Origin of the sequence: Aurantimonas endophytica, assembly GCF_014196845.1 — a bacterium.
Taxonomy (GTDB): domain Bacteria; phylum Pseudomonadota; class Alphaproteobacteria; order Rhizobiales; family Rhizobiaceae; genus Aurantimonas; species Aurantimonas endophytica.
The window spans coordinates 626216-683886 of the sequence record NZ_JACIEM010000002.1; the positions used below are offsets into that span (position 1 = coordinate 626216).

Consider the following 57671-nt stretch of genomic DNA (forward strand, 5'->3'; position numbering starts at 1 on the left):
AGGTTTTCGGCGTAGCCCAGCCGCGCCGACGGCGTACCGAGATAGAAGGCCGGATTGCGGCGCGGGATGAAGTCGTAGACCACGGTGACGCGCACCAGGTCAGGCGCCTGCATCAGCCGCATGACGAAGCGCGGATCGTGGGTCATCGGCGAGAGTTCGACGAAGCCGTCGGCGCCGGCGGCCGCATAGGCATTGTTCGTCGTCCCGGCGAGACACGCCCGCGCCTCGGGGATCAGCGGCGGCAGGTCGGGATCGCACAGGCCGATCAGCCGGAAGCGCTGGGGCGCGTTGCGCAGCAGTGCCAAAGCATGGCGGCCGACACCGCGTCGGGCGAAATTCGGATCCTGCAGGCAGCGGACGTCGACGACGAGCGTCAGGTCCGGCGGCCGGATCATGTCCATCCTCATTCGGCGTGCTCCGCCGAGGGCCCGCTCACGCGAAGCCGCATACCAGATCCTCCCAGCCCTTGCCGCTGTCCAGACGCGCCTTGAGAGACTCCCAGTCCTCGATGGCCGTCACCGTCCCGTCCCGCTCGATGGCGCCGAGATCATCGAAGCATTCGGCGAGCGCGCGGTAGAGCGTATCCGGCTCCTCCTTGAAGTGAACGCTGGCGCAATCGGGGTTGTACTCGACGAGCACGAGCGGCCGAAAGCGCTTCAGTACGTCCCTGGCCCCGGAGAGAATCCGCGACTCGGCGCCTTCGGCGTCGATCTTGATGAGGTCGACGCGCTGCAGCGCCTTCTCCTTCACCCAGCCATCGAGCGTGGCAGCCTCGACTTCGGAGGTCCGCGGGCTCAGGGCGCGCCCCTTCGTGGCAGCCGGATCGACGACATCGCGAAGATGTTTCTCGACGTCCGCTTCATCGAGCGCTCCGGCACTCACGAAGGAGCAACCGGTGAATTCGTCGACACGGCCCAGGCGAAGCCGGCCGGGCGAGTCCCACAGCGCCAGGTTCAGTACTTCGGTGTCGGCGACCGCGCCGCCGAGGGCAGCGACGTTGTGCGCCAGCAGAGCGTGGTTGGCGGGATCAGCCTCGAAACCGATCACCTGGCCCATGTAGGCAAGGCTGGCGAGCGACATCGTGTGGGCGCCGATATTGGCGCCGACGTCGAGACAGGTCCAGTCCGGCTGGACGGTGCGCTCGAGCAGGCGCCGCATGTGCGGCTCCCACTCGCCGGAGGCCGCGATGGGGCCGCCGACGCTCATGTCGCTGCGGAAATAGAGCAGCTCGGCTGCTCTTCCTTGCGGCAGATTCAGTCGCGCGATCGCCTGCGTCGGCCCCCCGGCGGCGAGTGGAGCGGATTTCGGACGACGCGAAGCCGATTCGAGCGTCAGCGTCAGGAGAGCGTTCTCGATTGCACCGGTGATCCTGCCAAATTCAGCCGAGTGCTCCTCCCTCTGCCGCAGCTGTTCTGCGTTCTGGGCGGCCGATTGTCGGGTGAGTTCCGCAGCTTGCTCCACCGACTGCCTGACAAGATTCGCGGTCTGCTCCGCCGACTGCCGGACGAGTTCCAGGGTCTGCTCTGCCGTTGTGACGAGGATCTCCGCATTCCGCGTCGCAGATTGCATGGCCTGTTGTTTGGCCTGCATGTCGGCATCCAGAGCCCGACGGAGGGCCTCCGAAAGGTCCGGTTGGCTGACATCCCGAACTTGCTCGATGGCCTGGGAAATCGGCACCATGAGAAAGTTGCGGGTCCGCCATGCGATCGGGCGCACGATCGGCCTGATCAGCCGGTAGCCGCTCCATGCGATGACCTTCACCGGCTGCAGGAGCCTTGCGCCGAAGCTCATGCGGGCCGGAGCGGTTTCCAACGACGGTTCGCTCGGGCTGTCCGCCAGCGCCGTACTGGCAGAAAGCTGCAACTGCCGTGGCTCTTGCAGTGAATCGCGCGCCGCCAGCTCGCTTGCGAGCTTGTGGCGCTCCTGCTCCGCCAGATTGCGGAGTATGGCCATTTCGGTCTCCGTCTGCTCGCGAATGAGGGCGATTTCGCTTTCGGCCTGCTGCAGGCGCTGGCGCGAGATTTCGTGGGCCGCGCGTTCCTGCTCGAGCCAGCGGTCGTCCCGCTCGGCCTTCTGGCGCATCAGCGCCATTTCCGCTTCCGTCTGCTGCAGGCGCTGCCGCAAGGTGTCGCGCACGGCCAGATCCTCGTCCAGCCGGCGATGGTAGACCTCCGCCTCCCGGCGCATCAGCGCAAGCGCGGATTCCGTCTGGTCCAGGCGCTGCCGCAGCGAGGCGCCGTCGGCGCGCTCGACTTCCAGCTGCCTTTCGAGCTCGCTTGTCCGCCCGGCAGCGGCCTTGGCCTGATCGTCGAACTCCGCCAAGGCCTGCTCGGCGGACGTCAGCCTTTGGCGAAGCTCTTCCCGCTCGACGATCAGAGCCTGTTCGCGCATCACCTGATCGGCCCTGACCGCGCGGTCGAGAACATTGATGGGGGCGGCGAAGTGAGGAGCCAGCGAAGCCGCGAGCTCTTCCGGAACATAGAAGCAATTGATTCCGTCGAAGAAGACGCGGCTGTAGCCCTGTTCCTGAAGAACCGGCTCCCAGTCCTGATTTGCCAGCGTCGTGCTCCAGGGCCGCGTCGCCTCGAATACCAGGACCGGCGGCCTCACGATGCGCCAGTCCGTGCTGCGCACGATCGCCCCTTCGGAACCCTCGGCGTCGACCTTCAGGAAATCGATGACCCTGCCGTTGGCGTGGGCTTCGATGATCCGCTCAAGTGTGTCGCAGGGCACGGTGACGGTGGCGGTGCCGGTTTCCTCGGTGACATGCGACGTGCCCCGGTCCCGGGTGTCTTCGAAGAAAGCCACCTCGCCAGTCCGGTCCAGAACCGCCATGCGCAGGTTGACGTCACGGGGACGGGCCGCCTGCAACTCCTCGAAGGCGCTGCCAGGCTCTACATTGATGCCACTCCAGCCCCGGTCGTAGAACAGCTTGGTGACGGACCCCTCGACCGGCTTGTAGGCGCCGATATCGACGTAGAATCCGGTTCGCTTGCCGCCGAATACCCTGTTCAGCAGGATATCTTCGAAATTCTGGGCGTAGGAAACCAGTTGGTCTGTCATCGAAGCGGGCTCTTTAGCCGTCGGCGGAGCCGCTGCCGTTGTGACAGGCTGCATGACCGCAGCCTTGCTGGTGCGCTGTTTCGCATTCCTGGCTTTCAATGCGGGCGTGCCCTCTGATGGCGACCGGCGAGCAAGGATGCTTCAGGTGCCGTCGGGACTGGCTCGCTGCAAACGTTGGGGAAGGGGCGGGATAAGCGCCGAACACCGTCAAGACTCTTTCGCCAGCTGCGTCCAAAGCCGCGCTGCCGCGCGGTCGTCACCGCCTTCGAAATCGTTTTCAGGAGAGAGGCGACTTGCCCGCCGCCGTTGATCTTGCCGACCTGCGGAATGCCGAACCGGATTTCTGCCAGGACATGACGGGTATACCGGGTCTCAGCCCCATTCCACATTCGGCGGTCACCTTCTGCAGCGTGATCGTCAACAGCCCGAGGTTTGGCAGATGCCATCCGAAGATGCAACGCTGCAGGCCTACTTGGCTCGGGGAAACCGGTAGCCGGAGAACAGGCGGATGGCTTGACCGAACCTTTGAGCTCAGGCAACACAACAGAACTCACCGGCTCGATCTGAGTGCACCGATCGGACGCTGAAGGCTTTGGACGCATCTTTTAGTGAGGTTAAGTCTGCGTGTCTTATACCGAAATTGAAAAGTGCCGCGTATCCGGAACCTCCCACCTCGTCAGCGTACTGGATCTCGGTCGCCAGGCTTTAACGGGCGTCTTCCCGAAGTCTCCCGCTGAGCAGGTGACGGAAGGACCGCTGGAACTGGTCTGGAGCCCCGACAGTGGTCTGCTGCAGCTGCGGCACAGCTATGACGCCGACGAGATGTACGGGGAGAACTATGGCTACCGGTCAGGGCTCAACCAGTCGATGGTCGACCACCTCACGCACAAGGTGAAGTATCTCGAGCGCCTTGCGGGACCGGTCAGCGGCGACGTCATCGTGGACATCGGCAGCAACGACGCGACCACCCTAAAGGCGTACTCGGAGCCAGGTCTCAGGCGCATCGGGATCGACCCGACGGGCCGGAAATTCGCCTCCTACTATCCGGAAGAGATCACGCTGGTCCCGGAATTCTTCAGTGCCGATGCCTTCCGCTCGGTTTCCGACAAGTCGGCGAAGATCGTCACCTCGATCGCGATGTTCTACGATCTGGACGATCCCATCGCGTTCGCGCGGCAGGTCGCCGAAATTCTTGCGCCTGACGGCATCTGGCATTTCGAGCAGAGCTACATGCCGGCGATGCTGCGCACCAACTCCTACGATACGATCTGCCACGAGCATCTGGAATACTATTCCCTTTCGGTCGTCGAGAAGATCGTGGAGGCGGCCGGATTGCGGATCGTCGACGTGGTCATGAACAACATCAATGGTGGCAGCTTCGCGGTCACCGCGACCCATGCCGGTCGCAGCCTTGTCCAATCCAACCGCACCGTGGTGGATTGGCTGCTGGCGCAGGAAGACCGCATGGGGCTTGGTACGCCCCGCCCGTTCCGGGAGTTCGAGGAGCGGGTCTTCCGGCACCGGGATGATCTGACCCGGCTGATTAAGACGCTGGTTGCCGACGGCAAGAAGATCATCGGGTACGGTGCCTCCACCAAGGGCAACGTCACGCTGCAGTTCTGCAACCTGACGGCCGCCGAGATTCCAGCTATCGCCGAGGTCAATGCCGACAAGTTCGGCTGCGTCACCCCAGGTACCCATATCCCGATCATTTCGGAGGCCGAAGCACGGGCGATGAACCCGGACTATTTCCTGGTGCTGCCCTGGCATTTCAAGGAGGGCATCTTGCGCCGGGAAGGGGAGTTCCGGTCAGCCGGCGGAAAATTCCTGTTTCCGTTCCCGGAGATCGAGATCGTCTGACGCGCTGTGGTCGGCGCATGCGGCGTTGCGTTCCCGCCTTGCGTGGTTCCTGCAGAAGCATGCCGGTGGATCGGCGTTGCCGCATCGAGCGTGGAGAGGCCGGGAGCGGCCTTGGGGATCAGAGAAAACGGTGATGGATCAGGTAGTCGACGACCTGTTCGGCCAGTGTCTCCGCGGTAGCGCCGGCGGCGACTAGCCGGATTTCAGGGCTCGGCGGCGGCTCGTAGGGACTGTCGATTCCCGTGAAGTTCTTGATCTCGCCGGCCCGCGCCCGCTTGTAGAGGCCCTTGGGATCACGCCGCTCGGCGACGGCGAGCGGCGTGTCGAGAAATATCTCGATGAACTCGCCAGGGTCGAGGAGACGCCGCGCCATGTCCCGTTCGGCGCGGAACGGCGAGATGAACGAGCAGAGCACGATGAGGCCCGCGTCGGCGAAGAGCTTGGCGGTTTCGGCGACGCGGCGGATGTTCTCGACCCGGTCCGCCTCGGTGAACCCCAGGTCGCGGTTGAGCCCGTGCCGGACATTGTCGCCGTCCAGCAGGTAGGTGTGCCGGCCCATGGCGTAGAGCCGCTTCTCGACCAGGTTGGCCACGGTCGATTTGCCGGATCCGGAAAGGCCGGTGAACCAGAGCACCGCGGGGCGTTGGTCCTTGGCCGCGGCCCGCCGCTTCTTGTCGAGATCGAGCGCCTGCCAGTGGATGTTGTGCGCCCGCCGGAGCGCATAGTCGATCATGCCGGCGCCGACCGTCAGATTGCTCAGCCGGTCTATGACGATGAAGCCGCCGGTGGTGTGGTTCTCCTCATAGGGGTCGAAGGCGATCGGCTCCTGGGTCGAGATGTTGACGACCGCGACTTCGTTGAGCGTGAGCGTCTTGGCCGCAAGGTGCTGGAACGTGTTGACGTCGATCTGGTGCTTGATCTCGGTGAAGCTCGCCGGGACCGTCCTGGTGCCGATCTTCAGGAGGTATGGACGGCCGGACAGCATCGGCTCGTCGTCCATCCAGACGAGATGGGCCGCGAACTGGTCGGCGACCTCCGGTCTCGCTTCGGCGTCCGCCAGTATGTCGCCGCGCGAGACGTCGATCTCGTCGGCTAGGACCAGCGTCACCGCCTCGCCGGCCAGGGCCTGCCGCTTCTCGCCGTCATGGGTCACGATCGATCTGACCACACTCGTGCGACCGGATGTCGCCACCGCGACGACGTCGCCGACCGCGACCCGTCCGCTGGCCACGGTGCCCGAATAGCCGCGGAAGTCGAGGTTCGGGCGGTTCACCCATTGCACCGGCATCCGGAACGGCCGGTCGCGCAGTGCCTGCCCGACCTCGATCGTCTCCAGATGTTCGAGCAACGTCGGCCCGGCGTACCAGGCAAGATGGGGCCCACGCACGATGACGTTGTCGCCGAAGCGCGCCGACAGGGGAATGGGCTGGATCGTCTCGAACTTCAGCTCGACGGCGAAGGCACGAAAGTCGGCGACGATCTGGTCGAAGACCGCTTCGGAATGGCCGACGAGGTCGATCTTGTTGACCGCGAGGATCACGTGCCGGATGCCGAGCAGCGAGGCGAGGAAGGCGTGGCGGCGGGTCTGCGTCAGCACGCCCTTGCGCGCATCGATCAGGATCACCGCGAGGTCAGCCGTGGAGGCCCCGGTCGCCATGTTGCGGGTATATTGCTCGTGGCCGGGCGTGTCGGCGACGATGAACTTCCGCTTCTCCGTCGCAAAGAAGCGGTAGGCGACATCGATGGTGATGCCTTGCTCGCGCTCGGCCTCGAGCCCATCCATCAGCAGGGCGAAATCGATGTCCTCGCCGACGGTGCCGTGCTTGCGCGAATCCTTCGTCAGGGTCGCCAGCTGGTCCGCGAACAGCAGCTTCGTGTCGTAGAGCAGGCGCCCGATGAGCGTCGACTTGCCGTCGTCGACCGAGCCGCAGGTAAGAAAGCGCAAGAGGTCCTTGCGGTCGTGATGATCCATAAATTCGGCGAGGTCTGGGGTCTCGCGATCCACCTTGTCCATCAGAAGTAGCCCTCGCGCTTCTTCTTCTCCATCGATCCGGCCTCGTCATGGTCGATCAGTCGCCCGGAGCGCTCGGAGCTTCGGGCGGCCAGCATCTCGCAAACGATGTCGGCAAGCGTCGCCGCTGTGGACTCCATCGCCGCCGTCAGCGGGTAACAGCCGAGCGTACGGAAGCGGATCGACTTCATCGAGGGCGTCTCGCCCGGCTCCAGCGGCAGCCGCTCGTCGTCCACCATGATCAACTGGCCGTCGCGGGCCACCACCGGACGCTCCGCCGCGAAATACAGGGGCACGATCGGGATCGCCTCCTGCAGAATGTACTGCCAGATATCCAGCTCGGTCCAGTTCGAGAGCGGGAACACGCGGATCGATTCACCCTTGCGGATCCTGCCATTGTAGAGGTTCCACAGTTCCGGGCGCTGGCTCTTCGGCTCCCAGCCGTGACCGGCGGTGCGGAACGAGAAGATGCGCTCCTTGGCTCGGCTCTTCTCCTCGTCGCGCCGTGCCCCGCCGAAGGCTGCGTCGAAGCCGTGCTCCGTGAGCGCCGCCTTCAGTGCTTCGGTCTTCATGATGTGCGTGTAGGCGGAGGAGCCATGACTGAAGGGCGTCACGCCGGCGGCACGGCCGGCTTCGTTGGTGTGGACGAGCAGCTCCAGCCCTAGTTGCCGTACGGTCGCCTCGCGGAATTCGATCATCTCCCGGAATTTCCAGCCGGTATCGACATGGAGAAGCGGGAAGGGGGGTTTGGAAGGGAAGAATGCCTTGATCGCCAGATGCAGCATCACCGCCGAATCCTTGCCGATGGAATACAGCATCACGGGGTTGCGGAATTCGGCCGCCACTTCGCGCATGATATGGATCGACTCGGCTTCCAGCCGCTGCAGATGGGTCAGGCAAGCCGTTTCGGCCCGGTCTGCGGTCTCGGACAAGCGCCGTCCTCCGTTCCTTCACACGCTCCTTCGATATGAGGCGAAGTCGGGAGCGCCTGCATAGCGATCTGCTGTCTCTGGCTGATATCACACGCAACACGGGTGGACAGCCCTGTTGCTGACGGAGGACCGACTGGCGGGATGCCGATCGTCGCGCCTGGGCGCCACGGTTGGCAAAGCGATAACGGCGCGCGCGTCTGAAGACCGGCGCGGCAACGCTAACGGTTACAGCATTGGAACGATCGCCGCTCGGCAGGGTCGAGGAGACGTTTTGCGGTGGTCGCGAGGGCGGCGGCCATCGCCGAACCCCTCTCGTCTTGCCTCGAACCGGCGAGATGGTTAAAGCCAGCACTCGCTAGGCGCCAGGATCGGCATGGCAACGTACGACGAACGGGATAGTAGATCGCTATGACGAAACGCGCGCTCATTACCGGCATCACCGGCCAGGACGGGGCATACCTATCGCAGCTGCTGCTCGAGAAGGGCTACGAGGTCCACGGCCTGGTTCGCCGCTCGAGCACGGCCGACGTCAACGACGTGCGCCTGAAGTGGCTCGGCGTCGACAAGGACGTGCGTATCCACGACGGCAATCTGCTGGATCTGTCCGGGATCATCCGGGTGATGCGCGACGTCGTGCCGGACGAGGTCTACAATCTGGGCGCGCAGTCCTTCGTCAAATCCTCCTGGCAGCAGCCGATCCTCACCGGCCAGGTGACCGGCCTCGGCGTCACCAACATGCTGGAGGCGGTGCGGCTCGAGCGGCCTGAAGCGCGCTTCTACCAGGCGTCTTCGTCGGAAATGTACGGCCTGATCCAGGAGCCGATGCAGTCCGAGACGACGCCGTTCTATCCGCGTTCGCCCTATGCCGTGGCGAAGCTCTACGGCCACTGGCTGACCGTCAACTACCGCGAGAGCTACGGCATGCACGCTTCGAGCGGCATCCTGTTCAACCACGAATCGCCGCTGCGCGGCATCGAGTTCGTCACCCGCAAGGTCACCGACGCCGTCGCCCGTATCAAGCTCGGCATGGCCAAGGAACTGCGCCTCGGCAATATCGACGCCAAGCGCGACTGGGGCCATTCGAAGGACTATGTCCGGGCCATGTGGCTGATGCTGCAACAGGACGTGGCGGACGACTATGTCATCGCGACCGGCCGCACGACCACCGTTCGCGACATGTGCCGCATCGCCTTCGAGCATGCAGGCTTGTCGATCGACGACCATCTCGTCATCGATCCGGCATTGTTCCGCCCCGCCGAGGTCGACGTCCTGCTCGGCAACCCAGCCAAGGCAAAGGTGGCCTTCGGCTGGGAGGCGGAGATCTCGCTGGAAGAGATGATCGTCGAGATGGTCGATGCCGATCTGAAGCGCCTGAGCCGCTGAGTGGAGCAGCCGGCGCGCCGGGTGCGACCGCTACCGGCGATCTCTACCGAAAAAGAGCGATAGCGTGATGGATCCTCAGCATCGAGTCCTGATCACCGGCGCCGGCGGGTTCGTCGGTACGCTGCTCGTGCGCCATCTCGAGGCGATCCGCGGCGACGGCGCATCATCGGTGGCGATCTACGGCGCTGCCGAGGGCGAAGCCTTCGACATCAGCGATAGCGAGGCTGCCGATCGCGCGGTTCAGGCGGCCCGGCCTACCGCGGTGGTGCATCTGGCGGCGATCGCCGCGCCGGCGGAAGCGCATCGTTCGCCGCGCCGGGCCTGGGAGGTCAATCTCTACGGCGCCATGAACCTCGCCGAGGCGGTGCTGCGGCACGCGCCGGAGGCTCGTTTCATCAATGTCGGCAGTTCGGAGGCCTACGGCGACTCGTTCCTGGCGGTCGAGGGACCGATCAGCGAGGCGGCGCCGCTGCAGCCGACCAGCGTCTATGGCGCGACCAAGGCCGCGGCCGACCTGATGATCGGGCAGATGGCCCATGAGCGCCTCAAGGCCGTCCGTTTTAGGCCCTTCAACCACACCGCGCCGGGGCAGGCCGATACCTATGTCGTGTCGGCTTTCGCGCGCCAGATCGCCGCGATCATGGCCGGCGACCAGGAACCGGTGATCTCGGTGGGCAATCTCGACGTCGACCGGGACTTTCTCGACGCCCGGGACGTGGTGCGGGCCTATGCCGCCGCCGCCCTGGACCCGTTTGCCCCGACGGGCCCGGCCAGCGTCTACAATCTCGCCTCTGGCAAGGCGTGGCGGATCGGCGACATCCTCGCGAAGCTGATCGAGCTGTCGGGGATGGGGGTGGAGGTCCGAGTCGACCCGGATCGGCTTCGCCCCAATCTGGTCCCCCGGGCCGAGGGCGACGCCCGGAAAGTCGCTTCCGATCTGGGATGGCGGCCAGAGATCGCTTTCGAGGACACACTCCGCGACGTCCTCGACTTCTGGCGCGGGCATGGCTGATCCTGCCATGCGCAGACCATGTTCCCATTGCAAGAGACCGGCGCCGGGGCACCGGAACGGCAATGCCGATCGCGTTCGGCTCCCCGCGCGATTCATCTAAGGACGCCGCATGCTCACCAGTCTCTGGCGTTACCGCTACTTCATAGCGTCGTCGATCCGCAGCGACCTGAAGGGGCGGTTCGCGCGCTCCAAGCTCGGCGCGCTGTGGTTCGTGCTGCATCCCCTGGCGCAGGCCCTGATCTTCGCCATCGTTCTCTCGGAAGTCCTTGGCGCGCGTCTGCCGAACACCGACAACGACTCCGCCTATGCGATCTATCTGCTCTCGGGCATGGCCGCCTGGAGCCTGTTCGCCGAGATACTCAACCGCTCGATCACGATCTTTCTGGAGCAGGCGGGAGCGATGAAGAAGATCGCCTTCCCGCGCCTCTGCCTGCCGGTCGTCGTGTGGGGCAGCGCGCTGGTCAACCACGTGCTGCTGATCGCGGCCATCCTGGTGGTCTTCGCCTTTCTCGGGCATTTCCCGGGCCCGGCCGTGCTGGTCCTGCCGCTCGGGATCATGCTGATCTCGGCCTTCGCTTTCGGCATCGGCGTCCTGTGCGGGACGCTCAACGTCTTTTCCCGTGATGTCGCGCAGGTCATGTCCGTCGTGCTGCAGCTGTGGTTCTGGATGACCCCGGTCGTCTACCCCGCGAACGTGATCCCTGAGAATCTGCGCTGGGTGGCCGAACTCAATCCGATGGTGCCGCTGGTGCAGATCTATCAGAACGCGTTGCTGCACGATCTCTGGCCGGATCCCGCCAGCCTCGTCTATCCGGCGGTGGCCGCCGCCGTCGCGGTGGTCCTGTCCTTCGTGGTGTTCCGCCGCGCCAGCCCCGAACTGGTGGACGCGCTATGAGCGACATTCTCCTCGACGTCGTGCATGTCGGCAAGCGCTACACGACCTACGCCTCCAACCTGCAGCGTTTCGCCAACTGGTTCGGCGCGGGGATCAAGCCGTCGGCGGAGTTCTGGGCCGTCAGCGACATCAGCTTCCAGGTGCGGCGCGGGGAGTCCATCGCGCTGATCGGCCAGAACGGCGCCGGCAAGTCGTCGCTGCTGAAGCTGATCACCGGCACGGTGCGCCCCAGCACCGGCTCGGTTGCCGTTGCCGGCTCGGTCAGCGCGATCCTCGAGCTCGGTCTCGGCTTCAATCCGGAGTTCACCGGCCGCGAGAACGCGTTCCACGCCGGTGGCCTGATGGGCATTTCCCAGGCCGAATTGGCGACGCTCATGCCGCAGATCGAAAGCTTCGCCGAGATCGGCGCATTCTTCGACCAGCCGTTCCGGGTCTATTCGAGCGGAATGCAGGCGCGCCTCGCCTTTGCCCTCGCCACCGCCCGGCGGCCCGACCTCCTGATCGTCGACGAGGTGCTGTCAGTGGGCGACAGCTACTTCCAGCACAAGAGCTTCGACCGCATCCGCCAGTTCCGGGAGCAGGGCACCTCGATCGTCATCGTCTCGCACGCGATGGGCGACGTACGGGCGCTGGCCGACCGCGTCATCCTCCTCGACAAGGGCAAGGTTCTGAAGGACGGCGCGCCCGACGAGGTGGTGGATTTCTACAACGCGCTGGTGGCGGCCAAGGAAAATGCCGACCTGACTGTCGAGCAACGCCGCGATCAGCAGGGCTGGCTGCATACCAAGAGTGGCAACACGGGAGCGACTATCCGCGACGCTAACTTGGTCGATGCGGTTTCGGGCGAGATCGTCGGCGCAGCCGTCGTTGGGCAGAGACTTAAAATCCGGATCGAAGCTGCGGCGAACAGTGCAGTGCCGCGTCTTGTACTCGGTGTGCTGATCCGCGACCGGACAGGTCACGTCGTCTGGGGTGCCAACACGCATTATTCCGAGCAGATCGAGTTGGAACTCGCTGCCGGAGAAAAGGTCGACTACGAAGTTGAGTTCGTCTGCAGCCTCGGGCCGGGGTCCTACGGCATTGCCTGCGCCCTGACGGACGGGCCAGACCACCTCAACGTCAACTACGAATGGCAGGACAATCTCATCGTGTTTGACGTGATCAATGTCGGGCGTTTCGGGTTTGTCGGCACGACTGCTCTCGAGCATTCCTTCACCGTGCGGCGAGCAATCGCATGATGAGCATTATCGAACGAACGAACATGACCCTGAGTTGTCGTGACTGCGAAGCTATCCCGAAGGTGGCTGATGCCGGAAAGATCTTCGCTATCGAGGGCGACGACTGTCAGGTGATGCATAACGGGCTACGGGTCGTCGCCGGCGGCTATCACGGAGATTGGATGGCGCAGATCATCCGCGGTCTTCGCGGTCACCACGAGCCGCAGGAGGAGGCAGCCTTTCATGCGCTGCTGCGCTACGTACGGCATGGCTCGCTCATGGCGGAGCTTGGTGCCTTCTGGGCCTATTATTCTCTTTGGTTTCTGACCGAGGTGCCAGGATCGGAAGTCTTGTGCGTCGAACCTGATCCGAACAATATGGCCGTCGGGTCGCGCAACGCAGCTCTGAATGGTCTCTCTGACCGAGCAAGCTTTCATCAGGCCGCGATCGGCGACCGGAGGGCGGCGTCTGTCGACATCCCTTGCGAAAGCGACGGGACGTTGCGCTCGATGCCGATGCTCGACATGGCCGGGCTACTCGACCGTGCGGGGGGACGACCCATCGAAATTCTGCACATCGACGCGCAAGGCGCGGAGGCGGACTTCGTTCGATCAATGCGAGACGCGGTGGCCGCGCAACGTGTTCGCTTCCTCGTGGTATCGACGCATCACGCGGCGATCACCGGCCGCGGAGACACCCACCCGATCTGCCTCGACGCATTGAAGCAGATGGGGGGACGGGCCCTCGTCGAGCACTCGGTCGAGGAATCCTTCAGCGGAGACGGGCTTATCGTCTGGAGCTTCTTGAAGGACGATGAGAGCATCGAGCTTCCGCCGCTCAGCAGGAACAGGGCGGCGTCTTCGCTGTTCGGAGTAATCTGACAATGTTGATCTCAAACGCGCAAAACTTTGAAGACGTCATTCTTTGGCGCGCTCTAAAGCATGTCGATAGCGGCTTCTACATCGATATCGGAGCTCAGGATCCCTCTGACGACTCGGTCAGTCTCTTATTCTACGAACAGGGATGGCGCGGCATACATGTCGAACCGTCCGAGGAATACGCACTTAAGTTGCGCAGTGCTCGTCCGGATGAGGAGATCATTGAGGCTCTCGTGGGCGCCGAGGAAGGAGTCTCCACGTTCTTTGAAATCGGTACCAGCGGCCTGAGTACAGGTAGTGAAGCGCTTGCCAATAAGTACCGGGACGCCGGATGGACTATAAATAGAAGTGAAAAGAGTTCCATTCGTCTCGCTAGCTTATTGGAGCGCTATTGGGATCGTGACATCCACTGGTTGAAGATCGACGTCGAGGGCATGGAAGCGGACGTCATCAATAGCTGGCATCCTTCCAACGTCCGCCCATGGATACTCGTGGTCGAGAGCACCGTTCCCAACTCGCAAATACAGGATCACCACATGTGGGATCCCGTCGTGCTCGACTTGGGTTATATCTTCGTTTATTTCGACGGGTTGAATCGATTTTACGTCCACAGCAGCCACTCGGAGTTGGCCGACTGCTTCGGCCCTGGCCCCAACGTCTTTGATCGGTTTATTCTGGGCGCGTCCCGTCAGTATTTCCATCAGTTGAGTCTGCAGTTGCTCCATTCGGAGCAGGACAATAGCCGCCTGCAGATTCGTCTGGATGCCACGGCAGACGAGGTTCGACAGCGAGACGAGCAGTTGGCTTCTCTGCAGGCGGCGACCCGCGTCATGGAGCGACAGAGTGAAGCGTTGGCAACTGAGATCGCGCAGAAGTCTCAGAAGCTCGCCGAGCATGAGGCTACGTACCGAAGTACGTTGACTACTGTGGAGCGTTTGAGCAGCGCATTGGCGGCGGAAATTGCAGAGAAGAAGCAAAAAATTGCGGAACTCGAACTCACACAATCCGAACTTGGGCGGTTGAGATCTTCCGGCAGGGGGCAGTCCTCTGCGGCCTGGCTAATCCAAGGCGCCTCTGCGTGGCTGCTGCTCAAGCCGGGCTCGCGGCCGAGGCGCTTGGCAGGGCGTTTTGCTCGCGCAAGCGCCGCCTATCTGCGGGAGCGCCCCCGCGCGAAACAGGTCGTCATCACGTTAACGAAGCTTGTGCCGCCGGCACAAGCCATACTCTACCGCTTTGCCGCCCAAACATCCGACCCGCAATCGGAACTTGACGTATTGACGGGACGGCAATGGTATTTGGAGCCCGAACCGTCGATGCAGAAAAAATGGGCAACCCTGCTCGCGATCAGGCCCTCTGCACCAAGGGCGGATCGCTGACATGCGTCTCTGGTTCGACGGGCAGTGCCTTCAGACTGCCAGTAAGCGCAGAGGCATAGGGCGCTACGCCTTAGAGCTGATTAAAGCGATTGCCGAGAACCACGGCAATGTCGAGATGCTGATCTCCTTCAACGCCGCGATGCCGGTCGCGGCGATCTCGGCGCGCGAGGCGGTGCGGGCGTGGTTCCAACCCCAGAACATCCATGTCTGGCACAGCGTTCGTGACAACGGCGAGATATTCGACGGCTACAAGGATCAGCGCCGTCTGAGCGAGGCAGCGATCGTTCATCACGTCGATGCGCTGGCACCTGATTTTGCTATCTCGACGAGTCCGTTCGAGGGAATGGTGGACGCGGCAAACCCGCTGCTGAAACTGCCGGGATGCAACGTGCCCTTCGCCTCGATCTTCTACGACGCGATCCCTCTCCGGTTTCCCAAGCATTATCTTCCCGCTGCCACGCATGAGCGGGCCTATTCAAGGCGGTTGGAGGCGCACAGGCTTTTCGACCTGAATCTCTGCATCTCCGAGTTTTCCCGCGGAGAGCTGCTGGATATTCTTGGGGACGTCACGGCAGTAAACATTTCTGCAGGTATCTCGGATGTATTCGGCCGGGCGCTCGCGGAAGACGCAGAGGCCGAGAGCAACACGCCCAGCATGCCGTACGTTCTCTATGTCGGCGGCCTGGACTGGCGGAAGAATGTCGGCCTTTTGCCGGAGGCTTTCGCACTTCTCGATGTCTCGTTGCGAGACCGTTTTCGGCTGATCTTGGCCGGGGATTATCCCGACGCCGCCTTGGCCGAGATCAAGCAGCGCTGGCGGTCCCACGGGCTCCGCACCGACCGGCTGGTCTGCCATCGTCACGTTTCAGAGGCTGACCTTGTGCGGCTCTATCGGGGTGCCAGCCTGCTGGTGCAGCCGTCGTTCATGGAGGGCTTCGGCCTGACCGCACTGGAGGCCATGGTTTGCGGCACGCCCGTCGCCGCGGCGCGTGCCGGTGCGTTGCCCGAGGTCGTCGGGGACGACCGACTGCTATTCGACCCCTGCTCGGCCGTCGAACTGGCGCGGGTGATGACGCGGGCGCTTACGGACTCGCAATTCCGATCCGAGATCATCGAATCTGCGGCCGCTCGGGCGCAGCGCTTCAACTGGACATGGACGGCCGATATGGTCGTTACCGCATTGCGGGAACACCTCCAGGCGGTATCGACGTCCGCAGGGGACGCAGCGTCGCCGCCCGTCGGGAAGGCCGCACTGCCGGCTTACGCGAAGCAATCGTCTGTGCTGGAAACCGACCGCGAGGTCGCAGCAACGACCTTCGCCCTGTCCGAACCGGTAACCGAGCCGGGCCGCCTGATCGTTGATGCCACCTCGACCATGCAGTCCGACCGGAAGACCGGTATCCAGCGGGTGGTCAACAAGATCTGCCACCGGATGTTCGCCGAGCCGACCGCGACCGAGCCCCCACGCGTACTTTCCTACTGCGACGGACCTGACGGTTGGTACGACGCCTATGGCGTCATCGATTTTCCTCCCGACAAGGCCGTCGCCGAGCGCCTGCATCCTCGCCCGGGCGACAAGATCCTGATGCTCGACAGCTCTTGGACATTTGAAAAGGGGCAGGCCCCCTTCTTCCTTTCTGCCAGACTTCGCGGCGCCGAAATCATCACGTGCCTCTACGATTTGGTGCCGCTGCGGACCCCGGCCTTCTGCGACAGCGGCATGCCCCCTGCTTTCGCCAGCTGGATCCGATTGGCCCTCCGGTTCTCCACCGGCTTCGTCTGTATCTCCCGCGCCGTCGCGGACGAGTTCCACGCGCTGCTGCGCGCCATCGACTACCCGCATCCGATGAAGATCGGCTACTGGCGGCTGGGCGCCGACTTCGCCGACGATGCCGCCACTGCGCCCGCTCCGGCTGGCGACGATGCGGAAAAGGCGCCGGTCTTCCTGATGGTCGGGACGCTCGAGCCGCGCAAGGGATACCGGGTCGCGCTCGACGCCTTCGAGCGGCTCTGGGCCGAGGGCTCGGACGCCCGCCTGGTCATCGTCGGAAAGCCCGGCTGGGGCGTCGAGCCGCTGCTCCGCCGAATCCGCGAGAGCCCCGAACTCGGCCGGCGCCTGATCTGGCACAAGGGCGTCGACGATGCCGCGCTCGTGCGCCTCTATGGCGAGGCCGACGCGCTGGTCGCGGCATCGCATGCCGAAGGCTTCGGCCTGCCCATCGTCGAGGCGGCGCATTTCGGCAAGCCGGTGATCGCCAGCGACATACCGGTCTTCCGCGAAGTCGCGGGCGGTGTGGGCGAGGCCGCGTTCTTCGAGGTCGGCTCGCCCGCGGCGCTTCATCAGGCACTCCGGCGCTTCATCGCGCACAGCGCCAACGGCGGTGTCTCAACGGACGGTCCGCGGCCGAAATGGCCCGGCTGGGCCGAGAGCGCCGCGGAGTTGGAGGCGGTCGTCGTCGATGGCAACTGGTATCTGACCTACGAGCCGCCGGAGGGCGCGGCCTACCGGCCGATCACCGATATCGGCGTGACCGCGATGTCGCGGGAGATCGGCGAGGACGAGCGCCAGTTCGCTCTCAAGATCGTGGAAGACGTCGCGCCCGGGCCGGGGGGCGACGGCCTGCGGATCGTCGTCGCCCTGACGAACCTCTCCGACCAGGTCTGGTCGAGCGCGGGCGATGAAACCGGCCGCCTCGGCGTCAAGGTCGCCGCACGCCTGCGTGCTGGCGGCGCCCTCGCCGACAACGCCTCGCGCTCGCTGATTCCGTTCGTCCTCACCCCCGGCGAGACCGCCTTTCTCGCCGTCCAGCTCCCCCCCGAGGCGCGCCTCGGCCAGGGCATGAGCCTGGACATCACAATTATGCAGGAAGGCTGTGCGTTTTGGGACGGGAGTTTGGTCACCGCACTCTGATGGGCAGACGGGAGCGACTGCAACCCGCTCATTTGGTCGGCCGATCCGCGGCCGGCACCGAGATTCTTGGCCGGGCACCCTCCCTGCGGCGGTGCTGGTACTGGGTAGTTGCCGGGAGGGGGGAGGCTATCCCTAGCGTCGTGCTGCGGTGTGGATGTCGTCGATCGGCCGGCACCTCGACTGCCTGTCGCCGGGCGTATTACGCGGTTCCCACCACGTAATACTGAGCGCCCGTTGGCGCGAAACCCAAAGCATCGTCAAGTTTTCTTAGCGCCCCTATCTTGGATGGAATGCTCAAGATGTAGCGGCCGGTTACTTCGTTAAGGCCGCTATTGCGCAGGTATTGCTCTGCCTTCCGTTTTGACAGCAGGACGGCGTCGGCGTCGAAGGGGCACGTCGATACAGCTCGTCGGGTGAGCGGATTGTACGGATTATGCTCAAACAGAACTACGATGCCTCCGTGCTTCGTGACTCTGGCCATCTCGGATACGAAGAGTTCCCATTGGACGACCGGTACGTGATGCATCACGCAGATGGCGTAGGTGACATCGAACTGACCAGTCTGGAACGGGAGCGTGGTCCCGGTCGACACCGAATAATCCACCCACGGGTTCTTCAGGCGCGCTTCTTCGATACATTCGGAAGAAGGGTCCACACCCGTGACGGAGCGGACACGTCCGGCGAGTAAGGGGTGATACGTCCCGACGCCGCAACCGACGTCGAGAAATGACAACTCCGTCGCCGGTCGTCCCAGCTTCTCCGCGGCGACATCGAGAAGGCGCTCTGCCTTCGCCTGCACGAAGAAATCAACCGAAAGACCTGTGAACGCGATGGAATCGTTCACGACGTTTGCGTAGGAAGTCCGATAGCTGTCGAACTCGGAGTTCGGTTTTTCGGTGGGCTCGTTCACACGTTCTCTCCCGAGGGACTGGAGGGCATTTCGGACGGAGTATGGTCCGACCTTGCTGGCATCAATGGCTGCAGCTTTCGATGCGCATGTTTTCGACGGCGAACGCAAGGTCACGTGGATCGCCGGGCCCGGGCCAATGGGGATCGGAATAACGCAGCGTGACCTCGACGGATCCGGACTGCGTGCCTAGCGGGATCTCCAGCACACCGCGCCCATTCAGATCCGTTGTCGACGGCGGGGCTTCGGGTGTCGACGCCGTAATCGTCTGCATACCGAGAGAGAAGCCGTCGACGAAAAGGCAACGCGGGCCGGAGGTCGGTTCCTCAAGGTCCAGACGAATTACGCTTTCTGTGCCTTCGCTCCACCGGTGGGCTGGTTCCAACACGGACCAGCCCGACACTGCCCAGTCTCCATCCGAGAGAAGGAAGCGCCCGCTGTCCAGAGGAAGTACGTGGGAGATTTTTCCAAATGTCTCATTCGAATCGAGGCGGAACGACGCGAGTCCCCAAGTCATCCGACGCGGGTCCGAGTTGATACCCAAATCTGCCGGAGATTTCGGGTTGCCGAAGTCAAATTGCAGTTGCACGGAATCGATACAGTGTTCCAATGGGAACCGTACGACCAGAGGAACTGCTCCGTCGGTATCAAGCACCACCTCCTGAGGGGTCCCGCCGTTCAAGGTAAGGACAGCACGATCCATCGCATAGTCAGCATGGGTGAAAGCGACGGCATTGGCGCTGAGGTAAAACGCATCACAAACTGGATGTGACAGTGACGCCGCAAGTGTCGCGACGCTGCCGATACCCCATCGATGCGTCGCCGAGGGCGACGGCGAATCCCAACCGCGGGCGAACATCGGCGCGCCGGTTTCGTTCGGGTCTATTTCGACCCCGAGCGGTGCTTGCGGAGCAGTTAGCACAGGCCCCAGCTTCGCCACTGCCGGATTGGACAGCTTTCGACTGCAAAAGTAGGCGTACGCGGTTTCGTGGCACTCAAGTGCCGAACCCGCTGCCGTGACTGCGCTTGACGCCGACAGGCTTCCCTTCATCAGAACCAGCAGCGGGTTCCGGCTTCCAGATCGCAGCAGCGGATCCGTCTGGAACAGCTCATCGTGCCTCGCACACTGCGGATCACCACGATTGATGTAGGCGCCATTAAAGGGTCTATCTAACCTCGCGGCAATAAGTTGAAGCTCAAGTATTCTGTTGAAATCATCGCGCGCACCGCAGAAGAATCCGGGATGAAACACCACCTCGTCGGCTTCGGCAATGGCTTCCCCAACCGGTAGGTCGGCAAAACTAGCTGCCGGATGGCGCGTTGTGTCTTTCAGATAGGAGAAATAAGGGACGAGATCGTAAAGCTGTAGGCAGACAGCCAGGGTTACCAAGGCTGTCAGCATGGGTCGTAAGCGGGAACGGGAGAGCGCCCAGACCGCACCGATGACGATGAGAAACCCTATCGGCCAGAAGAATCTGCCACTTGCGCGAAACGTGCTGGTGATCCTGCCGATGAACGGGAGATCGTTGTACGGTAGAGTGACGAGTTCGGTGGTCCCGACGTAAATAACGTTCGACGCCGCGTAAAAGACTAGTAGGACTGCCATCACACTTAGGAAAGGCCGCTCGATGAGCGCCCGCGAAATTCGGCGTCCGCCAAAGACCACTGCGAGGACTGTGAGCGAGATTACCCCGGCGCCGAGATAATTGAATCCTTCGTACTGGCCGCCGGTGGCATCGAGGAAACTCCGTCCTGCCGAAAAGCTGCTGAACTGCGGCATGATCGGCGACAGCAGATTCATCGAATAGATGCCGAATCCGCCGGCCTCCGGCAGATCTGAGCCGTCCCCGATCAAGCCGCAGGCAAAAGCGGACGCGAGTGCCGTCACTGCGAGGAGACTAAGAGAAAGCGCAGCGTGTGTGATGGAGATACGCCGACGGTGCCAGGCGTCCAGCAAACCCGCCAGGATCACTGCCGATGACATCGCCAGAAGATACGGGTTTAGAAATACCAGGAAGCCGGTACCCCCGGTCCACAACGCAATCTCGCGCCGCGAGGACACTGACGTGAAGCGCACATACCCGAGAATTGACAGCATGATCGTAAACTGCGCGATCAGTCCGATATGCTGATGGCGCCATAGGAACGCAGGAAGCAAGATAAGGAGGAGGGAGGCGACTGCCGATGCGGCTGTCGGGACCTTGAGGTGCCTTAGGATAGCGTAGGCAATGACCGAATTGAGGACATAGCAGAGCAAGATCCAAGTCCCCATGTAGGGGAACAGGATGCCGGTAGCCTGGTAAAACAGCTTACCAAGAAGAGCTGCTATGGGCACCGGATCGGTGAAATATATGTTGACACCCTCCGGTGGGTGGATGGAAGCGGTGTGCAGCAGGGGCCAGTCCCAGGCATCCTGCGCAAGGGCGTAAAAGCCGATCAAGCCGGTGGCATTGTCCCCGCCGATCGCGTCCCAGTAGGCGCGCTTCCCCAGCAGCATGTCGGTGGGGAATATCATCCAAGCTACGATGCAGGCGCCCAGAGCGGCGCCCAGCAGCCCCAATACGTAGGATCGCCGACTGGGATGCGAAATCACTGCAACCCTCTTTCGCGCGAGTACACCAGTTTACTCAGTATTATGAACTGACTGACTGTTGTTATAGCTATAACAAATACCATGTGGTGCAAGCCTACGTGATCAACAAACAATTCTATTAATAATATACAGATGCTTGAAAAAACAATATTAAAAGTATGGGCGACAATGTATTTAAAAAACTGTGCAACAACAGGTGCAAAAGAATGATACGTGAAAATTCGATGTAAGAGGAAATTGAAGGGAATGCATATCGAATAGGAGATTATGTTAATTGCTGTCGCGGACATTTGTGTCGCGGCGAGCAGATAGGTGGAGGCGGAGAGCCAAAGGAGGGCCGACAGGCCGCCGACGATGCAGAACTTGATGAAGGTCCAGAGCCTTCCGTCAGCCAGGGCCTGTCGGATACGCATCGACTAGACGCGATCCCATACGCGCCAGGGGGCGCCGGCGGCCCAGAGCTTCTCGAGCTCGCGCTTGTCGCGCAGCGTGTCGCAGGGCTGCCAGAAGCCGGTGTGCTCGAAGGCCGACAGCTGCCCGTCGCTGGCCAGGGTCTTCAACGGCTCCTGCTCGAACGACGTCGCGTCTCCGGCGACATAGTCGAGAACCTTCGGCTCGAGCACGAAGAATCCGCCGTTGATCCAGCCGATCTCGTCGCTGGGCTTCTCCTGGAACGAGGAGACGTGCCCGGCATCGTCGACCGCCAGCACGCCGAAGCGGCCGGGCGGCTGGACGGCGGCGACGGTCGCCAGCTTGCCGTGGCTGCGATGGAAGGCAAGCTCGGCCGTGACGTCCAGGTCGGCCAGCCCGTCGCCATAGGTCATGCAGAAAGTGCCGTCGCCGACATAGGGCGCGACGCGCTTCAGCCGGCCGCCAGTCATGGTGTTCTCGCCGGTGTCGATCAGCGTCACTTTCCAGTCCTCGGCCTGGCTCTGCAGGATGCGGTGGGTGCCGTCCTTCAGGTTGATCTCGACATCGGAGAGATGCCGCTGGTAGTTCATGAAGAACTCCTTGATCACGTAGCCCTTGTAGCCGAGGCAGATCACGAATTCGGTGATCCCGTGATGGGCGTAGCTCTTCATGATGTGCCAGAGCAGCGGCCGGCCGCCGACTTCCACCATCGGCTTTGGCTTGGTTTCCGATTCCTCGGCGATGCGGGTGCCGAGGCCTCCGGCAAGGATGACAAGCTTCATGGGTCGTCCGTCAGAGTTTGAGGTCGGGCTCGCCGATATTGATAGTCTGGTCGATGATCGCCAGCGGCTCAGCCCGCAGCATCACGTAGATGCGCAGGATGTACTCGCCGATCATGCCGAGAAGCAATGATTGCAAGCCGATGCCGAATAGCACGAGGACGTGGATGCTCGCCACACCCCGCGGCAGGTCGGATTCCATCAGCCGCAGGACGATGAAGTAGATCGTGCCGAGCACGCTGACGCCGATCATCGCGATGCCGAGGATCGTCGCCATCCTCAGCGGAACGGTGGAATGGTTGAACACCGCCGTCACGCCGAGCCTGATCAGCCGGGTCATGCCGAACTTGCTCTCGCCGGCGGCCCGCGCATCGCGGTCGTAGACGACGCCGGTCTGGCGGAAGCCGATGCCGGAGATCATCCCGCGCAGATACGGGTTGTGCGTGCGGAACTTGGCGAGCGCGTTGACGACCTTGCGGTCCAGCAGGCGGAAATCGCCGACATTCGGCGGGATCGGATGCTCGCTGATGGCATTGATCGTCCAGTAGCCGAAGCGCCGGAACCAGTTGAGCAGCGGCGATTCCTTACGCTTGCGCCGGAGCCCGTAGACGACCTGGTAGCCTTCTCGCCACAGCTCGAAGAAGGTCTCCAGCATCTCCGGCGGATCCTGCAAATCGGCATCGAGCTGCATCACCGCGTCGCCGCGCGCATGCAGATAGTTGGCGAGGATCGAGCGCTGGAAGCCGACATTCTTGGAGAAGCGGATCGCCCGGATGCGGTCGTCCTTGGCAGCCAGTTCCTGCAGCTTCTCCCAGGTCCGATCCGATGACTGGTTGTCGGAGAAGACGAACTCCAGCCGGCATCGGTCCCGCATGGTCACGCCGAGCGCGTCGAGCCGCTCGTAGAGACGGTCGAGATTGTCGTACTCGTTCAGGACCGGGATGCAGAGGGAGATCAGCGGCAGATCGTCCTGCGGCTTGGCAGCGTCATCAGGCATCGACATGGTGCGTCCGCTCCAGATTCAATCGGCCGATGGCAGCGGCGAGAGCGGTGCGCAGATCCGTCCGGATCGCAGGTCCGATCGCCGCGTCCAGGCGCTCGGTCGCGCCGACGACGGTCGGGATCTCGTCGGGGCGCATCGGCAGGACGCCAAATCGCAGGAGGGCGGGGTCGGCCGCCAAGATTTCGGCAAGCTGGGAGACGAAGGCCGCGACCGTCAGCGGAACACCGCTCGCCAGATTGTAGATGCCGGGCCGGGCATCGCCCGCAAGCAGCGCCGCGGCCATGCGACGGATGGCGGCGCAGGCATCCTCGACGGAGAGAAAGTCACGGACCTGCGTCCCCGCGGAAAGATCCACCGTCTCGCCGCGCGCGAGCCGCCCGGCGACGGCAGGGAACAGCCGATGCGGCTTCTCGCCGGCGCCGAACATGTTGAACGCCCGGAGGACCGCGGTCGGCAAGGAACCGGCTTCGCCGACCGAGCGGGCGAGGATAGAGCCGGCCGCCTTGGTCGCGCCGTAGAGGCGCTCGGTCTCGACCGGCGCCGTTTCCGACAGGCGCTCGCCCTCCGGCCCCGGCGCGTACTCGGCGCTGGAGCCGAGATGGACGAAGGCCTTTACCCCCGCGTCGGCTGCGGCTCGTGCCAGCCTGGCGGGAAACAGCGCGTTGGCGGCGACGAGCCGTTCGGTGTCCCTGTCCGTCGGGTCGACGCCCGCCGCCAGGAGGTTCACCACGATTTCGGCTCCGGAGTCCCGCGCCGCCTTGCCGCAGGCGGCCGCGTCGAGCGAATCATCGACCAGCGTGACCGGGCATCCGAGCCGGTGGTCTGCCTTGCGGACCACCGCATGGATCTCGTCGCCGGCCGCCGTCAGGGACTCGATCAGGTTGCGGCCGACGAAACCCGTTGCTCCTGTCACCAGCACCCGCATGTCAGGTCCTCTCGACCTGCATGAGCCCCCGGCGCCAAGCCTCGATCTGACCGAGCGTGACGTCCCGCATGGACACCGGGTGCTCAGGCGACGTCTCCGCCGCGCGCTCGTAATAGGCGCGGTACCACGCGGCCGTCTGGCGGATCATCTCCTCGACGCTCCAAGGTGCCTGCCACCCGAGCCGATCGTGGGCGAGACGGCTGTCGAGCGCCAGCGCGCCGGCCTCCGGCAGCGGCGCGTCGAGATAGACGAGGTCCGGCCGCTGCCACTGCGTCGCCAGGATCTCCATCACCCGCCGCACCGGGTATTGCTGCAATTCGCGCGGACCAAGGTTCCAGGCGCGGGCATATTTCTGCGGCTCGTTCGACAGCAGACCCGCGGCCAGCATCCCGTAGCCCTGCACCAGGGCAAGAACATGCTGCCAGGGGCGGGTGGCGTCGGGAAAGCGCAGGGTCAACTGCTCGCCCGACACGACGGCGCGCACGAAATCCGGCACCAACCTGTCTTCCGACCAGTCGCCGCCGCCGATGATGTTTCCGCCCCGGGCGGTCGCGATCGCGGGACCGCCTGCGTTCCCCGAGAAGGAACTCGCGTAGCCCTTGATCACCATTTCCGCCGCGGCCTTTGAGGCGCTGTAGGGGTCCTTGCCGCCGATCGGATCGTTCTCGCGATAGGCCCAGTCCCATTCGCGATTCTCGTAGACCTTGTCGGTGGTGATGCAGACGACGCCGCGCACGCTCGGCGTGTGGCGCGCTGCTTCCAGTACATGCGCGGTACCGAGCGCGTTGACCGCGAAGGTCCGCAGCGGCTCGCGATAGGACCGCCGGACGAGCGGCTGCGCGGCCAGATGGATGATCACGTCCGGTTGGAACCGCGTGATCGCGGCGGCGAGACGATCGTAGTTCATGATGTCCGCCGTCTCCGACGGCACCATGTCCGCGACGCCCAGCAGGTCGGCCAGAGCCGGCGTCTGGTCGGGCGCCAGCGAATAGCCGTACTGCTCGACGCCGATATGATCGAACCAGGTCGACAGCCAGCTTCCGGTGAAGCCGCTATGACCGGTGACGAAGATCTTCTTTCCCCGAAGGACGGTCTCGAACGGTAGCATGTCCGTCATGGGCTGGATGGATCCGATACTTGCAAGGATGCGCACGCCGTGTGCCAAGAGCGGGCTTGGGGCGTGATTTGCCAATCTGCAGTGTCCTACAGACAGCCATCAGCCGTGAAAAGGGCACCTGTGCCACACCCTGCGAGGCCTTGAGGCGGGAAAACCCAGACGAGTCTTCCACTGTCACTGGTCTCATCGGCCCGGCCTAGGGCGCTATAGTCGTACGCCTGACTCATGGACGAAAGCAGGCATGTCGCTCGCGGCAGCGCAGTTGCGCCCGTGTGGTCTTTCAATCTTCGGTTCCGGTGTCTAGAAGCCGTCGGCAGCCTGCAGGCGGGAAAACTGGATAGAGACACTTGCCACCTAAAACTCACCACGGCCCGCGCTACCGGCCCCACATTGATGGTCTCCGCGCAATCGCAGTCCTCGGCGTGGTAGTCTACCATTTCGGAGCGAAGTGGCTGCCGGGGGGGTTCATCGGAGTCGACGTCTTCTTCGTGATCTCGGGGTTCCTGATCTCTAAGTCCATTTACCGGGAGTTGGATAACGGGACCTTCTCCATAGCCGACTTCTATGTGCGTCGCGCGCGGCGTATCATTCCTGCATTTTTGGCGGTCAGCCTCGCGACGACAATCCTTGCGGCCCTTATCCTTTTCCCCAATCAGCTTGTGGAATTCGCCAAATCCCTTGTCTATTCCGCATTTTTTCTTGCGAACGCCTATTTTTATTCCGCTTCTGACTATTTTGCTCCGGCAGCCGAAGAAATCCCGCTGCTGCATTATTGGTCGCTGGGTGTCGAAGAGCAGTTTTACATTCTGTTTCCGCTTCTCGCGATCTGTTGCTACAGGTTCTCGCCTCGCCTGATGCCCGCTGCCGTCCTGTTGTTGGGCGCGCTGTCACTGATCGCAGCGGAATGGATGCTAAGTGTTGATCCTGCCGCCGCCTTCTACCTACTGCCGTTCAGAGCGTTCGAAATTCTCATCGGCTCCGTGCTCGCCCTTCCCGGCTTTCCGTTTTCATCTGATCGGAGGACCGCGGCGGGCGCCGTAATTGCGGGGGTTTCTGTCATCCTCGGAGGCATGGTTTTCATCGATAGTTCGGTGCCATTTCCCGGAGTCACTGCGCTGATCCCCTGCCTTGGCGCCGCGGCCATCATATGGGGAGGCGAGCGGGTCACCACGGCGCCCGCCAGAATGCTCGGCTCCAGCCCCATGCTCTTCTGGGGTGCCATTTCGTATTCGCTCTATCTGGTCCACTGGCCGATCGTCGTTTTCTCAAAGATGGTCATGCCGGACATTGATCCTCTGGTATTTCTCATCGGCGGCTGTCTGGCGTCGACCGCTCTCGCATGGCTCTCGTACAGATTTGTGGAGCAGCCATTCCGACACGGTGTGCCCGTCGTTTCGCGAAAGTACGTCATGCCCGGCTCTGGGGCAGCACTAACGGCCCTCGTTGCTGTCGGTCTCTTTATCCAGGCGGCGGACGGATTTCCGGGCCGGGTTCAGGGCAGCACCCAGAAGATGCTTTCATACCTCGGATACGATTATCAATCGGTTTTTCGGGAGGGTACCTGCTTCCTCCGCCCCGAGCAGGACGTCTCACAACTCGATTGGAAGACCTGCTTACCCGAGGTGCAACTGGATGTGGTAATTTGGGGAAGCAGCCATATCGCTCAGTTGTACTTGGGCATGGAGTCCGAATTGGATGAACGGAAATTGACGTTCGGCCAGATCACGGGCTCCGGGTGCATTCCACTCGTTGGCTATGACAACGTCGGTCGCCCGAACTGTAGGGCGCTTAACGACTTCGCGCTTGCATATTTTCTAGCGAACCCGCCCTCGATCGTCGTCATGGGAGGCGATCTCATATCCGACGCGGGGCTCTTGGCGCTGCTTGATGCGTCAGTCGACAGATTGACTGAAGCAGGCATCCGGGTCGTCGTGCTCGGACCAGTTCCCTACTTTAACAGGCCGGTTCCCATCATACTCGCGTCCCGAATAGAAAAAGAAAATCGAGATACTTCTTCCTTAGGCGAGTTGAATAGGGAGTCTATTATTGCTGATGAATTTATGGAAAAATTCTATGAAAGCGATGGTGGGGAATATCTTTCAGCCCTGCGCACCATGTGTCCGGCGATGAAGTGCGAACTGCAGCGTGGGGAAAAGCCTCTTCACTTCGATGTGGTTCATCTGACGGACGAGGGATCAAGGGTTTACGGCCGGAAGATCATTGACTCAATTTTACAGCCAGAAGAATGACATGCATCATTCTCGCTCGGACCTCGCGCGGCTCACGAAGCCGCGATCCGACATGAGCGGGAGCCGGCAGGCTACGGAAGCGAGCAAGTATCTCGTCACCGGCTGGCCGGCAGCCGCCTGATGCGGGTCCTGCATTTCTTCAAGACCTATTGGCCCGATACGTTCGGGGGGATCGAGCGCACGATCGATGCGATTGCCCGCTCGACGTCCGGAATGGGTATCGAGACAACCGTCCTGTCGCTCAGCCGGAAGCCGCGGGAGCGCAGCGTGGAGTTCCACGGCCATCGCGCGGTGAAGGCGCGGCTCGACCTCGATGTCGCCTCGACCGGCCTGTCCCTGGGGGCGCTGGGCCAGTTCGCGCGGGAGGCTGCCAAAGCCGACATCGTCCACTACCATTTCCCATGGCCGTACATGGACGCGGCGCATTTCCTCGTGCGGCACGGCAAGCCGAGCGTCGTCACCTATCATTCCGACATCATCAAGCAGCGGGCCCTGAAGCAGGTCTACGCGCCGCTGATGCAGCGCTTCCTCGGCAGCGTCGACGCGCTGGTCGCCACCTCGCCGAACTATGCAGCGTCGAGCCCGGTCCTGGCGCGCCACCGCGACAAGGTCGAGATCATCCCGATCGGGCTGGAGGACGCGGCGGTGGACGCCGAGGAAACGTTGCCGGTCTGCGTGGAGGCGGAGCGGCCGTTCTTCCTGTTCGCCGGCGTGCTGCGTTACTACAAGGGCGTCGACGTGCTGCTCGACGCCGCACCACTGGTGCCCTGCGACATCGTCATCCTGGGTGCCGGGCCCCTGGAAGACCATCTTCGGAAGCGCGTCAGTGCCGAGGGGCTGGCCAATGTGCGGTTCGTCGGTGCCCTGCCGGACCGCGAGAAAGTCGCGCTGATGCGACGCTGCAGCGCCTTCGTCTTTCCATCCACCGAACGATCGGAGGCTTTCGGACTGGCGCTCGTCGAGGCCGAGATGTTCGGCCGGCCGATGATCTCGACCGAACTCGATACCGGCACGAGCTACGTCAATCTGCACGGCGAAACCGGGCTGGTCGTGCCGCCGAATGACGCGCGGGCGCTGGCGGCGGCGATGAACGAGATGCTGGCATCACCCGAGCGCGCGCGACAATGGGGCGAAGCCGGCCGGCGGCGCTACCTCGATCTGTTCACGGCAGAGGCCATGGGCCGACGGTATCAGGCGCTTTACGCGCGGCTCCAGGCGCAGGCTGGTCGCTGAGGCTGCCTGTTTCTCGGGCTCGGGCAATTGCGCAGGCCACCGACTCCGCCGCTACGCACGGTTCTCGCCGTCTTGGTCCGGACCATGCGTGGCCGTGTCGCGAAACGGCATCGGACCTGCCCAGGATTCGAGGTTGCGGCGGTCCCTGGCCACCGCGGCCTTCATCTTGTCGACCGTTCCCGCCGCCACGAGCCCGTCGCGCTCGGCGATCTCCGCCGCCTCCCTGAGCGTCGGGCTCGACGTCACGGGGATGCCGGCTTCCTCCATCGCGGCGATGGCGCGCCGGACGCGGGGCTTGAAGCCCTTCGGCGTGACGTCGCGCAGATGCACCGAATGGATCCGGCCGGGATGGCGTGCAACCAGCTCGGCATAGATCGTGGCGTCGCTCTGGCCGGTATCGCCGAACAGCACGAAGTTCAGATGCGGATAGGCCGCGAGGATGCGGTCCGCGGCGCCGAGCTTGTGGGTCGCGTGGCTGCCGGTCAGCCACTGGGTCTTGTTCAGACCGAAATCCTTGAGGAACATCGGCCCGTGCGGGATGTCGCAGAGCCGCATGAACTCCTCGAACAGATCGTGGAGGTTCCAGGGGCTGGACGAGATGTAGAACACCGGATTGGTCTCCGGCCCGTCCTCGCCGGCGGCGAAGGCCTGGTAGAGGCAGGCAATGCCGGGAAAGGCGATGCGGCCCTCCGCCGAATTCAGCGCCACGGTCCGCCAGTGCTGGATGAGCCGGCGTGCGCCGGTCTCGACGATCGTGTCGTCGATGTCGGAGATGATGCCGAAATCCGCCTTGGCCGACACGACCCGGATCTTTGCCTGTGCCTCGCGCTCCTCGAAGCGGTAGCCCGGCGCGTGCTCCAGACGCAGCGCGGCGGCCGTCCAGGGGCTGGAGAGATGGCTCTCGTCGATCATCGTCTCGACGCGGAAGAAGCCCTCGCGATCGGTGCGCGCGGTCCCGGCATGGGCGCCCAGCGTCCATTGGACGTGGGCCTCGTGGACCTTTTCGGTCTGGTAGCGCCGATAGGTGCGCCAGAGATTCGTCCATCGCGACGCGCTGGGCGGCGCCCCGACCACGCCTTCGTCCTCGATCACCCGCCCTTCGAAGCCGACCCGGCCATTGGTCGCAATGCCGCGATAGGGCAGCAGGATCGGCGGGGTGGTCAGCCCCAGCCGCAGCCTTGTCCGCCGGCGAAAGCGATCCCAGCCGACCGCGCTGCGCCCCACGACGGGCAGGAGGTATCGGCGGATCGGCATGCGCACTCCACGGTTGTCTTCGCCCGCGTGATAGCCGGCGCCTGATAAGCCTTGCCATATGGCGCGAGGACGTGAAGCGGGAAGCGGGAGGTCCGGCTGGCGGAACGGCGTTCTGCGCCACTTCGAGACGATTGCGTCAAAGTGCGGTGGCCGGCCCCCCCTCTGGGCTGCCGCCCAACTCCCCCACAAGGGGGGAGATCGAAGCGGCGAGGCCCTGCGATCTTGAAACAGGCGCCCCGAGATAGTCGATCTCCCCCCTTGTGGGGGAGATGCCGGCAGGCAGAGGGGGTAAGCAACGCTCGCAGAGCAACCGACCGTGAATGGAAAAGCCACTTCGCCGACGGAAAGCAGTATTCCTACTGCATCGGGTCGAGCCGCTTCTGCACCGCCGAGGCGAGGCTGAGCGCGGTGATCATCGAGGTCTTGGGGTTGTCCGGCGAGGGCTTGTTGGCGAAGCGCAGATAAGCGTCGCCGGCCGCGCCGGTGACCTCGATCTCGTGCGTGTTCGTGCTCACGGACGGGTCCGCGACCACCCTGACCCGCGTCCGATCGATGCCGGCAGCCAGCGCCACGGTCAGCCCGGCATTGAGGTTGCGCGGGTAGAGCTTTGCCGCTTCCGGAGCGCTGCCCTCGAACAAGGTCACGGGCTCTGAGCGTGCTGCTTCGGCAAGGCCCGCTTCCGTCAGTTCCGCCGTCCAGGCGGCCGGCGGCTTGCGGGAGGTGTAGGTGACGGCAATGTCGCCGGCGAGCGCGGCTGCCGCGATATAGTCGAGGCCGCCGACGGCGCCGGACGGCAGGACGAGCCGCGAATGGCCTTCCCTGCAGGCCGCGACGACGGCGTCCCCGGTCTCCTGCGACTGCAGGGCGCCGATCGAGGCGGCGACCACGTCGATCCCGGCGCGCAGGCACGCCGGCACCAGCGACGCAAAGGCCTCGGCCGACGCGGCCTCCACGATGATCCGCGGGCAGGCGGCGATCAGCACATCGAGCGACGCAACGACGGACAGCCGGTCCGGCAGCGGCTCCCCAGGCGGCGACCTCGTCAGCACCGTCAGGCGATAGCGCGGGTCGGCGAGAAGCAGGGCAGCGCAGGCCCGCCCGGCGGCGCCATAGCCGATCAGCCCGACATGCCGCTCGGTGCTGTCCGTCGGTGTCTCGCCGGACAACGTTCTGCGCTCCGGCGTCACGTCCGGTCCACCGTGCCCCGCTCCTCCTTCAGGCGGCGCAGCGCGATGATCGACTGGTCGCGCCAGGCGACCTTCTCGCCCAGCGAGTCCAGCGGGATCTTGGCGCGCGTATAATCTTCGAGCAGCGCGATCGACTGCGGCGTCACCACGTCCTCAAAGCCCAACTCGTTGGCCATGTTGTTGAACAGGAAGCCGAAATTTTCCAGGTACTGCCGGATGCCGCCGGCGGAGTTGAGGTCGACGCCCTCGAACGGCCCAAGGAAAGCCCAGCGCAGGCCGAAGCCCTGGCTGATGATCTTGTCGACGTCGGCGGGCGAGACGAGCCCTTCGTTTAGGCATCGGAACATCTCGACGAGAAGCGCCGCCTGCATGCGGTTCAAGACGAAGCTCGGGATTTCCTTGCGGATGTGGATGGGCGTCTGGCCGCAGCGTTCCATGAAGCGGAAGGTCGCGTCGAAGACGTCCGGTCCGGTGAAGGGGGCGGGGCAGATCTCGGTGACCGGCAGGAGGTGCGGCGGGGTCGCCGGATGCACGACGATGCAGCGCTCCCGGCAGGCGAGGTCGCTGGCGAACTGCGACACGGGAAAGCTCGACGTGGTCGTCGCGAGGATAGTCCCGGGACCGGTCAGCCGGTCGAATTCGGCGAAGATCGTCTTCTTGCTCTCGAGCTTTTCCTCGATGCATTCATGGACGAAGTCGGCGCCGGCGAGCGCGGCTTCAAGGCTGTCTTGCACCGTGATCCGGGCCAGCACGTCGGCGGTCGTCTCGCCGGCCGCGAAGAGCGCGCTGGACTGGTCGAGCGCCTTGCTGATCTTCGCCATCAGGCCCGACCGGTTCTCCGGGTTGCGATCGTAGACCGCGACGTCGAGCCCGGAGCGAGCGTAGACGATCGCCCAGGAGCTGCCGATGATGCCGGAGCCGGCGATGGCGATATTGGTGATGGTCATGTTTCCAGCCAGTCGTGTCGGTTGGGGATCGGGTGCGCCGGGCGCGGGCTCGAGCTCGGCGCGGCGACAGGGCAGGCAAAAGCCGTAACTGCCCGGATCGGGCGGGGAAGCATCGCCACGTCGCTCATCGGTTGAAGCGCCGGATCGAGAACGGCGCGGCGGCGGCCTCGTCGCCGTCCATCAGCGCCGTCATGATCTCGGCGGTCCGCGCTGACCAGGTCAGGCCGTAGTGACCATGTCCCGTGGCGTAGAAGAGGCGGGGATCGACCGTCGAGCGCGAGATCACCGGCGTCGAATCAGGCATGGATGGACGCCTGCCGGCCCAGCGGATCTGGTCGCGTTGATCGAGCCGCGGAAAGAACCGCTTCGCGATGCGCGCGATGCGGTCGTGATAGGCGGGTCGGAACGAGGCATCCGGACCGGCATATTCCGCCCAGCCGCCGATCCGCAGGCCGGGGCGGAGCGAGGTCGAGACCATGCCGTGATCGGCGAAGACCAGCGGATGATTCACGGCGATGAAGGGCGAGGGATAGGTGACGTTGTAGCCGCCCTCGGCCGTCACCGGGAGCTTCTCCCCGAGCCGGGCGGCAAAGTCGCCGGACCTGACGCCGGCGGCGACGACGACGCGGGCGAACCTCTGGTCCCGCCCTTCCTCGCGCACCGTCACACCCGTCTCCGACGGCACGATCGCCTCGACCCTTGCCTGGCGGAACGCCGCGCCGTGGCCGCGGGCGGCATCGTACAGCCCGTCCACCACCGCTTTCGGATCGCTCACCTGTCCCCAGTGATGCGACAGTACGCCGCCCGCGAAGGCGTGCGATAGGGCGGGCTCGAGCTCGCGAAGCTGGTCCTGGTCCACAAGCGTCGACGGATGCCCGGCGGCGGCCTTGCGTCGCCAACCGGCACCGGCAGCGTCCAGGGAGCCGGCGCTGTCGTAGACGTAGAGTGCCGGGACGCGGCGAAGGCAGTTGGCGATCCCGGCATCGGCGAACAGCCTCTCGGTCGCCGCGACCGTGCCATCACACAGGAGGCTGATCGCCCGAGTCGCAGCCTCGAAACGCTCTCCCGATCCGGTCCGCAGAAAGGTCGCAAGCCATGGGGCCAGCGTCGGCAGGTATCGCGGATCGATCTTCAGCGGGCCGTTCGGGTTCGCCAACATGCCCAAGGCTTCAAGGGCGATGCCGGGATGGCTCAAGGGGAAGATGTCGGAGGCCGCGATATGGCCGGCATTGCCGCGCGACGGCCCGAGCGTGCCCGGGGCGCCGGCGTCGAACAGCGTCACCGCCTCGCCGCGCTCGGCCAGACGAAAGGCGAGGGCAGTGCCGACGATGCCGGCGCCGACAATCGCGACCCCGTCGCCGGTTGTCACTTGAGCAGGTCCATGCCGTCGCCCCAGCAATCGGCGACGGCGTAGCCTTCCGGGAACGGATCCGACGGATCGAGCCCGATCTGGTGGAAGCCGTGGATCCAGCCGCGGCCGGTGATGCGCGGCAGGATCGCCGGCCGGTCGCCGACTTTGGTCTCGCCAAAGATGCCGACATCGAACTTGCTGCCGATGATTGAGCGCGCCTCGAAGCGGTCGCCGACCGCCGCCTCGCCCCGCGCGACCATGCAGGCGAGCCGGGCGGAGTTGCCCGTCCCGCAGGGCGAGCGGTCAAAGCGGCCGGGCGGCAGCACGGTGGCGCCGCGCAGATCGCCGCGCGCGTCGCGGTCGACGAACATCGTGTAGGAAATGCCGCCGAGGCCCTTGGTCGTCGGATGCTGCACGTCGAGCTGCGCATCGACGGCGCGATGCACCCGGCTGGCGATGTCGGCAAGCGTGCGGGCCGCCGCCGGGTCGATCGCCATGCCGAACTGCGCCGGGTCGATCAGCGCGTAGAACACCCCGCCAAAGGCGATGTCGACCGTCACCGGTCCGAGCCCCTCGACCTCGACAACCGCATCCAGCCGGTCGACGAAGCTCGGCGACATGTCGAGCGAGACGGAAACGCATTTGCCGTCGGTGCATTGCGCCACGGCCTTGACGATGCCCGCCGGGGTTTCCAGCCGCACCACCGTCTGCGGCTCGTGTATCGGCAGGATTCCGGTTTCCAGAAGGGCGGTGACGACGCAGATGCTGTTGGAGCCGGACATGGCATGCGCCCGGTCGGGCTGCAGGATGAGGAAGGCGGCGTCGGCATCGGGGCGCGTCGGCGGGAACAGCAGGTTGGTGCTCATCTGGGCGTAGCCGCGCGGCTCGAAGCAGAAGAACCGCCGCAGGCTGCCGTCGACCTCGTTGATGTGCAGCATCTTGTCGAGCATCGTTGCGCCCGGAACATCGAGCACGCCGGAGGTGACGACCCGCCCGACTTCGCCCTCGGCATGGACCTCGATCATCGAGGCAGTCTTCTTCCAGCGCATGCAATCGTCCCGCCGCAGGGCCACCCGAAAGCCAATCCTGTCGCAGACCGGGGCCGTCATGTAAACCGTGTATGTTTTCTGTCGACAAGATCGGTGCGTCCCCCTAGCGTCTCGCTCGAGGCGCCTCACGGCGTCCGGCAAAGACGAAAGGGGTAACGGCATGCAGATCCGCGACCACAAAGACGGGCCGGTCGAGAAATGGCGGGAAGGCGTCATGACCCAGATGCGGATCTCGGCCATCACCGATGCCCACCAGATCTGCATCTTCGAGCAATGGTGCGAGCCGGGGCTCGGCGCGCCGACCCACCATCACGCCGTCGAGGAAGTGCTGGAGGTGATGGCTGGCCGCGCCGAGATCTGGGTCGGCGAGGATCGCCAGACGGTCGAGCCGAACCAGTCGGTGCTCATCCCCGCCGGCGCAAGGCACGGCTTCCGCAATGTCGGCGACGACATCCTGCATGTGCGCGCCACGGTGGCCTCGCCGATCTTCGAGGGCAGCTACGACGATGCGCGCGAGCAGTCGCGCCGCTGGGTGCCGCAATTCTGACCGAGGCGAGGGAGCCGTGCGGGGACAGGCAGGACCAGTCGCAGACATGACGGCGAGCAAGCGTTCCCGGAGCGGTGATCGCACCGAACTGCCGCCCCGGCGTGGATTCGGAGCGCTGACGATCCGCGACCGGCTGCGCGACGAGATCCTGTCGCTGCACCTGCGCCCGGGCCAGTTGCTCGACGAGGTGGGCCTCGCCGAACGCTTCGCTGCCTCGCGCTCGCCCGTCCGCGAGGCGCTGGTGCACCTGCAGGCCGAAGGGCTGGTCGACACGCTGCCCAACAAGGGCTCCGTCGTCGCCGGCATGAACATCGAGGAGTTCCCGCAGTATATCGACGCGCTCGACCTTGTGCAGAGGGCCGTCACCCGCCTTGCCGCGGAGCTGCGTACCGACACTAACCTCGAAAGGATCCGGCGGGAACAGGAGCGCTTCCGCGCCACCGTCCCGGCCAAGGACGCGCTCGGCATGATCCAGACCAACATGGATTTCCACCTGGCGATCAGCGAGGCGGCCCGCAATCCCTATCTGCACGACGCCTATCGGCGGCTGCTGGTCGGGGGCCGGCGTATGCTGCGGCTCTACTACCAGTCCTATGACGACGACCTGCCGCCGGAGCTGCCGGCCTCGCACGACCGGATCATCGAGGCGATCGAGCGCCGGGATGTCGAAGCGGCCGACCGGCTGGCGCGAGAGCACGCCGAGGAGGTGCACAGCCGTTTCATCCATTTCATGGGTCAGCGACGAACCCGGGAGATTTCGCTGGGTTGATCCGCTGGCCGCTGGCCGCCGCAGCTCACACCCGTCAGCGCATCTTGAGGGTCACTGCGGCTCGCCCGCCCAGCCGGCAAGATGCGCCAAGAAGGCTTCGGTCCGCGAGACCGGAAAGAAGTGCCCGCCCTGCGGCAAGAGGGTGAGCGTTGCGGCGGGCAGGGCTTCCGCCAGCGCCCGCTGCAGGAAGGCCGGGACGATCATGTCGTCCTCGGCACCGATGATCGAGACGGGCATGCTGATCGCCGGCAGGCTTCCGCTTCCATCGAAGGCGAGCAAGGCGGCGATCCGCTCGGCCACCACCGTGCGCTCGGCCTCTGTCCTCGGCGCCTTCGCCACGGCCCGCTCATAGGCCGACCAGTTCTCCTCCAGCCAGGCCGGCGCGAAGGAGATCAGCGTGGCTGTCGCCGTGTAGGCGACGGGGTCCTGCTCCAGCAGCCGCAGCCGCGTCTCGAACAGCGCCGTCATGTAGCGGCTGGGGCGCAGCCAGGTGGCGCTCAGGCAGAGCTTGCGGACGCGGTCCGGCGCCTTGGCGGCCAGCGTCTGCGCAATGCAGCCGCCGGTCGAATGGCCGACGATCATCGCGCTCTCGATGTCGGCCGCATCGAGCACGGCGAGGACGTCGTCCGCCAGCTGCCCGATCGTCGTCGTGGCCGAGCCGCGCGACGAGGCGCCGATGCCGCGCTGGTCGAAGCTGATCACCTCGTAGGCTTGGGAGAGACCCGCGACGACCGGGGTCCAGAAACCGGCGGTGCCGCCGAGCCCGCTGACCAGCACGACGGTGGGCCCAGCCCCGCTGCGCCCTGCCTTCAGCGACGCACCGTCCGCAGTGGAAACGTCGAACGCCGCCGGGCGAGGCCCGGCACGCGTGGAGAGGCGCGGCGCTGGATTGCCGCGCTTGATGGGGTCGTCGTGTTCGTCGTCGATCATTGCATGTCCATGGGATTCGGAAGGCCCGGGTGAGCCATAGAAGACAGGCGGCACCGGGCTGGCCAGTGCGAGGAAGATACACCTGGCGGCACCAGCGCGCCTGACCGAAGACAAGGCGGAACGCCGGACGTTTGCCGTCACCCACGATCGGCATGACCACTGCCTCGCCTCGTTAAGCCTGAGCCAGTGAAACGCCTTGCCGCGCGTCGGACGTGGCCGTACCTTGTCTGCCTTGATTGGTTGCCAAGGCAACGGGAGTGACGGTCCTGACTCGGATCATGCAAGGCGGGTGCCGCTGGGCCGTTCTGCTGGTCTCGCTTTGGGTATTCGCCGGAACGACGGCAGCCGCGGCACAACCGGCAACCACGGCTGCGCCACCGCCGGCCGCGACGGTTGCAACGGAGCCGCCGAAGGTCGACCAGCTGCTGAAGCTTCTGGACGATCCGGAGGTTCGCAGCTGGCTCGAGACGCGGGCTGCCCCGGCCGCAGTTCCTCAGGACGACTCGATCGCCACCGTCATCGGCGAGTGGGAGGCGCTCTACCGGGTCCGCCTCGCCGATTTGATCGCTGCAGTCCCGCGCATCCCCGCGGAATTCGAACGAGCCGCCGCGATTGTGGCAAGCGACGTCAACGCCGGCAATCCCGGCAGGGGGATCGCTATCCTGGCGCTCCTGCTGGGCTTCGGCTACGCGGCGGAACGCATCGTCGCGCGCCTCGTCCGATCGCGTGCATCGCCGGCCGGCGGGGCGAGCCGCGATCCGCACATGCAGCCCACCGGGATCGTGCCGCAATTCGTCCCGCTCGCCGTCTTCGCCGCCGCCAGCACCGGCCTCTTCCTGGCGCTGCATTGGCCGCCGCTGCTGCGCAAGATGGTGCTGACCTACCTCGTCGCAGTCGTCCTGATCCGCGTCGTGATCGTTGCGGCGCGCGTGCTGCTGGCGCCGGACCTCGACCAAGGTTCCGGCCAGAGCCCGACCGTGCGCCGATCGCCGCGCATCCTGCCGGTGAGCAGCGCTTCCGCCGGCTTCTGGCAGCGCCGCCTGATCCTGGGCGCCGGCTACGGCCTTCTGGTCTGGGCGACGTTGAGCATCATGCCGGCGCTCGGCTTTACCACCGACGTGGTCAGGCTGGCGGCGCTCGCGTCGGGTCTCGGCCTGCTGGGCATCGCGATCGAGAGCGTCTGGCGTCGGCCGGACGCCGATCCTCATGGCACCGTGAGCCGGAACTGGCTCCTGACGCTCTATCTGGTCGGCCTCTGGCTGCTGTGGGCCGTCGGCATGTTCGGCGCGATGTGGATCGGCATCTATGCGCTGGTCCTGCCCCGGCTCATCGCCCATGCCGGCCGTGCCGCCCAGACGGTGGCGGCGCGGCGGGGCGAGGCGACGCTGTCGCAGGCGCTGACCAACGTCCTGATCGTGCGGGGAATAAGGGCTCTGGTCATTGCCCTGGCCGTCGGCTGGCTGGCCTCGGTCTGGCGCTTCAGCCCGATCATGTCGGCCCCCAACGACGTGTTGCAGCGCCTGGCGATCGGCCTGCTGCACGGCATCATCATCCTGCTCGTCGCCGATCTCCTCTGGAACCTGGCGAAGGTGTTCATCGCCCGCAAGCTCGACGCCGCCGCGAACGAGGATGACGACGATCCGGAAGCGACCGTGCATCGGGCGCGGGTGCGCACGCTGCTGCCGATCTTCCGCAACACGCTCGCGACCTTCATCCTGGTGGTTGCCATCCTGACGATCCTGTCGGGAATGGGCATCGCGATAGGGCCGCTTGTCGCTGGCGCCGGCATTTTCGGCGTCGCGATCGGGCTGGGGTCGCAGACCATCGTCAAGGATTTCCTCGGCGGCGTCTTCTACATGCTCGATGACGCGTTCCGCGTCGGCGAATACATCCAGAGCGGCAACTACAAGGGAAAGGTGGAGTCGTTCAGCCTGCGCTCGGTCCGGCTTCGGCACCATCGCGGCCCGGTCTACACCGTGCCCTTCGGCGATCTGGGCGCGATCCAGAACATGAGCCGCGACTGGGTGATCGACAAGATGGTGATCAACGTCACCTACGATTCCGACATCGACCTCGCCCGTAAAATCATCAAGAAGATCGGTCTGGAACTCGCCGAGGACCCGGAGTTCGCCCCGAGCATCATCGAGCCACTGAAGATGCAGGGCGTCGACAGTTTCGGCGATTACGCGGTGGTGCTGCGCATGAAGATGATGACCAAGCCGGGCGAGCAGTTCGTCATCAAGCGCAAGGCGCTCTTGATGATCAAGAAGGCCTTCGCCGAGAACGGCATCAAGATCGCCGTTTCCACCGTGCAGGTGTCGGGAGGAAGCGAGGACGAGAACGCCGCTGCGGCCGGGGAGGTGGTGCGCCGGCGCAACGCTGCCGCCGAGCCGGCCGCCAACACCGCCTGAGCAGCGGGCGGTCGCCGGCCGCGCGACGGCTTTTGGCCGCCGCGCTCGCTCGAAGCAGGCTGTCCTGCCGCTATGCCCAACCCTCGAGCACGATCTTGCCCTTGGCGCGGCCGCTCTCGATCAGCCGGTGCGCCTCGCGCAGATTGGCCGCGTTGATCGGCGACAGCCGCTCTGCGAGCGTCGTGCGCAGCACCCCGGCGTCGACGAGGCGGGCGGTCTCGTTGAGGATTTCGCCCTGGCGCGCCATGTCCTCGGTCTCGAACATCGAGCGGGTGAACATGAGCTCCCAGTGCAGCGAGACGCTCTTCTGCTTGAGCAGCGACACGTCGAGCGACTGCGGATCGTCGATCAGGGCGAACCGGCCTTGCGGCGCGATCAGCTGGGCGATCTCGGCGAGATGCCGGTCGGTCTGGGTCGTCGAGAAGACGAAGGCCGGGTTGCCGATGTCGAGCGCCGCCACCTCGGCTGCTAGCGGTTTGCTGTGGTCGATGACGTGATGGGCGCCGAGCGAGAGGCACCATTCGCGCGTCTCGGGGCGGGAGGCCGTCGCAATGACGGTGAGGTCTGTCTGCGTTCGCGCCAGCTGGGTGGCGATCGAGCCGACGCCGCCGGCGCCGCCGACGATCAGGATCGCGGGGGCCGCACCGGTCACCTTGCGGGCGACGTCGAGCCGGTCGAACAGCGCTTCCCAGGCAGTCAGTGCCGTCAACGGCAGGGCCGCGGCTTCCGCGTCGTTGAGCGAGGCCGGCTTCCTGCCGACGATCCGCTCGTCGACGAGATGATACTCCGCGTTCGTGCCTGGCCGCTGCAGGGCGCCGGCGTAGTAGACGGCGTCTCCCGGGTGGAACAGCGTCACCGCCGAGCCGACCGCCTCGACGACGCCGGCTGCGTCCCAGCCGAGCACCTTCGCCTGTCCCGCTTCCGGCTGCGCCCGCATTCGCACCTTGGTGTCGACGGGATTGACCGAGACCGCACGGACCGCGACGAGCAGGTCGTGCGGGCCGGGATCGGGACGCGGCAGGTCGAGATCGAGCAGTGCGCTCTCGTCGGTGATCGGGAGTGATTTGTGGTAGCCGATGGCACGCATCGAAAAGTCTCCTGGCTTGCGGTGCCCCGCAGATACGCCGATCAGCGGCGGGGACAAGAACGCCGAAGTCTCCAGTTCACGCCCACACCGTATACCGTCGTGTGGATTACCGGCATCGCCGGTCCATGATATCGCTCGATTCGTTCCTGCATCATGATGCAAGCCGTTCATGCGTGCCGCGAGCAGCTGCAAGCTGCCGCGGCGGCGCCCATGGCGCGTCGGGTACAGGTCGCAATCATGCCGGATGACGAGGTGAAGCGGTAATGGACACGGAACGCATGGCACCTTCACTGCGCGAACCCGGCCAGTGGCCGCTCCACCGGACGCGGATTCTCGACTGGCTGATGAGCGGCACCCGCGACGAACGCTTCGCGGACAGGATCTTCCACCAGCTCTGCGACCAGTTGCGGGCCGCGGGAATCCCGATCGTGCGCGCCACGCTGCAGTTCCGGATCCAGCATCCGCAATGGCTGGGCGCGCGGATCCTCTGGCGCAACGGCCTGGCGGAAGCCGAGATCCAGACCTACGAGCACGGGGCGATGGAGAGCCCCGAATATCTCGACAGCCCGGTCGCCGAGGTACATGGCGGAGCGCCGGAGGTCCGGCGCCAGCTCACCTTGCCGCCCGAGGCCGGCGAGTACTCGCTGTTCGCGCAGTTGCGGGCCGAAGGCCTGACCGACTACGTCGCCTGGCCGCTGGAGCATACGCTCGGGCGCCGCCACGTTATCACCTTCGCCACCGACGTGCCGGGCGGGCTGTCGGACGAGGATGTCGCCTTCCTGCAGGATCTCCTGCCGGCCTTCTCGCTGGTCAGCGAGATCCGGCTGAAGAACCGTCTCGCGCGCACCCTGCTGGAGACCTATGTCGGGCCGCACGCCAGCGACGAGATCCTGGCCGGTGCCATCACGCGAGGCAGCGGTCGGAGCGTCTCGGCGGCCATCATGGTCTGCGACCTGCGCGACTTCACCGGCATTTCCGAGCTCTGGCCCCGCGACGACGTCATTGATCTGCTGAACGAGTATTTCGACGCCGTGTGCGAGCCGGTCGAGCGGCGCGGCGGCGAGATCCTCAAATTCGTCGGCGACGGGCTGCTGGCGGTCTTTCCGCTGGACCGGCCGACGGCCTGCGACGACCTGATCCAGGCTGTCAGCGAGGCGCGGGAATCGATGCGGATCCTCAATGCCGACCACCACCGCAACGGTCGCGCGGTGCTGCGCTACGGCGTCGGCATCCATGTCGGCGAGGTGATGTACGGCAATATCGGCTCGCGCGGGCGGCTGGACTTCACGGTCATCGGGCCGGCGGTCAACGCCGCGGCCCGCCTCGAGAACCTGACCAAGACGGTCAGGCGGCCGGTGCTGCTGTCGAAGGCCTTCGCCGACGTGGCGAACAACCCCTCGGCCTTCGAAAGCATCGGCTCGTTTCCGCTGCGCGGCTTCGGCGAGGAAATGGAGGTGTTCGGCCTCGTCGGCGATCCGGCGGTGACGTCGATCGACGAGTTGCCGCTGCTTGACGCGGCCCGATAGCGGACGGCGCCACTGCAATCGGCCCGCCTGCCGTGGCTGCCGGCGCCGACATTAGTCATCGGCCCGGCGCGGATTTCGGTCCTCGGGCAGCTGTTGCGGCGAGGGGCGCCCGCCTTGGACGGCCGCGGCGTTGCCGCCCGCCTCTCGCGCGTCAGGAACGCGCGGATCGTTCGCGTGCAGCGTCACGCTCCTTGAGCAGACGCTCCAGCAATGCCTCCTGGTCGCTCAGCCGGTCGGCGATCCGCTGCTCGGCGGCCTCGCCCGACGCCGCCGAGGCCTGCTCGATCAGATCCCGGATATTGTCGCGGACCGCGCTGATGCGCGCCTCGATCTCCTCGTAAGTCGCGTCGTCGTCCATCATGATCCCTGCGCTGATCCGCTGAAGTCACCAGGTCTATCGGCGTTACCGGCCGCAGGCTGGTCGAGAACCCGGCCGCTGATCCCGCTCGTTGCCCCGGACAAGGCGGCGACGCCGGACACTTCGGTCGTCGCAGCACGCAAAGATCCAGGAATGAGCGGTTGCCACCGGCTGATCTTGATCATTGCAGATGACGACGGCTTCAGGAAGCATAAAGCCGATCGATGCAGCTGGAGAGCAAGGATGAGCCCGGTAGAGACCGTCGACCCCACCGATCCCTGGCTGCGCGAGAGCCAGACCTTTCCGCATCTCCCCGAGGAGATGATCGAGCGGGTGGAAGGCTACGGCAGGGTGGAATCGATCGGCGAAGATACGATGCTGTTCACCCGCGGGCAGCGCAACATCGACTTCTTCCTGGTGCTGTCGGGGATGATCGAGATCGTGGCGGAGCACGCGGGATCGGATGGGAGGGTTCTCTACACCTACCGTCACGGGCAGTTCACCGGCGAGCAGAATCTCTTCAACAACCGGACCATCCTCCTGTCGGGCCGGGCAAAGGCCGGAACGGAGGTCGTGCGGGTCGCGAATGCCGACTTCCGCCGGCTGATCACCGGCGAGCCCGATATCGGCGAGATCATCATGCGCGCCTATATCCTGCGACGGGTGGGCTTCATCCGCCACGCCGAGGGCGGCGTGATGCTGATCGGCGCGCGGCAGAGCAGTGGGCTGCTGCGCATCCAGCGCTTCCTGATCCGCAACGCCTACCCGAACACCGTTCTCGACCGGGAGGAGGATGCGGCGACGCTGATGGCGGAACTGCATCTGTCACCGGAAGACCTGCCGGCCGTCATCACGCCGGACAAGACCGTGTTGCGCAATCCGAGCAAGACCGAGCTTGCCGACCAACTCGGCCTGAGCGAGCCGCTGGATCCCGCGCATGTCTACGATGTCGCTGTGGTCGGTGCCGGGCCCGCGGGGCTGGCCGCCGCCGTCTATGGGGCATCCGAAGGGCTGGAAACGGTCGTGCTCGAAGGCGTCGCGCCGGGGGGGCAGGCGGGCACCTCGTCGAAGATCGAGAACTATCTCGGCTTTCCGACCGGCATATCGGGCGAGGCCCTGGCAGGGCGCGCGCAGATCCAGGCGCAGAAGTTCGGCGCGCGGCTCGCCATCTCGCGCGATGTCGCCGGCCTCGACTGCTGCACCGATCCCTACCGCCTGACGCTGGAGGATGGCCAGACGCTGCAGGCGCGGGCCGTCGTCGTCGCCACCGGCGCGCGCTACGGCAAGCTCGACCTCGAGCGCTACGCCGAATTCGAGGGACAGGGCATCCAGTATGCGGCCACCGCCATGGAGGCGCAGCTGTGCAGCAACGAGGAAGTGATCGTCGTCGGCGGCGGCAATTCCGCCGGGCAGGCCGCGATGTTCCTGTCGCGCACATGCCGGCACGTCCACATGCTGGTTCGCAGCCGCCTCTCGGCGACGATGTCCGACTATCTGATCCGCCGCATCGAGGGCTCGGCCAAGATCACCGTCCATACGCAGTCGGAATTGACCGGGCTGGACGGCGACACGTCGCTCGAAGCCGCGACGTTCGTCGACAAGCGCACGGGGGAGACCACGCGCATCGCCGTCCGCAGCATCTTCGTCATGATCGGCGCCGCGCCCAACACCGAATGGCTGAACGGCTGCCTGGCGCTCGATGACAAGGGATTTGTCGCGACCGGTACCGATGACGGCGGCAGCCCGCTGGCCTCGCCCTTCGCCACCAGCCAGACCGGCATCTATGCCGTCGGCGACGTGCGGTCGGGCTCGGTCAAGCGCGTGGCGTCCGCGGTCGGGGAGGGCTCCGTCGTCATCCAGGCGATCCACCGCTTCCTGCACCCGGAGCCCTGACCGCCGCGGCGCCTGGCCGGACCTGCAGGCCGCTGATCGCGGGGGCAGGCCACGGGCCGACGCCCGCAGCCCGGGCGCCGCCGCCGATCCTTGACGGGCAGCGACGTCTCCCGATATGCCGCGACACCTCCCGCCTGCCGAACGAAATTCGGCCGGGGCTGGCCTTCAGGGGCACCCCAATTCAAAACCCGCCGGGAGCAGGGGGCGGAGACGATGACTGAACGGCACGGGATCTCGGCGGAGGGCATCAGCGCCGTGATCAGCGACCATGGCGCCGAGCTCGTCAGCCTTCGCGACGCTGCCGGCGAGGAGTTGCTGTGGCAGGCGGGGCCGGAATGGCCGCGCCACGCCCCGGTGCTGTTCCCGATTGTCGGGAAGCTCGCGGGGGATGCCCTGCGCCATCAGGGGCGGGAGTATCCGCTCGGCCAGCACGGCTTTGCCCGCGACCGCCGCTTCGCGTGGATCGAGCGCGCGGCGGACCGCGTGGTGTTGCGTCTGGTGGACGATGCCGAGACACGGACGATGTTCCCCTTCCCGTTCCTGCTCGATGTGACCTTCGCGATCACCGGGGACATGCTGACGGTGACGAGCCGCGTGGCCAATCCGGGGGATGCGCCGCTGCCGTGCGGCGTCGGCGCGCATCCGGGATTTCGCTGGCCGCTCGCCGATGGCATCGGCAAGACTGATCATGTGATCGAGTTCGATGCCGCCGAATCCGGCATCGCGCTTTCCGTCGAGGGCGGCCTGCTGGGGGAGGCGAAGCCGCTTCCCTTCGATGGCCGGACGCTGCCCCTGACCGAGGCACTGTTCGAACGGGATGCGCTGGTGATGCCGGATGTCGCCAGCCGCAGCGTCCGCTTCCTCGCCAGGGCCGAGGACGGCAGCGTCGTACGGGCGCTGACGGTTGCATGGGACGGGTACAAGGATCTCGGCATCTGGTCGAAGCCGGGCGGTGCGCCGTTCCTGTGCATCGAGCCGTGGTATTCCATGGCGAGCCCGGTCGGGTGGAACGGCGACTTTGCCGACAAGCCTGGCATCCTGGTGCTGGCGCCGGGCGAAAGCCGCGACTTCGCGTGGAGCGTGCAACTCGGCCAGTAGGTTTGCTGTCTGCTGGGCAGCTCCTGACCGTGAGGCTGATAACGGCTGGCACGACGGCGCGAGCGCGCCCGACTCCCATCTGCTGGAGCCGGCGGATCACCCATTTCCGGCCGGACGTGAACTGGACTCCCGTTACGGCAGGTGATTAAGCTGGCGTCGCACTTCTCCGCCGGGCGACGGCGACGAGCGACTGCCAGTCATTCGCCAGAGGAGACCAGCATGAAGAATTTGCTAGCCGCCATGGTTGTGACGCTCGCCGTCGCATCGCCTCTCGGCATGGCTTCGGCGCAAGACGCCGCCGCGCTGCCGGATCTCAAGGGTAATTGGGTCGGCACCAGCGAGACCGTGTTGCTCGGCAGCGCGGCGCATCATGAGGACGGCGAAGCCGGGCCGCGCCTCAGCGAAATGGAATTCACGATGGCGGTCGAAGGCCAGGACGGGCGCCGTTTCTGGGGCACCTTCACCTCGGCGACGAGCAATGAAACCTTCATAGGCGTCATCGGCTTCGACGGCAAATCGATCGTCGCACGGGATACGGACGGCCTTATCGATGGCGTCCTTTCGGACGAGAACACGATGGACGTCGTTTATTCCCATACGGGCGATTCCACCGTCGTCGCCGCCACAACCTTCGAGCGGCAGAACTGACCCATCCCTGCGCCGTCCGACCACCGGTCGGTGCAGGGCAAGGCTTCGTCACGTACCGGCTGCCCCGGCCCGCTTCTCGCTCATGATCTGCGTGAGCGCGTTGCGGGTGCCGAGAAGATGGCCACGCATGATCGTCGTCGCCCATTCGACGTCCCGCGAGCCGATCGCCTCGATCAGGTTTCGGTGCTCGGTGAAGCTGCGCGCCACATCCTGTCGGCCGAGATTCCCGTAGGTATGGACGAGAAAGCCTATCTCCATCAGCCGCGTCGTCGAGCCTGCCAGCGTGCGATTGCCGCTGGCTTCCAGGATGACGGTGTGGAAGTCGCGGTTTAGGGTCGACAGGCCCTCGACGTCGCCATTGCCGGCAACGCGGTCCATCTCGTCCTGGAGCCGTCTCAGCGTGTCGACATCCTCCTCGCGCCGCCGCGTCGCGGCGAGCCCGGCCGCGTGGCTTTCGAGCAGCGACCGGACCTCGTAGATCTCGGCCACCTCCGCCAGCGTCCGGCGTTTCACCACCGCCCCGACCCGCGGGATCATGTCGACGAACCCGTCGCTCTCCAGCTTCTGCAGGGCCGCGCGGACCGGGGTTCGGCTGACGCCATAGCGCTCCGCCAGCATTTCCTCCGTCAGCCGTGCCTCGCCCGAGTGACTGCCGTCGAGAATGGCCTCGCGCACGCTGTCATAGACGCGGTCCACGGTCCGTTCCTTCGCGTTCCGACGCCGGTCCGCCATGCATCCCCCAGCCTTCTTGCCCGCATTGGATACATTGCACTGCAATATACCGTCGTTCGGTGGCCCTCAGCTGCTGTCAGTTTGACAAATTGGATACAATGCGTCTAGCCTGATCTTGGCGATACCAGTCGGATCGTCCGCGCCGGGAGGGCGCGACATATTAGGCGAGGGCGCGCTGTCGCGTCTTCGGGGAGGATGAGCCGGCATGAGGCCACTCGAAGGCATCCGCGTGCTTGAAATGGGCCAGCTCATCGCCGGCCCGTTCTGCGGCCAGCTGCTTGCCGATTTCGGGGCCGAGGTCGTGAAGATCGAGCCCCCGCGGGGTGGCGACTCCATGCGTCAGTGGGGTCGCACCGATGCCGAGGGCAATCCGCTGTGGTGGCCGGTCATCGCTCGCAACAAGAAGTCCCTGACCCTCGATCTGCGCAAGCCGGCGGCCCAGGCGATCGTGCGCGAACTCGTCGCCGGTACCGACATCATCGTCGAGAATTTCCGCGTTGGCCGCATGGAGGAATGGGGCCTCGGCTACGAGGATCTGCGGGCGATCAATCCCCGTCTGATCATGGTCCGCGTCACCGGGTTCGGACAGACGGGCCCCTATGCCGAGCGGGCCGGCTTCGCGGCGGTCTGCGAGGCGATGGGCGGGCTGCGCTATCTCGGCGGCTATCCGGACCGGCCGCCGGTGCGCGTCGGGCTGTCGATCGGCGACACGCTGGCCGGCCAAAGCGGTTTCCAGGGTGCGCTGCTTGCGCTCCAGCACCGCCACAGCACCGGCGAAGGCCAGATGGTCGACGCCTCGATCTACGAGGCGGTGCTGTCGGTGATGGAAAGCGTCGTGACCGAATACGACCGTGGTGGCCATGTGCGCGAACGGTCCGGCAGCTTCCTGCCGGGCATCGCGCCGTCCAACGCCTATCCGACCGCCGATGGCGACATGATCATCATCGGCGCCAATCAGGACAGCCTTTTCCGGCGGCTGGCGGCGCTGATGGAGCAGCCGGAACTGGCCGACGACGAACGCTTCGCCAACCACCAGGCGCGCGGCCGCAACCAGGCCGAGATCGATCGGATCGTGGGGGAATGGACGGCGACCAGGACGGCAGCATGGCTGGTCGAGGCGCTCGCCGCCGCCGGCGTGCCGGCCGGCCTGACCTACCGTGCCCGCGACATGTTGAACGACCCGCATTTCCAGGCGCGCGAGTCGATCGTTCGCGTCGAGGACGCGCGGCTCGGCCCGACCGCCATGCAGAACGTCTTTCCGCGCCTTTCGGCTTCGCCCGGGGAGGTTCGTCATACCGGTCCGCTGCTCGGCGAGCATACCGATGCGGTGCTGCGGGAATGGCTCGACTATGACGATGGCCGGATCGCCCGGCTTCGTGACGAGGGCATCATCTGACGGGCAGCGACACGCGGCACGGTTAGCGAATTCGGGAGGACGAACGTGAGCAGGCAAGGCGACAAGCGGCGCAGCATATCGGCACCGAGCCCCCGCGGCCTGCCTCGCGCGGCCGGCCGCGCGACGATCCGGCGAGAGACAGTGCGATGATCGAGCCGATCATCGTCGTCGTCATCCTTCTCGCGCTGATCGCCGTCGGCGCCCCGATCTTCCTGGCGCTCGGCGCCGCGGGACTGACCGGGCTCTACATGGCCCGCGGCTCGATGGCGTTCTTCTTCGGCCCGACCTCGCTGTTCGGCCAGCTCAACAGCTTCGAACTGCTGGCCCTGCCGCTCTTCGTGCTGATGGGAAATCTGCTGGCGGCCACCCCCGTCGGCAAGAACCTGTTCCATGCGGCGGTGGTCTGGCTGCAATGGCTCCGTGGCGGCCTTGCCATCGCCACGGTCGGCGCCTCGACCGTCTTCGGCGCGGTCAGCGGCGTGTCGATCGCGGGCGTTGCCGCCGTTGGCTCCATCGCGATCCCCGAGATGCTGCAGCGCGGCTACAGCCGCACGCTGGCGGCCGGCAGCGTGGTCAGCTCCGGCGCCCTGGCGATGCTGATCCCGCCGAGCGTGCCGCTGATCATCTACGGCGCGGTGTCCAACGTCTCCGTGGCCGATCTCTTCATCGGCGGCATCGTGCCGGGCCTCGCTCTGGCCTTCGCGCTGTGCGTCTACATCTACATTCGCGTGCTGCTCAATCCGGAGGAGGCGCCGGCACAGGCCGTCGTCGACTACAGCTGGGGCGACCGGCTTCGCGCACTGGGCGGCATATGGCACGCCCTGATCCTGATCGCCGTCGTGCTGGGCACGATCTATTCCGGCTTCGCCACGCCCAGCGAGGCGGCAGCCTTCGGCGCCCTTGGCGCCTTCATCATCGCCGCGGTGATCTTCCGCAGCGTCGACGGCAAGGGCCTGCTCAAGGTTCTGGGATCGAGCGTACGGATCTCTGGCGCCATCCTGCTGATCATGGGCTGCGCGAGGATCTTCGGCGACTATCTCAACCTGGTGCGGGTTCCCGACGCGATCTCCGGCCTGCTGGTCGGGACCGACCTGCCGCCCGAGCTGATCCTCTTGCTGATCATGCTGGTGCTGGTCGGGCTCGGCATGCTGGTCGACGCGGTATCGCTCATCGTGGTGACGACGCCGATCCTTTTGCCGCTGATCACCGCGCTCGGCTACGACCCGCTCTGGTTCGGCATCATCCTGGTGATGAATCTCGAGATCGCGGTGATCACCCCGCCGGTCGGCCTCAATCTCTACACGCTGCGGGCGGTCGCGCCGGTGCTGAAGATCGAGGAGATCATCCGCAGCGTCGTGCCCTTTGTCGGGGTGCAGTTCGTGATGCTGATGATCTTCGTGCTGTTCCCGGCGCTGACGCTCTGGCTGCCCAATCTGCTCAGGTAACCATCAAGAGGAGGAAACCAACATGACAATCGACCGACGCACCTTTCTGACCGCCACGGGCGCCCTGGCGGCGGGCTCCGCCCTCGGCCTTTCGATGCGCTCGGCCGCGGCGCAGGAGACACTTACCGGCGTCACATACCTGCCCCCGTCCTACGCCGACCTCGCCTACGGCTCGCAGGGCTTCGTCGACTTCGTCAACGAGAACCATGCCGACGTCGTGGCGATCGACTTCTACGATTCTGGCCGGCTCCTGTCGGCCGACGAGCAGCTGCCGGCGCTGCGCTCCGGCAATATCGACTTCATGTTCCACACCACCTCCTACATCACCCGGTCGCTGCCGATCCTCGGCATCACCGGCCTGCCGGGCGTCGTCGGCCCGCTGTTCGAGAATCCCGACCGTATGAAGCGCGGCACGCCGCTGTTCCAGCTGGTCGAGGAGGAGCTGAAGAAGAACGGCCTGACGGTGCTGTCGCTCGGCGGCGGGCTGCTCGAGCCGGAGTATATCTGGAGCACCGATGCCTCCCCAGTGCGGAGCCTCGAGGACATTAACGGCAAGCGTATCCGCGTCGTCTCCTTCGAGGCCACCAAGGCGGTCGAGGATTTCGGCGGCGGCGCCGTCCGGATCCCGTCCTCGGAGCTCTATCTCGCTTTGCAGCGCGGCACGATCGACGCGGCGGTCGCGAACATCTCGACGATCAACGGCCGCAGCATCCAGGAGCAGGCTAAGCACGTCTACCGTCTGCCGGTGACCGCCTTCTCGATCGGCATCTTCGTCCAGACCGATCGCTGGGAAGCGCTCGACGAGCCGGTCCGCAACGCCTTCATCGCCGGCGCCGAGTGGTTCGACGAGAACAGCGCGCGCGCCGCCAATGTCGACTATTTCGAGAAGCAGTACTGGCCGGCCTTCGTCGAGCAGGGCATCGAGGTGATTGACCCCACCGAGGAGGAACTGGCCCGCTTCGCCGAGGTCAGCGCCAATGTCCGTACCAGCTGGATCAACGAGGTCGGTGCCGAGGTCGGCGAACGCGCGATCGCCCTCGCAATGGGCCAGGACGCTTAGGAGGCAGAACGATGCTCGCCGTACCGATCCGGATCGTCGACCAGTTCTCGCGGTTTCTGCAGATCATCGGGCAGGTCGTCCTCGCCTCGATGGTTCTGACGATCACCTACGACGCGACGATGCGCTACGCCTTCGCGTCGCCGACGTCCTGGAGCCTCGAGGTCAACGGCTTCCTGCTCGTCTACGTGGCGATCATGACGGCCGCCGACGTGGAGCGGCGCGGCGAGCATATCGGCATCACCTTTCTCACCGAGGGCCTGGGTGATGGCGCCCGGCGGGTTCTGGCGGTCATTGTCGGCCTGACGGGCGCCGCCTTCTGCGGCATCCTGACCTGGCGCGGCTATCTGATGGCGCACGACGCGTGGAGCTATGGCGAGCGCGTGTCGAGCGCGTTCGGCACGCCGATGTGGATCCCATATGCAATGCTGCCCATCGGCTTCGGGACCCTCGGACTGCAGTTCGTCCTGAACATGTTCCGGGAACAGCCGGTGGGAGTCGGGGGAGCCGACCATGTCTGAGATCGGAACGAGCCCGTCCGTTGAGATCGTCGAGGTCGCGCCGCGCGACGGCTTCCAGTCGATCGCCGAGAAGCTGCCGACGGCGGAGAAGATCGCGATCATCGAGGGGCTGCTCGACGCCGGCATCACTCGGATGGAGCTCGGCTCCTTCGTGAGCCCGAAAGCGATCCCGCAAATGGCCGACATGGCCGACATCGCGGCGCATTTTCGCGGCCGCACCGCCGCGCGGCTTGCCGTGCTGGTTCCCAATGCGCGGGGCGCCGAGCTCGCCCTGCAGCACGGCTATCCGGACATCGTCTTCGTCGTCTCGGTCTCCGAAGCGCATAATCTCAACAATGTCCGCCAGACGGTGGCGCAGTCGCTCGATCAGCTGCGGGCGATCGTCGCCGCGACAGCGGGCACGACGGGACTGCGCCTCAGGGTGGATCTCGGCACCAGCTTCGACTGCCCGTTCACCGGCACCGTGCCGATGGACGACGTCGCCCGCGTCTTCGCGGAGGCGCTTGCCATCGCGCCGACCGCGGAATTCGCTCTGTGCGACACGACTGGTCGGGCCGATCCGCTGACCGTACGCAGGCGCTTTGCAACAGTGATGGCAGAGTCGCCCGAAACCTCCTGGGCGTTCCACGGCCACGACACGTTCGGCATGGGCGTCGCCAATGCACTCTTTGCCTACGAGGCGGGCGTACGCGTCATCGAGGGCGCCGCCGCCGGGCTCGGCGGCTGTCCCTTCGCGCCGGGCGCCACCGGCAACACCGCCACCGAGGATCTCGACTTTGCCTTTGCCGAAGGCGCCATCCGCACCGGCATCGACAGGGCCAGGCTGCTGGACGTGGCGGACCGGATCGCGGCGCTGCCGGGCGGCAAGACCGGCGGCCATCTTCGCGCGGTGCCGCGCTCGCGGGCGGTGGCCTAGACCGAAAGCTTCACCACCGCAGCGCCGGCAGGATGTGATCGACCGTCACCCCGGCAGACGCCAGGCGCCCGTCGATCTCCGCCCTGTCGACATCGGCGAGGATTCCGGTGCGCACCAGCGCCGCGGCGGCGCCGAAAGCGGCGGCGCCGGCGATGTCGTGGTCGATACTGTCGCCGACGCAGAGGATGCGCCGCTTCTCGACGCCCGGTATGAGCGCAAAGGCGGCTTCGTAGATCTCCGGATGCGGCTTGCCGACGAAGGTTACCGGTCCGCCGAGCTCGGCATAAAGGTCGGCAATCGCGCCGGCAGACGGCACCAGGCCCGAAGGCGTCAGCATGTGCCGGTCGGGGTTGGTGCAGATACAGGCGACGCCGCGCTCGGCGGCGGGCCGCATCATCGCTTCATAATCCGACATCGGGATCGTGTCGGCTTGGCTGCCGGCGATCACCAGGAGGTCGGCGTCCTTGCCGCTCTCGGTCCGCACGCAGCCGAGCCGGTCGGAGAGATTGTAGTCGTCGAGGCTGGAGATCGTCAGGCACCGTATCCGCCGATCCTCCGGCAGCGGAAACACGCCGTCCTCGCAGAGCTGGATCGCGACATCCCCGGAGGTCACGCAGGCGAGATAGGTCTCGCGCGGCACGCCGAGCCGCGCCAGCCGTGCTTCGTTGAACGCTGCCGGACGGCCGGAATTGGTGACGAAGACCACCGGCTTGCCGAGATCCGCCAGGGCCGCGACTGCCTCGGCCGCGCCCGGATACGCGCTGCTGCCGTCATGGACGACGCCGAACTGGTCGAGGAAAAATGCGTCGTAGTCCCCTGCGATGGCGCGAAGGCTCTCGGCCCCGGTCGTGCTTGTCATCTCTGCCCTTTGCTGCCCGGGCATAAGCTGCCGCGTCGCGTGCCGTTGCCGCCAGGCGACGGTAGCCGACAGCGACGGCGGAGGCGAGACACGGCCGGTGTCAAATAAACTTGTCGCCCCCCTTAATCGCTCTTGATGCTGCTGGCGGCCAGCGTCAGCTGTTCGATGCGCAGCAGCGGCAGCGTGCTGGCGCCAGTCCCCGAGAAGACAGTGACGGCGAAGTCGAAGCCGGCGGGTGCCGCCGTCACCGGCTGCGTCCCCTTGAACCAGCTTTGGGCCAGCGCGCCCACCTCCCCGACAAAGGCCGGCGCGGATGAGCCCTCGGTGCTGGCGGGCGCCAGCAGGCTTACCGGCAGGACGGTCAGCGGGACGTCGATCCCGGTCGCGGCGGGCACCAGGCTGTAGCCGTAGCGTGTCTCGATCTTCACCAGGACCGACTCGGTGAAGGGCACCCCGGCCGCCGGCGGCAGCAGCGCGCCGAAGAAGCCGGTGAGGAAGTCGCCGACACTGGCGGGCGCCGTCCTGTCCTTGTCCAAGGCATAGGTCGCGACGTCGAGCAGCGGCACCAGCGGATCGGCGAAACGCGATGCTGCGGTCGCGAACTCGAACTGGGCGGTCGTGGCGACCGCGAGGTCGGGCGACAGGTGACGGTTGCGCAGCACCTCGACGGCGGCCCAGCCGCTCTGAAGGGCGAAGAGATCGAGCCCCTCGAAGCGGATCTCGCGAGCCGCGTTCAGGCGGGCGGCCGCGTAGGGAAGGACCGCCGGCACTTCGGGGTCCTTCGGGTCCTGCTTGCGCAGATACCGCCAGGTGGCGCCGCCGGTGGCGGGGTCGGAGGCCACCAGATCGGGATCGTAATTGTCCGGGTCGATCAGCACGGTCGCGAGCGGCAGGAAATTGTCCGCCGGCTTGCCGGCGAGGAGGAAGGATTGCGGCCGGATCTCGACCCGCGCCTCCGGCTCCGCACCGGCGATCTGGGGCGCCGCGGAGAGCTCTGCCTCCAGTACGATCTCGAACCGGTAGGCGACCGGTGGCGGCGGCGCGCCGACGAAGGCGGCGAGCGTCCGTGCCTTCGCCCAGTTGTCGTAGGCCGTGGAGACGTCGGCGGTCACCGCTTCAAGCGCAGCCACCGCGAAGGCCGCCGCCGTCGCGTCCGCCGACCCGGCCTCGCTGCGGCCGTCGAGCAGCCGCAGATACGTCTCGATATCGCGCGCGATGGCTGGATAGACTGCTGTGAACTGCGCCAGCGCCGCATAGAGCGTCGCCGGCGTCGGATCCGGCCCTGCCAGCTGCTCGCCGGAAGGCTGGTTGAACACCACCTCGGCCATGACCGAATCCTGCGCCGCCTGGTTCAGCAGGTAGCTGAAGCCGTAGTCCCACATCTTCAGATCGCCGGGCGGGACGGTAGTCGGATCCTCGGCATGCGGCGTGCCGGTCTGGGCGACGACCGTCGCCGGTGTGGGCAGCGCCCGCAACGCCACGGGAATGTCGAAGCTCTTTCCGGTCTTCGGCGTGATCGGATTGACGAAGGGGCCGGTGAGGAAGCTGATCCAGCGCGACTGCTCGTATCTTTCGATCCCCGGCACGCTGCGAATGTCGTGCTCCAGATGCGACAGGGCGAAAGCGAGATCGAGCGACACATAGGCCTGGGACGCGGTCGAGCGCGACGTGACCAGGAAGGCAAGGTTGCTGGTCTCGTCGTCCTTCTCCGGGTTCAGCGGAATCTTGGCGGTGGAGAGCGAGAAATTGCTGTTGGAGCCGGTGGTCTCGCCATCCGGCAGCGTGCCCTGCGGTTGGCCATAGAACCGCGGCGCGGGGGTGCCTTCGGGCAGCTTCTGACCGTAATGCGCCTGGGTGACCGGCAGCACGGCGACGCAGGTCAGCGAGGTGGCATTGCCGAGGCGGCGCAGCAGCGCCTGCTCGAGCTTTGCCTTGGCGGCCGGCTTCAGCCTCTCGTCCGGCTGGTCGAGGACTGACGTCGCGGTGGAAGCGATGGCGGACGCCAGCTTCTGCTTGTGGGCGAGCATCCGTGGGAGATAGCCGAAGGTTTCGGCATCGGCGGCGCTGGCGTCCCCGGGCACCGGTCTCTGGTCCAGCTTCAGCAGGCGGTCCAGCAGGAAGAGCGGCGTCGAATAGCTGGCGGTGAGGATGTCGTCGATCGCGCTCAGGCTTTCCGCCAGCCAGACATTCGGGTCGACGCTGGTGAAGGTCGTGGCGACCGGCGCGCCGTCCGGATAGGGCTTGCCGCTCGCATAGGAGTTCACGCCGACGGTCAGCGTCTGCAGGCTGCTGGCGATCGGCAGCGGCGCGAAATAGCGTGGGTCGTTGCCGATGGAAAAGCCGATGCCCTGCGGCGCCGAGCTGTCCGCAACGGCCATGCGCACCGCCCAAATCGATGGTGTGCGCAGATTGCTCGGCGTGCTCGGGTCGGCGGCGCTGGTGCCGATGCGCATCTGCCAGTCGGCGGTGGCGAAGGCGGTTTCGAAATCCGCGGCGAACTTGGCCAGGCCCACCGGGTAGAGCGGCGCATCGTCCGCCGCGGCCGGATCGTCGGCCTTCTTCGGTGGCGCCGGCAGCGTGCCGTCCACCGGGATCGTCGACGTCACGGTCAGGCCGTCGGCCAATCCGCGCAGGATCGGGTCGACCAGCCGGCTCTGGCGGGTGAAGCGGATCGCCAGCTCGAGCCGGATGATGTCGCTGTCGGCGGCGAGAGCGGAGAGGGCGATCGGCAGCGAGATCGTCACGTCGGCGGGGGGCGTCGCCGCGGTGCCGGCGGCACGGGCGGCAAGGTAGATCACCGCCGCGTCCACATAGGCGAGGACCTGGTCCCGCGCCGCGATGGGCAGCTTCGCTTCCGGGTCGGCGAGCAGCGAGTTGACCAGCGACATGGTGATCGCCGGGCCCGACAGCCCGGGGATGTTCAAGGCGCCGTAATCCTGGTTGAGCTGGAAATACACCAGCTGGAATTTTGCCAGGTCGGCCACCGCATTGCGCTGCCATACCGGCACTGTGTCGCCGAAGCGGACCGCGTTCAGATGCGCGCGGGTCTCGCTGTCCGCCGGCTCGTAGGGCGTCGGGTCGAACTTCAGCAGGATCGACAGGCTCGGGGCACCCGCCGCGCCGCTGTAGCGATAGGCTCGCGTGGTGCTCGGCCACTGGTCGAGCGGCATCGGCCGGTCGGCATAGAGGATCGGTGCCGGGACATCGCCGAAGGGCGGGCTATCGCTGCTTTGCGGCCGGCTGAAGGGCGAGGGCGTGCGGTTGCCGAAGAGGTCCTGCCAGGCGAGACGGAACTGCAGGATGCTGCCGATGCCGACATAGGGGTTTGCCGATGCCGGCGGCAGCCCGGCCGATTTCGGCTGAGGCGCCGGGTTGATCGGCGAGGCGTTGGTGAAGCCGATCGCCTGGTCGTAGAGGTAGGGCTGATCCGCGGCCGGTGCCGCGATGCTTGCGGCCAGAAGGCGGGCGCCCACTGCCGGCCCTGCCTCGGACGGCGGCGGGTCCTTGGGGCCGAATGGCGCGCTGTCGACACTGGCGGCGAACAAAGCGTTGGCCGAGATGCCCGCCGAGAGCAGCTGGTAGAGCTGCAGCAGCGTTGCCCGCGTATAGGAATCGATGTCGGTGGGCGGCGATACCGGTTCCGATCCCCGCTCGCGCTCGACGGTCAGCCCGACATTACCGTTGCCAAGGCTTGGGGTTGCATCCCACGCGATCGGGTCGATCGTCAGCGTCGGGCCGACGAAGAGGTTGGGAACGTCGCGGGCCGCATAGCCGAGCGCCGTGACGTCCGCCTGATAGTAGGCTGCCATGGCGTTGAAGCTGCTGCCCGGCCCGGTCGCGCCCACCGCATAGGTGAAGTCGGGAATGCGGAGAACCGCCAGCGCTTCCACGGGCACGCCCGGGTTGTGTTTCGCAATGTCGTCGGCGACGAGCGGAGGATAGACGCCGACCGAATAATAGGCGGCGAGCGCGGCGAGCGGGTCCTTGCCCGTCCCCACATCGGTGGGCAGTAATTGGTGGTAGAGGCCCGAGATCGGGATCAGGGAACCGGTCGCGAGCGGTGCGTCGGCGTTGGTGGACACCAGGCCGCCCAGGTCGACGCCGTAGGAGGCGGCGAGACCCGCGAGCGTCGAGTCCGTCGGCAGTGGCAGGCTGGCGACCGGGGCGCTCACGCCCGTCAGTTCGACGACAGCGCTGTCCGGATCGATAGGCGCGGTTGTCACCAGCGCGTTGACGGCATTGAACAGGCGCGCGCCCTTGGCCGGCGCCCCGGACGTGCCGGCGAGGCCGGTGCGCGAGATCGTCGCGACCAGCGTCAGCGTGGCGACGCCGCTTGTGTCGAAGAGCGACGGAGGCAGGCCGGTGCCATCGGCGAGCATCTGGTAGAACAGGTAGGTGCCGCCGGAATTGACCGTGCTCAGCTCCCAGAGCAGCTTGATGAACTCGGCGGTCTTGTTGACGATGCCGGTCGGCAGCGCGTCACCGGAGGCAAGTGCGCGAAGACCCACAGCAGGAGGCGGATTGGTCTCGGTCGAAAGGTTCGACTGGACGATGAAGGAGAGGAACTCGCTCTCGGCCCGGCTGGTCAGGCCCGGGGCGCCGCTGTTGACGTCGCCATAGAGCAGGAAGAGGCCGCTGACGAGGGCCTCGCCCTCGCTGGCCATGGCGGTCAGCAGCCGCTCGAGCAGCACAGCGTCGCTCGGGCTTGGCCCGATGATCTCATAGGCGAAGGGCGCCAGCGGCCGGGCCGGCGAGCCGGGATTGCCCGGTCCCGGCGGGACGACTGCATTGGCGTCTGGCCGCTCCGGCGCGAGGTCGGCGTCCTGCGCCAGTCGCTTGATCCGGAAGTCCACGCGCGTCGCCAGGCAATAGGAATCGATGTCCGTCGAAACCGTCTTGCGCGTCGCCGGGTCGGTGCGGCTGACGGATGGTGCG

At 65.6% G+C, this 57671-nt stretch carries 44 protein-coding genes and 1 pseudogene (2 of these 45 running past the window's edge); 22 read left to right on the plus strand and 23 right to left on the minus strand.

The features are described 5' to 3' along the window. The 3 genes and pseudogenes from GGR03_RS10540 to GGR03_RS24260 form a co-directional block, all read right to left on the minus strand. A protein-coding gene (locus tag GGR03_RS10540; protein ID WP_183207721.1) for a glycosyltransferase crosses the window boundary here: on the minus strand, nucleotides 1-407 show its 5' portion. The gene continues 1963 nt to the left of window position 1, outside the view; only the first 407 of its 2370 coding nucleotides appear in the window; its start codon is at nucleotides 405-407; its stop codon lies off the left edge, out of view. 25 nt (nucleotides 408-432) lie between these two features. Next, entirely contained in the window at nucleotides 433-2091 is a 1659-nt protein-coding gene (locus GGR03_RS24255) for an FkbM family methyltransferase (protein ID WP_246367883.1), read from the minus strand. A 480-nt stretch (nucleotides 2092-2571) separates the two neighbouring features. Continuing rightward, nucleotides 2572-3117: pseudogene (locus GGR03_RS24260) on the minus strand (FkbM family methyltransferase); the annotation flags it as partial. 570 nt (nucleotides 3118-3687) lie between these two features. Here GGR03_RS24260 and GGR03_RS24745 point away from each other — a divergent pair. Then, nucleotides 3688-4923: a methyltransferase domain-containing protein gene (locus GGR03_RS24745; protein WP_183207725.1), complete on the plus strand. Its 1236-nt coding sequence runs from the start codon at nucleotides 3688-3690 to the stop codon at nucleotides 4921-4923. A gap of 118 nt (nucleotides 4924-5041) precedes the next feature. Here GGR03_RS24745 and cysN read toward each other — a convergent pair whose 3' ends face one another. Together cysN and cysD are read right to left on the minus strand one after the other, a co-directional pair. Further along, a complete protein-coding gene (cysN, locus tag GGR03_RS10555) occupies nucleotides 5042-6937 on the minus strand; it encodes a sulfate adenylyltransferase subunit CysN (RefSeq protein WP_183207726.1) in 1896 nt (631 codons plus the stop codon). Next, nucleotides 6937-7866 carry a sulfate adenylyltransferase subunit CysD gene (cysD, locus tag GGR03_RS10560; protein WP_183207728.1) on the minus strand — a complete coding sequence of 310 codons (930 nt, stop codon included), beginning with the start codon at nucleotides 7864-7866 and terminating at the stop codon, nucleotides 6937-6939. Before cysD ends, cysN begins: the two co-directional genes overlap by 1 nt. 408 nt (nucleotides 7867-8274) lie before the next feature. Between cysD and gmd the strand changes: the two genes are divergently transcribed. The 7 genes from gmd to GGR03_RS10595 all read left to right on the plus strand — a co-directional run bounded on the left by gmd (nucleotide 8275) and on the right by GGR03_RS10595 (nucleotide 17538). Continuing rightward, a complete protein-coding gene (gene gmd, locus GGR03_RS10565) occupies nucleotides 8275-9249 on the plus strand; it encodes a GDP-mannose 4,6-dehydratase (protein ID WP_183207730.1) in 975 nt (324 codons plus the stop codon). A gap of 67 nt (nucleotides 9250-9316) precedes the next feature. Continuing rightward, the gene (locus GGR03_RS10570; protein ID WP_183207732.1) at nucleotides 9317-10261 is read left to right on the plus strand and encodes a GDP-mannose 4,6-dehydratase; all 945 of its coding nucleotides are present in this window, start codon (nucleotides 9317-9319) and stop codon (nucleotides 10259-10261) included. Nucleotides 10262-10370: 109 nt separating this feature from the next. Continuing rightward, nucleotides 10371-11156 (plus strand): ABC transporter permease, encoded by a 786-nt coding sequence (locus GGR03_RS10575; protein WP_183207734.1) that lies wholly within the window; start codon nucleotides 10371-10373, stop codon nucleotides 11154-11156. After that, a complete protein-coding gene (locus GGR03_RS10580; RefSeq protein ID WP_183207735.1) occupies nucleotides 11153-12394 on the plus strand; it encodes an ABC transporter ATP-binding protein in 1242 nt (413 codons plus the stop codon). The genes GGR03_RS10575 and GGR03_RS10580 overlap by 4 nt, the downstream gene beginning before the upstream one ends. Next, the gene (locus tag GGR03_RS10585; RefSeq protein ID WP_183207737.1) at nucleotides 12391-13254 is read left to right on the plus strand and encodes an FkbM family methyltransferase; all 864 of its coding nucleotides are present in this window, start codon (nucleotides 12391-12393) and stop codon (nucleotides 13252-13254) included. The genes GGR03_RS10580 and GGR03_RS10585 overlap by 4 nt, the downstream gene beginning before the upstream one ends. 2 nt (nucleotides 13255-13256) lie before the next feature. Then, nucleotides 13257-14627, plus strand: coding sequence for an FkbM family methyltransferase (locus GGR03_RS10590; RefSeq protein ID WP_183207739.1), 1371 nt, complete (start codon nucleotides 13257-13259; stop codon nucleotides 14625-14627). A gap of 1 nt (nucleotide 14628) precedes the next feature. Next, on the plus strand, nucleotides 14629-17538 hold the full coding sequence (locus GGR03_RS10595; protein WP_183207741.1) for a glycosyltransferase family 4 protein: 2910 nt from the start codon (nucleotides 14629-14631) through the stop codon (nucleotides 17536-17538). 199 nt (nucleotides 17539-17737) lie between these two features. Here GGR03_RS10595 and GGR03_RS10600 read toward each other — a convergent pair whose 3' ends face one another. The 7 genes from GGR03_RS10600 to rfbG all read right to left on the minus strand — a co-directional run bounded on the left by GGR03_RS10600 (nucleotide 17738) and on the right by rfbG (nucleotide 25273). Further along, nucleotides 17738-18448 (minus strand): methyltransferase domain-containing protein, encoded by a 711-nt coding sequence (locus tag GGR03_RS10600; protein WP_183207743.1) that lies wholly within the window; start codon nucleotides 18446-18448, stop codon nucleotides 17738-17740. A gap of 61 nt (nucleotides 18449-18509) precedes the next feature. Beyond that, nucleotides 18510-21038, minus strand: a complete 2529-nt coding sequence (locus GGR03_RS10605; protein ID WP_183207745.1) for a DUF6311 domain-containing protein — start codon at nucleotides 21036-21038, stop codon at nucleotides 18510-18512. Next, nucleotides 21035-21451, minus strand: a complete 417-nt coding sequence (locus GGR03_RS24890; RefSeq protein WP_183207747.1) for a GtrA family protein — start codon at nucleotides 21449-21451, stop codon at nucleotides 21035-21037. Before GGR03_RS24890 ends, GGR03_RS10605 begins: the two co-directional genes overlap by 4 nt. A gap of 3 nt (nucleotides 21452-21454) precedes the next feature. Beyond that, complete coding sequence (gene rfbF, locus GGR03_RS10615; RefSeq protein ID WP_183207750.1) at nucleotides 21455-22231, minus strand: glucose-1-phosphate cytidylyltransferase; 777 nt, start codon at nucleotides 22229-22231, stop codon at nucleotides 21455-21457. A gap of 10 nt (nucleotides 22232-22241) precedes the next feature. Then, on the minus strand, nucleotides 22242-23231 hold the full coding sequence (locus GGR03_RS10620) for a glycosyltransferase family 2 protein (RefSeq protein ID WP_210292078.1): 990 nt from the start codon (nucleotides 23229-23231) through the stop codon (nucleotides 22242-22244). Further along, nucleotides 23218-24156, minus strand: a complete 939-nt coding sequence (locus GGR03_RS10625; protein WP_183207753.1) for an NAD-dependent epimerase/dehydratase family protein — start codon at nucleotides 24154-24156, stop codon at nucleotides 23218-23220. Before GGR03_RS10625 ends, GGR03_RS10620 begins: the two co-directional genes overlap by 14 nt. 1 nt (nucleotide 24157) lies before the next feature. After that, complete coding sequence (gene rfbG / locus GGR03_RS10630; protein ID WP_183207754.1) at nucleotides 24158-25273, minus strand: CDP-glucose 4,6-dehydratase; 1116 nt, start codon at nucleotides 25271-25273, stop codon at nucleotides 24158-24160. A 347-nt stretch (nucleotides 25274-25620) separates the two neighbouring features. Between rfbG and GGR03_RS10635 the strand changes: the two genes are divergently transcribed. Beyond that, nucleotides 25621-27522, plus strand: coding sequence for an acyltransferase family protein (locus GGR03_RS10635; protein WP_246367799.1), 1902 nt, complete (start codon nucleotides 25621-25623; stop codon nucleotides 27520-27522). 120 nt (nucleotides 27523-27642) lie between these two features. Next, nucleotides 27643-28755: a glycosyltransferase gene (locus GGR03_RS10640; RefSeq protein ID WP_183207758.1), complete on the plus strand. Its 1113-nt coding sequence runs from the start codon at nucleotides 27643-27645 to the stop codon at nucleotides 28753-28755. 51 nt (nucleotides 28756-28806) lie between these two features. Here GGR03_RS10640 and GGR03_RS10645 read toward each other — a convergent pair whose 3' ends face one another. The 5 genes from GGR03_RS10645 to GGR03_RS10665 form a co-directional block, all read right to left on the minus strand. Then, nucleotides 28807-30009 carry an App1 family protein phosphatidate phosphatase gene (locus tag GGR03_RS10645; RefSeq protein WP_183207760.1) on the minus strand — a complete coding sequence of 401 codons (1203 nt, stop codon included), beginning with the start codon at nucleotides 30007-30009 and terminating at the stop codon, nucleotides 28807-28809. A gap of 356 nt (nucleotides 30010-30365) precedes the next feature. Then, a complete protein-coding gene (locus GGR03_RS10650) occupies nucleotides 30366-31175 on the minus strand; it encodes an aspartate dehydrogenase (protein ID WP_183207762.1) in 810 nt (269 codons plus the stop codon). A gap of 17 nt (nucleotides 31176-31192) precedes the next feature. Beyond that, entirely contained in the window at nucleotides 31193-32143 is a 951-nt protein-coding gene (locus tag GGR03_RS10655) for a 3-hydroxyacyl-CoA dehydrogenase (RefSeq protein ID WP_183207764.1), read from the minus strand. A 124-nt stretch (nucleotides 32144-32267) separates the two neighbouring features. Beyond that, nucleotides 32268-33512, minus strand: coding sequence for an FAD-dependent oxidoreductase (locus GGR03_RS10660; protein WP_183207766.1), 1245 nt, complete (start codon nucleotides 33510-33512; stop codon nucleotides 32268-32270). Beyond that, nucleotides 33509-34543 carry a proline racemase family protein gene (locus tag GGR03_RS10665; protein ID WP_183207768.1) on the minus strand — a complete coding sequence of 345 codons (1035 nt, stop codon included), beginning with the start codon at nucleotides 34541-34543 and terminating at the stop codon, nucleotides 33509-33511. The genes GGR03_RS10660 and GGR03_RS10665 overlap by 4 nt, the downstream gene beginning before the upstream one ends. Nucleotides 34544-34703: 160 nt before the next feature. On the opposite strand from GGR03_RS10665, the gene GGR03_RS10670 reads away from it, so the two are divergent. Both GGR03_RS10670 and GGR03_RS10675 read left to right on the plus strand, forming a co-directional pair. Then, complete coding sequence (locus GGR03_RS10670; protein WP_183207771.1) at nucleotides 34704-35090, plus strand: cupin domain-containing protein; 387 nt, start codon at nucleotides 34704-34706, stop codon at nucleotides 35088-35090. A 46-nt stretch (nucleotides 35091-35136) separates the two neighbouring features. Then, a complete protein-coding gene (locus GGR03_RS10675) occupies nucleotides 35137-35859 on the plus strand; it encodes a GntR family transcriptional regulator (protein ID WP_183207773.1) in 723 nt (240 codons plus the stop codon). Between the two features lie 51 nt (nucleotides 35860-35910). On the opposite strand, the gene GGR03_RS10680 is transcribed toward GGR03_RS10675, so the two are convergent. Continuing rightward, nucleotides 35911-36789, minus strand: a complete 879-nt coding sequence (locus tag GGR03_RS10680; protein ID WP_183207775.1) for an alpha/beta fold hydrolase — start codon at nucleotides 36787-36789, stop codon at nucleotides 35911-35913. Nucleotides 36790-37046: 257 nt separating this feature from the next. Between GGR03_RS10680 and GGR03_RS10685 the strand changes: the two genes are divergently transcribed. Then, on the plus strand, nucleotides 37047-39200 hold the full coding sequence (locus GGR03_RS10685; protein ID WP_252920190.1) for a mechanosensitive ion channel domain-containing protein: 2154 nt from the start codon (nucleotides 37047-37049) through the stop codon (nucleotides 39198-39200). Nucleotides 39201-39270: 70 nt separating this feature from the next. Here GGR03_RS10685 and GGR03_RS10690 read toward each other — a convergent pair whose 3' ends face one another. After that, nucleotides 39271-40287 (minus strand): zinc-binding alcohol dehydrogenase family protein, encoded by a 1017-nt coding sequence (locus GGR03_RS10690; protein WP_183207777.1) that lies wholly within the window; start codon nucleotides 40285-40287, stop codon nucleotides 39271-39273. A gap of 278 nt (nucleotides 40288-40565) precedes the next feature. Between GGR03_RS10690 and GGR03_RS10695 the strand changes: the two genes are divergently transcribed. Then, nucleotides 40566-41813, plus strand: a complete 1248-nt coding sequence (locus GGR03_RS10695; protein WP_246367803.1) for an adenylate/guanylate cyclase domain-containing protein — start codon at nucleotides 40566-40568, stop codon at nucleotides 41811-41813. A 151-nt stretch (nucleotides 41814-41964) separates the two neighbouring features. On the opposite strand, the gene GGR03_RS10700 is transcribed toward GGR03_RS10695, so the two are convergent. Next, nucleotides 41965-42174 (minus strand): hypothetical protein, encoded by a 210-nt coding sequence (locus GGR03_RS10700; RefSeq protein ID WP_425486705.1) that lies wholly within the window; start codon nucleotides 42172-42174, stop codon nucleotides 41965-41967. A 240-nt stretch (nucleotides 42175-42414) separates the two neighbouring features. Here GGR03_RS10700 and GGR03_RS10705 point away from each other — a divergent pair, with 240 nt between their 5' ends. The 3 genes from GGR03_RS10705 to GGR03_RS10715 all read left to right on the plus strand — a co-directional run bounded on the left by GGR03_RS10705 (nucleotide 42415) and on the right by GGR03_RS10715 (nucleotide 45810). Next, nucleotides 42415-44064 (plus strand): FAD-dependent oxidoreductase, encoded by a 1650-nt coding sequence (locus tag GGR03_RS10705; protein WP_183207781.1) that lies wholly within the window; start codon nucleotides 42415-42417, stop codon nucleotides 44062-44064. A 90-nt stretch (nucleotides 44065-44154) separates the two neighbouring features. After that, nucleotides 44155-45162 carry an aldose 1-epimerase family protein gene (locus GGR03_RS10710; protein WP_343058702.1) on the plus strand — a complete coding sequence of 336 codons (1008 nt, stop codon included), beginning with the start codon at nucleotides 44155-44157 and terminating at the stop codon, nucleotides 45160-45162. Nucleotides 45163-45381: 219 nt separating this feature from the next. After that, the gene (locus tag GGR03_RS10715) at nucleotides 45382-45810 is read left to right on the plus strand and encodes a hypothetical protein (RefSeq protein WP_183207785.1); all 429 of its coding nucleotides are present in this window, start codon (nucleotides 45382-45384) and stop codon (nucleotides 45808-45810) included. A gap of 48 nt (nucleotides 45811-45858) precedes the next feature. Here GGR03_RS10715 and GGR03_RS10720 read toward each other — a convergent pair whose 3' ends face one another. Beyond that, complete coding sequence (locus tag GGR03_RS10720; protein WP_252920192.1) at nucleotides 45859-46506, minus strand: FCD domain-containing protein; 648 nt, start codon at nucleotides 46504-46506, stop codon at nucleotides 45859-45861. Nucleotides 46507-46747: 241 nt separating this feature from the next. Between GGR03_RS10720 and GGR03_RS10725 the strand changes: the two genes are divergently transcribed. The 5 genes from GGR03_RS10725 to GGR03_RS10745 all read left to right on the plus strand — a co-directional run bounded on the left by GGR03_RS10725 (nucleotide 46748) and on the right by GGR03_RS10745 (nucleotide 51877). After that, the gene (locus GGR03_RS10725; RefSeq protein ID WP_183207789.1) at nucleotides 46748-47938 is read left to right on the plus strand and encodes a CaiB/BaiF CoA transferase family protein; all 1191 of its coding nucleotides are present in this window, start codon (nucleotides 46748-46750) and stop codon (nucleotides 47936-47938) included. A gap of 146 nt (nucleotides 47939-48084) precedes the next feature. Continuing rightward, complete coding sequence (locus GGR03_RS10730; RefSeq protein ID WP_183207791.1) at nucleotides 48085-49383, plus strand: TRAP transporter large permease; 1299 nt, start codon at nucleotides 48085-48087, stop codon at nucleotides 49381-49383. A gap of 22 nt (nucleotides 49384-49405) precedes the next feature. Next, nucleotides 49406-50443, plus strand: coding sequence for a TRAP transporter substrate-binding protein (locus GGR03_RS10735; RefSeq protein WP_183207793.1), 1038 nt, complete (start codon nucleotides 49406-49408; stop codon nucleotides 50441-50443). An 11-nt stretch (nucleotides 50444-50454) separates the two neighbouring features. Then, nucleotides 50455-50961: a TRAP transporter small permease gene (locus GGR03_RS10740; RefSeq protein ID WP_183207795.1), complete on the plus strand. Its 507-nt coding sequence runs from the start codon at nucleotides 50455-50457 to the stop codon at nucleotides 50959-50961. Next, nucleotides 50954-51877: a hydroxymethylglutaryl-CoA lyase gene (locus GGR03_RS10745; protein WP_183207797.1), complete on the plus strand. Its 924-nt coding sequence runs from the start codon at nucleotides 50954-50956 to the stop codon at nucleotides 51875-51877. Before GGR03_RS10740 ends, GGR03_RS10745 begins: the two co-directional genes overlap by 8 nt. Nucleotides 51878-51887: 10 nt before the next feature. Here the strand turns inward: GGR03_RS10745 and GGR03_RS10750 are convergent, their stop codons facing one another. Together GGR03_RS10750 and GGR03_RS10755 are read right to left on the minus strand one after the other, a co-directional pair. Next, nucleotides 51888-52736 (minus strand): TIGR01459 family HAD-type hydrolase, encoded by an 849-nt coding sequence (locus tag GGR03_RS10750; protein ID WP_183207799.1) that lies wholly within the window; start codon nucleotides 52734-52736, stop codon nucleotides 51888-51890. Nucleotides 52737-52858: 122 nt separating this feature from the next. Beyond that, nucleotides 52859-57671, minus strand: the 3' end of a protein-coding gene (locus GGR03_RS10755) for a LysM peptidoglycan-binding domain-containing protein (RefSeq protein ID WP_183207801.1). Its footprint extends 6131 nt past the window's final position; only the last 4813 of its 10944 coding nucleotides appear in the window; its start codon lies beyond the right edge, outside the window — the gene reads right to left on this strand; its stop codon occupies nucleotides 52859-52861.

What these genes read in the sequence shown, in the direction of transcription:
- GGR03_RS24255 (WP_246367883.1), bottom strand. Translation starts at nt 2,091, where the DNA reads ATGGCGCTGATGCGCCAGAAGGCCGAGCGGGACGACCGCTGGCTCGAG.
- cysN (WP_183207726.1), bottom strand. Translation starts at nt 6,937, where the DNA reads ATGGACAAGGTGGATCGCGAGACCCCAGACCTCGCCGAATTTATGGAT.
- gmd (WP_183207730.1), top strand. Translation starts at nt 8,275, where the DNA reads ATGACGAAACGCGCGCTCATTACCGGCATCACCGGCCAGGACGGGGCA.
- GGR03_RS10570 (WP_183207732.1), top strand. Translation starts at nt 9,317, where the DNA reads ATGGATCCTCAGCATCGAGTCCTGATCACCGGCGCCGGCGGGTTCGTC.
- GGR03_RS10575 (WP_183207734.1), top strand. Translation starts at nt 10,371, where the DNA reads ATGCTCACCAGTCTCTGGCGTTACCGCTACTTCATAGCGTCGTCGATC.
- GGR03_RS10580 (WP_183207735.1), top strand. Translation starts at nt 11,153, where the DNA reads ATGAGCGACATTCTCCTCGACGTCGTGCATGTCGGCAAGCGCTACACG.
- GGR03_RS10585 (WP_183207737.1), top strand. Translation starts at nt 12,391, where the DNA reads ATGATGAGCATTATCGAACGAACGAACATGACCCTGAGTTGTCGTGAC.
- GGR03_RS10590 (WP_183207739.1), top strand. Translation starts at nt 13,257, where the DNA reads ATGTTGATCTCAAACGCGCAAAACTTTGAAGACGTCATTCTTTGGCGC.
- GGR03_RS10595 (WP_183207741.1), top strand. Translation starts at nt 14,629, where the DNA reads ATGCGTCTCTGGTTCGACGGGCAGTGCCTTCAGACTGCCAGTAAGCGC.
- GGR03_RS24890 (WP_183207747.1), bottom strand. Translation starts at nt 21,451, where the DNA reads ATGCGTATCCGACAGGCCCTGGCTGACGGAAGGCTCTGGACCTTCATC.
- rfbF (WP_183207750.1), bottom strand. Translation starts at nt 22,231, where the DNA reads ATGAAGCTTGTCATCCTTGCCGGAGGCCTCGGCACCCGCATCGCCGAG.
- GGR03_RS10620 (WP_210292078.1), bottom strand. Translation starts at nt 23,231, where the DNA reads ATGTCGATGCCTGATGACGCTGCCAAGCCGCAGGACGATCTGCCGCTG.
- GGR03_RS10625 (WP_183207753.1), bottom strand. Translation starts at nt 24,156, where the DNA reads ATGCGGGTGCTGGTGACAGGAGCAACGGGTTTCGTCGGCCGCAACCTG.
- rfbG (WP_183207754.1), bottom strand. Translation starts at nt 25,273, where the DNA reads ATGACGGACATGCTACCGTTCGAGACCGTCCTTCGGGGAAAGAAGATC.
- GGR03_RS10640 (WP_183207758.1), top strand. Translation starts at nt 27,643, where the DNA reads ATGCGGGTCCTGCATTTCTTCAAGACCTATTGGCCCGATACGTTCGGG.
- GGR03_RS10645 (WP_183207760.1), bottom strand. Translation starts at nt 30,009, where the DNA reads ATGCCGATCCGCCGATACCTCCTGCCCGTCGTGGGGCGCAGCGCGGTC.
- GGR03_RS10655 (WP_183207764.1), bottom strand. Translation starts at nt 32,143, where the DNA reads ATGACCATCACCAATATCGCCATCGCCGGCTCCGGCATCATCGGCAGC.
- GGR03_RS10665 (WP_183207768.1), bottom strand. Translation starts at nt 34,543, where the DNA reads ATGCGCTGGAAGAAGACTGCCTCGATGATCGAGGTCCATGCCGAGGGC.
- GGR03_RS10670 (WP_183207771.1), top strand. Translation starts at nt 34,704, where the DNA reads ATGCAGATCCGCGACCACAAAGACGGGCCGGTCGAGAAATGGCGGGAA.
- GGR03_RS10675 (WP_183207773.1), top strand. Translation starts at nt 35,137, where the DNA reads ATGACGGCGAGCAAGCGTTCCCGGAGCGGTGATCGCACCGAACTGCCG.
- GGR03_RS10680 (WP_183207775.1), bottom strand. Translation starts at nt 36,789, where the DNA reads ATGATCGACGACGAACACGACGACCCCATCAAGCGCGGCAATCCAGCG.
- GGR03_RS10690 (WP_183207777.1), bottom strand. Translation starts at nt 40,287, where the DNA reads ATGCGTGCCATCGGCTACCACAAATCACTCCCGATCACCGACGAGAGC.
- GGR03_RS10695 (WP_246367803.1), top strand. Translation starts at nt 40,566, where the DNA reads ATGGCACCTTCACTGCGCGAACCCGGCCAGTGGCCGCTCCACCGGACG.
- GGR03_RS10700 (WP_425486705.1), bottom strand. Translation starts at nt 42,174, where the DNA reads ATGATGGACGACGACGCGACTTACGAGGAGATCGAGGCGCGCATCAGC.
- GGR03_RS10705 (WP_183207781.1), top strand. Translation starts at nt 42,415, where the DNA reads ATGAGCCCGGTAGAGACCGTCGACCCCACCGATCCCTGGCTGCGCGAG.
- GGR03_RS10715 (WP_183207785.1), top strand. Translation starts at nt 45,382, where the DNA reads ATGAAGAATTTGCTAGCCGCCATGGTTGTGACGCTCGCCGTCGCATCG.
- GGR03_RS10725 (WP_183207789.1), top strand. Translation starts at nt 46,748, where the DNA reads ATGAGGCCACTCGAAGGCATCCGCGTGCTTGAAATGGGCCAGCTCATC.
- GGR03_RS10730 (WP_183207791.1), top strand. Translation starts at nt 48,085, where the DNA reads ATGATCGAGCCGATCATCGTCGTCGTCATCCTTCTCGCGCTGATCGCC.
- GGR03_RS10735 (WP_183207793.1), top strand. Translation starts at nt 49,406, where the DNA reads ATGACAATCGACCGACGCACCTTTCTGACCGCCACGGGCGCCCTGGCG.
- GGR03_RS10740 (WP_183207795.1), top strand. Translation starts at nt 50,455, where the DNA reads ATGCTCGCCGTACCGATCCGGATCGTCGACCAGTTCTCGCGGTTTCTG.
- GGR03_RS10745 (WP_183207797.1), top strand. Translation starts at nt 50,954, where the DNA reads ATGTCTGAGATCGGAACGAGCCCGTCCGTTGAGATCGTCGAGGTCGCG.
- GGR03_RS10750 (WP_183207799.1), bottom strand. Translation starts at nt 52,736, where the DNA reads ATGACAAGCACGACCGGGGCCGAGAGCCTTCGCGCCATCGCAGGGGAC.